Here is a 57,671-nt window from a genome sequence, read left to right as displayed (position 1 = left end):
AGGATGGCGAGCTGCAGGTCGGAGCGGGTGGTCAGGCCATATTCGACATTGGTGACGACGCCGCGCAGCTCGAATTCGAGGCCGAGATCGCCGAAGCGCATGAGGAAGACGCGCGGCGGCGGGTCCTGCACGATGAAGCGGTTGTCGCAGGCCGCCTGGATCATCAGGTCGCGGACGATATCCGGGTCGGAATCATAGGCGACGCGGACGGGGATGGTGATACGGCTCAGCGTGTTGGCGAGCGTCCAGTTCTTGACGACGCCGGTGATCAGCTCGGCATTGGGCACGATGACCGTGGCGCGGTCGAAGGTCTCGATCTCGGTGGAGCGCACCGAGATCTTGCGGACATGACCCTCCTCGCCCTTCACCACGATGGAATCGCCGACGCGGATCGGCCGCTCGGCGAGCAGGATCAGCCCCGAGACGAAGTTCTGCACGATGGATTGCAGGCCGAAACCGATACCGACCGACAGGGCACCGGCGATGATGGTGATGTTGGAGAGGTCGAGGCCGATCTGGCGCAGCACGAGGCCGCCCACCAGGGCGAAGCCGGCATAGCCGACAATGGTGCCGACCGAGTTCTGCAGGCCCGAATCCATGCCGCTGCGCGGCAGCACCTTGTCGCGGAACCAGCCCATCGTCGCGCGCAGCGCCAGAAGGCCGATGGCCAGCACCAGGGCTGCGCCGGCAATGGTCAGGGCGATGGAACGCACCTCGGCAAAGCGCACGCCGAAGAAGGCGTCTTCCAGCGAGGCCGCGGCGCCGCCGAAGCCCCAGGGGCCGAAGACGGCCAGCGCCGAGGCGAAGAGCACGACGACATGCAGCACGCCGCCGAACAGCGTGCCGATGAGGTCGAGCCGGTCCGGCCGGATGCCGATGGCGGCGGAGACCGAGCGCCCGCGCACCGTGGCGGGCCCGAACCATTCGCCGATCACCGTGTCGAGCAGGACGAGGATCATCACCGTCACCGCGGCGATCACGACGGCGGCGGCGATGCGGCTCGCCAGGAACGCGGCGAGCGCCGTGTAGCCGGCGACCAGCGCAATGGCGATGATGCCGAGGGCGAGCCAGAGCGCCGGCCGCGTCCAGGCCCAGGGCTGGCGCTGCGTCGTGGCGCCGGCCTCGGGGACGCCACCGTCCTCGCTCTCCGCCCCGCGCTCCATCGTGCCGCGCAGGAACAGGAAGATGACCACGGCGATGCCGATGGCGGTGGCGCTGGTGATGAGCACCGTCACCGCCACGGGGGCGATGATGACCCGGGCGACGGCCAGCGCCACGAGGCCCAGCGCGATGATCCAGCCGGCGAGCCGGACCGAGCTGAACACCGTGTCGGCGAAGGCGTCGGGCAGCGTCACCAGCCGGTAGGCCGGGGCGCCTGGCGCCATCACGGCCTGCATCACGCCGCGGGTGACGGCGATGATCACCACGGCGGTGAAGACAGCGCCGATGATCGGCTGGGCCCGCGGCAGGGCGAGCTCGAAATTCTGGATGATGAGCATCGGCACGCCGACGAGGATCGGCAGGACGATCGAGCGCTCCAGCGCGGTGCGGATCGCAGCGCCAACCAGCGCCAGTTTCGAGGCGGGCACGTCGGCTGGCGTTGCATAGAGGCCGTAGCGCCGCGCCTGGCGATAGGCCCAGAACAGGAAGAGCGCGGCGAGAAGTCCGACCGCCAGCGCGACGATGAGGCGGCCCGCGCCGGCGATGTCCTTGAGGTGATGCCACCAGTCCTCGGCGAGATACTGCGTGGCGCGGCCGAGCGTCGGCAGGGCCTCGGTGAGCTGCACCCAGAACCGCGGATCGACGATGGGGATGGAGCGCTCGAAGAGCTGGGCGGTGAAGAGCTGGCGGCGGCGGTCGGTGATGCGCTCGGCGATCTGGTCGATCCGCACCTGCTGGACCCTGAGCGCCCGCACCCGCCCGTCGAGATCGGCCACCGCCCGCGTCTGTTCCTCGCGATGCTGGCGCGCCTCCGGCGCTTCCGGCGGGGCATTGTCGGCGGGCTTCGGCCCGAGCTGGCTCAGCCGGTCGCGCGCCTCGGCGAGACGCGGTTCGACCGAACCGAGGGCGGCGGCAAGGCTCTCGCGCAGCGGATCGAGGCGGTTGCGCAGCTCGGTGAGCTCCACCTCGCCCAGCGGCCGCTCCAGCGTCGCCTCGACCTGATCGAGATAGGCGCGGGCCAAATCGATCGCCGCCTGCGCCGATCCCGGAGCCGCGGTGGTGGTACCACCCGGGGCCTGCGCGACGGCAGATGGGGCTGATGCGGCAAGGCCGAGGGCGAGAAGGGCGGCGAAGATCAGGCGAAGGGCTGGCATCGGGCGCGGATCGAGGCTCTCGGGAGGGGGCGGGTCAGCGAATCGGCGACGCTCACCTTGCCATGGCGCGCCGGGGCGCGACGAGGCCGCAGGTCGTCGTGATGGTCACGGACGCGGTGCAGCCGGCGGGAAGGCGCCATAGGCCGCGGCGGGCGGCGGCAGGCTGTCGGGATCGAAACCGGCCTGCCGGTTGATGGCGTCGAGAACCGCCTTCAGCGCATCGCGGTCGCGGGTGGTGTCACGCAGCGGTGCGGCAGCGCCGGAGCGGCGGATGAGGATCTGCGGGTCGGGCAGCACGAAGGGATCGTCCCAGGATCCCTGCACCACGAAGGGCAGCTCGAAATTGCCCTCGCCCGGTCGCGGGCTCGCCGAGGCGGTGCGCTTCAGCGTCGCCACGCCGCGCAGGTCGAGGTCGCGGACGGGAAGCTGCGAGGTGCCCTCCATGCGCACCGTCACCACCTGCCCGTCCAGCACCATATCGGTCGTCACGGCGACGCCGCTGATGACGCGGATGGTGGCGGAGATGCGGTCATAGGGCGTGCGGCCGGACCGGGCGTCCTGGCCGGCGGCGGCGAGCGGCCGGCGCTCCAGCCGCCGCAGGATGGCCTCGGCATTGAAGCCCTGGAGCGAGCCTTCGATGGCGGTCAGCGTCACCTGGCCGGAGGCGGTGCGGGCCAGCGCCGCCATCGTGTCGCCGCGGGCCTCGATGGAGGCCTGGAGGTTCGCGGTGCCCTCGAGGCGGCGGAAGCCGAACCATTCGCCGAGGCCCTGGCCGAGCTGGGCGCGCTGGACGCTCAAGGTCGCGCGCAGGTCCATCTCCTCGCCCGCCGGCGTCACCGCGAGCGTGCCGCTCAGGGTGCCGCCATAGGCGATGGCCTCGCCGAGCGTGATGGCGATGCGGCCGTTGCGGGCGGTGATCAGGGCGGCGGAGCGGCCGAACTCGGCCTGGCCGATGACCAGCTCGCGCGCCGAGACGCGCAGGTCGAGATCGATGGCGGCGACCGCCGCGAGGTCGATGGGCCGGCGGCTCCAGCCGCGTCCCGGCTCCGGCGCCAGGTGCAGGTCGCGGAAATAGGTTGTGGCGACGACACGGCCGGCATCGAGCGTGCCGCGGACCAGCGGCCGGCTGCCGGTGAAGCCCACGGAAAGCGCGCCTTCCGCGACATTGCCGTCGAGCTCGGCATTCACCTTGCTGAAGGCGAGCGCGTTGGGCAGCACATCCACCTGACCCTTGAGGGCGAAGGCGCCGAGCGAGGGCCCGATGCCCGGATTCTGCCCGAGCCAGCGCAGCAGGTTGCGCAGCGAGGGGCCTTCGGCGGTGAGGGCGCCATTGGCGGTCACCGTGTCGCCATTGGTGAGCGTGCCCTCGAAGCCGCCGCGCAGCGGCACCGAAGTGAAGCGCATCTTGAGGCCGGTCGGCTCGGCGATGAACAGCGCCTGCGGCCGGGCTACCACGGCATTGATCTCCAGCGGTTCGCCGTTGATCGTCAGCTTGCCGGATACATTGGCCTGCCGCTCGCCGCCGGGCCAGGACACAGCGAAGTCGAGGTCGCGGATCTCGGTGCGCGACTGGCTCAGCCCGTCGACGATGGTGGCGCGGCCCTCGGTGATGCGGAAATCGGTGAGCCCGGCCTGCCGCTCGCGGGCAGCGCTGCGCAGCCGGTCGAAGGCGCGGTCCCAGTTGGAGCGGCCGTCGGCGGCGACCTGCACCAGGATCTGCGGGCGGTGGATCGTGTAGTCGGAGATCACGACGCGGCCGGCGAAAAGCGGCAGCAGGCGCAGCGCGCCGGTGATGCTCTCCGCCCGCACCGGCGCATCGCTTCCCTGCGTTTCGTCACCGAAGCGCACATCGTCGAGCCGCACGGAGAGCTGCGGGAAGACCGAGAGGGTGATGCCGCCGCGGATCGCGACGGGGAGGCCGAGGCGCTGGGCGAGTTCGGCCGTCGTCGTCGCCCGCACCGTCTCCGTCGGCAGCAGCAGCGGCACGAGCAGCAGCACGGCGGCAAAGGCGGCGAGAATCGCGCCTGCGGCCGCAGCGATGCGCTGGAGAGGTGTGGTGAGGGTCACGCGAGGTGGTCCCGGTCCCGGCTGTGCCCGACTGCGGTCATGCGGGCCGTGAAGTTCCAATCCTGTGGATCGGGACCATCGATCGGCCCCGTGGCATTTCGATGGCCGAGGGCAGGTCGCGGCAAGGCCGCGACAATTCGCCGGAGACATCTCTGGCCATCGCGGCGGGCGGGGCCTGCCGCGACGGCGAGGGATGGGTCGTCAGGCCGCCGCCGCGAGGCCCGGCGCGACGGTGAAGGAGGCCTCGGTATTGGCCTTGATCTCCTCGAGCGTCACGCCCTCGGCGAGCTCGAGCAGGGTCATGCCGGTGCCGCCCTTCTTGTCGATGGCGAAGACGCCGAGATCGGTGATGACGAGGTCGACCACCGCGGCGCCGGTCAGCGGCAGGTTGCAGCGCTTCAGGAGCTTGGGGCCGTCCTTGGCCGTGTGCTCCATCACCACCACGACCTTTTGCACGCCGGCGACGAGGTCCATCGCGCCGCCCATGCCCTTCACCATCTTGCCCGGGATCATCCAGTTGGCGAGGTCGCCGTTCTCGGCCACCTGCATGGCGCCGAGGATGGAGAGGTTGATGTGGCCGCCGCGGATCATCGCGAAGCTGTCGGAGGAGGAGAAGAAGCTCGTCGTCGGCAGTTCGGTGATGGTCTGCTTGCCGGCATTGATCAGGTCCGGGTCCTCCTCGCCCTCGAAGGGGAAGGGGCCCATGCCCAGCATGCCGTTCTCCGACTGGAGCTGCACGGTCATGCCGGCGGGGATGTGGTTGGAGACCAGCGTCGGGATGCCGATGCCGAGGTTCACATAGAAGCCGTCGCGCAGTTCCTTGGCGGCGCGGGCGGCCATCTGGTCACGGGTCCAGGCCATGCTCTCGTCTCCTCTCAGGCTGCTTTCGGGCGGGTGGTGCGCTGCTCGATGCGCTTCACGGCATTCGGCACATGGACGATGCGCTTCACATAGATGCCGGGCGTGTGGATGACGTCGCCGTCGATCTCGCCGACCTCGACGAGGTGCTCGCACTGGACGATGGTCATGCGCGAGGCGGTGGCCATCATCGGGTTGAAGTTGCGGGCGGTCTTGCGGAAGACGAGATTGCCCTCCTTGTCGGCCTTCCAGGCATGGACGAGCGAGATATCGGCGAAGAGGCCGCGCTCCATCACATATGTCTCACCGTCGAACTCGCGGACCTCCTTGCCCTCGGCGATGACGGTGCCGACGCCGGTCTTGGTGAAGAAGGCGGGGATGCCGGCGCCGCCGGCGCGGATGCGCTCGGCCAGCGTGCCCTGCGGGTTGAACTCGAGCTCCAGCTCGCCGGACAGGAACTGCTGGGCGAAGAGCTTGTTCTCGCCGACATAGGACGAGATCATCTTCTTGATCTGCTTGGTCTCGAGCAGGATGCCGAGACCGGCGCCGTCGACGCCGGCATTGTTCGAGATGACGGTGAGGTTCTTGGCGCCCGAGTCGCGCACCGCCTCGATCAGCACGTCAGGAATGCCGCAGAGGCCGAAGCCACCCGACATGATGGTCATGCCGTCCTTGATCTGGCCCGCCAGGGCGTCCCTGGCCGAGGAAAAGACCTTCGAACTCATTTCTCTTCGCCTCCCGGGGGGCGCGTGTCGCCCCCGCTGATCCCTGCCGCGAACGGCCATTTCAGGTCGGCGCGACAATGGGGGATTTTCCGCGGTGCATCAAGGATGAACCGGTCGTCAGGTTTGCCCCGTTCGTCGCATCAGGATCGAAGCGTCAGTACCCAAGCGTCCTCGGCAGCCACAGGGCGATGTCGGGCACCGCCACGACCATGGCCAGCGCCACGAACATGGCGATGATCATCCAGAACACCCAGGGGATCGTCGATTCCATCGGCACCTGGGCGATGCGGCAGGAGACCATGAGGTTCACCGCCAGGGGCGGGGTGAACTGGCCGATGGCGATCTTCATGGTCAGCAGCACGCCGAACCAGACGAGGTCCCAGCCGAAGGAATTGGCGATCGGGATGAGCACCGGCAACAGGATCAGGAAGATCGACACGCCGTCGAGGAACATGCCGATGATGATGAGCGCCACCATCAGAAGCGCGATGGTGCCGTACTGCCCGAGGCCGAGCCCGACGATCCACTTGGCGATGGGCTCGACGATGCCGAGCGTCGAGGTCGACCAGGCGAAGACCGAGGCCAGCGCCACGACGATGAGGATGACGGCCGAGAGCTCGCCCGCCTCCACCAGCATCTCGTAGACGTCGCGCAGGGTCAGGGTGCGATAGATGAAGAAGCCGATGAACAGGCCATAGGCGACCGCCATGACCGCGGCCTCGGTCGGCGTGAAGGCGCCGGTGCGCATGCCGCCGAGGATGACGACGGGCGCCATCAGGCCCCAGATTGCCTCCTTGAACGTGCCCCAGACGGTGAGCGCCTCCTCGGTGCCGCGAGTCTTGCCGCCGAAATCCTTGATCCAGGAGATGATGAGGATCGGCACGATGATGGCGCAGCCGGCGAGGATGCCGGGGAACATGCCGGCGGCGAAGATGGCCGGCACGGAGACGCCGGGCACCATCACCGCATAGATGATGAAGGCGATGGAGGGCGGGATGAGGATGTCGGTCGCCGCCGCCGCGCCCACCGTCGAGGCGATGAAGGAGCGCGGATAGCCGTCCTTGATCATCGAGCGGGTGACGACCTGGCCGACCGCCGCCGAGGTCGCCGGGCCCGATCCTGAAATGCCGCCGATGACCATGGCGACAAGCACCGAGACGGTGGCGAGCGCGCCGCGCCCGGCGCCCACCAGCGCGGTGGCGAAGCGTACGAGGCGCAGCGCCACGCCGGTGCGGTCGAAGACCGAGCCGACGAGAACGAACATCGGGATGGCGATGAGCGGGTATTTGGCGATGCCCGCATAGACATTGGTCGGCACCGCCAGGATGCTCTGGCCGGCAAGGACGATGGCGAGGCTGCCGGCAAGGCCCAGCGCCACGCCGATCGGCACCGCCGCCAGCAGCATGACGATGAAGGCGCCGAAGAGGATGACGCCGATCATGCCTCTTCTCCCCGGGCGAAGCGGATGAGGCGGCCGACCGCCCGCCCGATCACCGCCAGCGAGAGCAGCGGCAGCATGCCGGTATACATCCACTGGGGATGGCCAAGGCCCGGCGAGAGCACCTCGAAGCGGTATTCGTCCCAGGTGAGGCTGGCGCCATAGACGGCGAGGATGCCGAAACAGATGATCACCAGCACCATGGCGATGATCTCTAGCCGCGCGCGGCCCGCCTTGCTGCGGGAATCGACGAAATAGCCGATGCGGATGTGCCGCCCCGCCGCCATGGCGAGCGAGGTGCCGAGCATGGTCACCACCACCATCAGCACCACCGAATACTCCTCGGTGAAGGCGAAGGAGACATTGGTGAGATAGCGCACCACCACATTGCCGAAGGTGATGAGGGCCATGCCGCCCATGGCGGCCGCCACCAGCACCTCCTCGATCTTGAGGGGCACGCGCGTGGTGGGGTTCGGCACGGGGGCCGTCGGATCGGGCTCGGCGGACACGGGCTCAGGCTTTCGGGCAGGCGGAGGACGCGGCCGGTCGGGGCACCGGCCACGTCGCGCATGGGAGGGTAAGGGCGATCAGCTCGCGGCGCTGGCCGCGGCTTCCGCCTTCTTGACGAGGTCGGCGCCGACCTGCGCCGCCCATTTGTCGAAGACCGGGCGGGTGGCCCGGGCGAAGGCGCGCTTCTCCTCCGTCGTCAGCGAGACGGTGGCGACACCGCGCTTGGCGAGCTCCTCGAGCGACGACTTGTCGTTGGGGTCCAGCACGCCGAGGCCCTTGCGGGTCGCGGCGATCTGTACCTTGGCCGCATCGCGGGCGCTCTCGCGGACGATCTCCTTGTCGGCCGCCGAGAACGTGTCCCAAACCGGCTTCGCCACATGGAAGAGGCCGGCATCGACGCAGTAGTTCCAGATCGTCATGTGCTTCTGGGCCAGCGCGTCCATCTTGAGGCCGAGGAACAGGTTGACCGGGTTCTCCTGCCCGTCGACGGCACCCGTCGACAGCGCCGGCTGCAGGTCGGCAAAGGACATCTGCACCGGGTTGGCGCCGAGGCCATTATAGATGTCGGCGAAGATGGCGCCGGCGGCGAAGCGGATCTTCAGGCCGCGCAGGTCCTCCGGCTTCTGGATCGGCCGCTTGGAGTTGGACAGCTCGCGGAAGCCGTTCTCGCCCCAGGCGAGCGGCACCACGTCTCGCGATTCCATCACCTTGAACAGCGTCTGGCCGACCTCGCCATTGACGATGGCGTCGAAGGCGCGGTGGTTCGGCATGAGGAAGGGCAGGGAGAACAGGTTCATCTCGCGCACCTGCGGCGAGATGTTGATGGTCGAGGAGACCGTGAAGTCGATGACGCCCTGGCGCATGGCCACGAGCTCGCGGGTCTGGTCGCCGCCGACGAGCTGCGAGCCCGGATAGACCTTGACGTTGATGCGGCCATTGGTGCGCTGGGTCACCATTTCCGCCCACTGGAACGCGCCTTCCGAAAGGGCGATGGGGCGGTTGCCGACGACGGAGAGCTTGTATTCGCTCTTCAGCGTCTGGGCCTTCGACACCCAGGGCGCCATGACCGCGGCACCGATGCCTGCGACCGCGACGCGGCGCGACAGAATGAGATGCGACTTGCGCTCCGACATGAGCGCCTCCTTCCTTGGATCAATGCGTTTCGTGGCCCTTGCCCGGGCTCTTCCGGCCCGGTCTTGCAGGGATCATGGGCCGATGCGGCCAGAGCTGGCAAGCTCCGCCTTGGGATGGGTGCCCTTCGCGCTGAGGCTGGGCGGCTCGCGCCTCTTTCCGCGCCTGCTCTGTCGATCAGCCGAGGTTTTCAGCGTTTCCCCCGGGGGTGCGACCACGCGCCATCCTCCAAAGGGCGGAATCCGGTCCTTTCCGTACGGATTTGCATTGACCTCGCCATACCCTCGGGTAGTTTTTGCGCCGCACGGACCGGTGACCGGCCGTGCGGGAACGCATCGGCGACCAAAGACGGCATCAAGCCGCGGGGAGCCTTCCAGGGAGGAGATGGCGGTGTCGCCATTGCATCCGGCCGCGCCTGTGCGGCCGCCAGCCGCGCGCCTCGATGTCGAGGACCTGTCGTTGCAGTTCGGCGGCGTGAAGGCGCTCGACGGCATCGAGCTGCATGTCGAGCCGGGCTCCATCACCGCCCTGATCGGACCGAACGGCGCCGGCAAGACCTCCGCGTTCAATTCGATCTCCGGCTTCTACAAGCCGAAGACCGGGCGCGTGCTGCTCGACGGGCAGGACATCACCGGCGTCCCCGCCCGCGACCGGGCCAAGCTCGGCCTTGCCCGCACGTTCCAGAACATCGCGCTGTTCCGCGGCATGACCGTGCTCGACAACATCAAGCTCGGCCGCCACGCGCACCTGACCACCGGCGTGTTCGACGCCTTCCTCTACTGGGGCAAGGCCCGGCGCGAGGAGATGGAGTTGCGCGCCGAGATCGAGCGCGACGTCATCGACTTCCTCGAGCTCGACCACATCCGCAACGTTCCCGTGGCGATCCTGCCCTACGGCCTGCAGAAGAAGGTCGAGCTTGCCCGGGCGCTGGCCATGCGCCCGCGCATCCTCATGCTCGACGAGCCGGTGGCCGGCATGAACCGCGAGGAGACCGAGGACATGGCCCGCGCCATCCTCGATGTGCGCGACGAATGGGGCGTCACCGTCCTCCTCGTCGAGCATGACATGGGCATGGTCATGGACATTTCCGACCACGTCTGCGTGCTGAATTTCGGCCGCCGCATCGCCGCCGGGACGCCAGCCGAGGTGCGCGCGAACCCCGACGTGATCAAGGCCTATCTCGGCGGCTCCGGTGATCCCCGCAATGGCACGGACGCAGCCCCCGTGAGCGAGGTGGCGTGATGGCGATCGAATTCATCGACATCGTCGAGACGAGCCTTGCCGGCCTTGGCACCGGCTCGCTCATGGCGCTCACCGGCGTCGCCTTCGTCATCATCTACAAGGCCACCAAGGTCATCAATCTCGCCATCGGCGAGATGCTGATGATCGGCGCCTTCGTCTTCTACGGTTTCTCGGCGGGCCTGGCGCTGCCCATATGGGCCTCGGTGCCGGCGACCCTCGTCGTCGCCGCACTGATCGGCGGCGTCATCGAGCGGACGATGATCCGCCCGCTGCTGAAGGACAATCCGGTCTCCGTCTTCATGGTGACGATCGGCCTGACCTCCGTGCTGATCGGTGTCGTGGAGCTGGTCTGGTCGGCCGAGCCGCGGCGGCTTCCCGAATTCCTGCCGCAGCAGCCGGTTCTTCTCGGCGATGCCTTCATCCCCTCGAAGACCGCCTATTCCTTCCTCATCGCCTCGGCGGTGATGGCGGTGCTCATCACCGTCTTCGCCTTCTGGCGCGGCGGCATCGCGCTGCGCGCCACGGCGACCGACCGCGCTGCGGCCTCGTCCGTCGGCATCGACGTGCCCGGCGTCTTCTCCTTCTCCTGGATGCTCGCCGCCACCGTCGCGGCGCTCGCCGGCATCCTCGTCGGCTCGGTCGGCGGCATTTCCTCGGCCATGGGCCTCTTCGGCCTGTCGGTCTTCGTGGTGGTGATCGTCGGCGGCCTCGACTCGATCCTCGGCGCGCTCATCGCCGGCCTGTTCATCGGCTGGCTGGAGGCCATGGTCGGCCGCTTCATGGGCGGCGAGTTCAAGCTGCTCGCCACCTTCTCCATCCTGCTCATCGTGCTGGTCGTCAGGCCCTATGGCCTGTTCGGCACGCATGAGATTGAAAGACTCTGATCATGCGCGTCGCGACCGCCAAGGAGAGCTACGCCGCCGACCAGGGTCTGTTCAAGACCGACACCCAGAAGGTCTGGTTCGGCCTGCTGCTGGCCGCCCTCGTGCTCTTCCCCCTGCACGGCTCGAACTACTGGATGTTCCTCGCCGTGCTGGTAATGATCAATGTCATCTCCACCACCGGCCTCAACATCCTCACCGGCTATACCGGCCAGGTGAGCCTCGGCCATGCCGCCTTCATGGCGGTCGGCGCCTACACCGTCGCCTTCTTCGACGGGCGCTTCGACACACCGGTCCTCCTGAACCTCGTCCTCGCCGGCGCGGTTGCCGCCTTCATCGGTTATCTCGTCGGCCTGCCCTCGCTGCGCATCAAGGGCCTCTACCTTGCCATCGCGACGCTGGCGGCCTCCGTCATCCTCGGCTTCATCTTCCTCAACTGGACGCCGGTGACCGGCGGCCTGCGCGGCCTCAACGTGCCGACCGCCACCATTGCCGGCATCGAGCTGGCGACGCCGGACCGGCTCTACTGGCTGGTCATGCCGATCACCGTCATCATGGTGCTGGCGGCGAAGAACCTCTTCCGCACCCGAGTCGGCCGCGCCTTCATCGCCATTCGCGACCGCGACATCTCCGCGGAAATCATCGGCATCTCGCTGCTCAAGTACAAGCTGACGAGCTTTGCCATCTCCTCCTTCTATGCGGGCGTGGCGGGGGGCCTGTGGGCCTATCTCTTCCGCGTCGTGACGCCGGAGAGCTTCCCCGCTCTCGCCTCCATCTTCTTCCTTGCCGCCGTCATCGTCGGCGGCGCCGGCACCATCATCGGCGGCATTTTCGGTGCCGTCTTCATGACGCTGATCCCCGAATTCCTGAAGCTCTCGGCCACTGCCCTGGTGCCGTGGTTCCCGGACGCCTCGATCTATCTCGCGCCGGTCCGGGCCATCATCTTCGGCCTGCTCATCATCGGCTTCCTCATCTTCGAACCCATGGGTCTCGCGGAGATGTGGCGCAGGACGCGCCGCTACTTCGCCCTGTGGCCGTTCAGGACGTGAGCCCAACCCACAAGAACCGCCACCAAGGCGGACGATAACCCCAGAGGAGACACCCATGACCCGTCTGTCCCGCCGTGCATTCCATCAGCTCGGCCTCGGCGCCGCGCTCGTCTCGACCGCCTCGGGCCGCGCCTTCGCCCAGGCCCCCGAGCTCGTCATCGGCGCCGCCAACCCCATGTCCGGCGTCTTCGCCTTCGCCGGCGTCGAGGGCTTCGAGGGTGGCCGCGACCACTTCGAGTTCGTCAACCGCGCCGGCGGCGTCGGCGGCCGTCGCATCCGCTACGTCAACGAGGATTCCGGCTACCGCGTCGACAACGCCGTCGCCATCTTCACCCGCATCACCTCGCAGCATCAGACGCCGGTCTTCTTCGGCGACTCCACCGGCTTCCAGAAGGCCATCAATCCCGAGCTGAACCGTCGCGGCTCGACCGTCATGGCCGGCGCCTCCTTCGCCTCGGAGATCGACAATCCCCAGGCCTTCCCGAACCAGTGGATCCCGGGCCCGAACTATTCCGACCAGTTCCGCGTGCTGCTGCGTTACATCGCCAGCCAGAAGAAGGGCGCGAGCGTTGTCTTCGTGCACTCGGACACCGAGTTCGGCCGTGACCCGATCGCCGCCGGCGAGGCCGAGGCCAGGCGCCTCGAGCTCAACGTGGTCGAGAAGATCGTCACCCAGCCGGGCTCGGTCGACGTCTCCGGCGACGTGCTGAAGATCCGTCGTCGCAATCCCGACTACGTCATCTTCCACGGCTACGTGCTGCAGCCGATCCCAGAGTTCATGGCCCAGGCCCGCCAGGCCGGCATGACCTCGCGCTTCATGGGCACGTTCTACTCCACCGACACCGTGCTGATGAACCGCGCCGGCGCCGCCGCCGACGGCTATATGGGCGTCTCCTGCTACAATTTCGACGCCAATGCCCAGGGCGCCCAGGTCGATGCCATCCGCGCCGCCAATGTCGGCAAGACCCGCACCCACGCCTATTACCAGGGCTGGATGAACGCCATGCTGGCGGTCGAGGTGCTGAGGCGCACCCTCGCCGCCAACGAGGAGCTCAACGCGGTCAACATGATGAAGCATGCCCGCGCGCTGAAGAACTACGACACCGGCGGCGTCGTCGGCGTGCCGATCTCCATGGTCGGCAACTCCTTCCCGCATGGCCGCGTCTACCAGTACTCGGCCGCCGACAAGGTGCTGAAGCCGGCCTCGGACTGGATCACCATCTCCGCCGGCGCCTGATCCGCATCCCGGGCGGCGGCCATGTCGCCGCCCGGCCCCTTCCCGCAATGCCAGAGAGAGCCATGGCTGCCACCGGCGACCTCATCCTCGAGGTGAACAACATCGAGGTGGTCTACAACAAGGCCATCCAGGCCCTGCGCGGCCTGTCGCTCGCCGTGCCGAAGGGCAAGATCGTCGCCCTGCTCGGCTCCAACGGCGCCGGCAAGTCGACCGTGCTCAAGGCGGTCTCGGCGCTGCTGCCCATGGAGAACGGCCTCGTCACCGAGGGCCGCATCACCTTCGACGGCGAGGCGGTCGAGCAGACCGCGCCGCACACGCTGGTGCGCCGCGGCCTGTTCCACGTCATGGAGGGGCGCCGCATCTTCGCCGACCTCACGGTGGAGGAGAACCTCACCGCGGCGACCTATGCGCTGACCGGCCGCGACATCGCGCCGGACTTCGACATCGTCTATCGCTACTTCCCGCGCCTCGCCGAGCGGCGCAAATCCATTGCCGGCTATCTGTCGGGCGGCGAGCAGCAGATGCTGGCCATCGGCCGAGCCCTCGTGGCCAAACCCCGCGTCATCCTCCTCGACGAGCCCTCGCTCGGCCTCGCGCCGCTGCTGGTGGAGGAGATCTTCGCCATCATTGCCCGCATCAATGCCGAGGAGGGCGTCTCCATGCTGCTCGTCGAGCAGAACGCCTCCGTGGCCCTCTCCATCGCCCATTACGGCTACATCATGGAGACCGGCCGCATCGTCATCGACGGGCCGACCGAGAAGCTGACCTCGGACCGCGACGTCCAGGAATTCTATCTCGGCCTGTCCCACAAGAGCTATCGCGACATCAAGCACTACAAGCGGCGCAAGAGGTGGCTGTCATGACCGCAACCGTCCTCAAGCTCGACATGGCGCGCGAGGCCGCTGGCTCGGCGGCCGCCGCCGATCCGGCCGCCGCCCTGCCGCCGCTCTCCGTCGTCGAGATGCTGAAGAAGCACGCGACCGAGCGCGGCTCCGACATCGCCATCCGCCAGAAGCGCTTCGGCATCTGGCAGCCCACCACCTTCGCCGAGTACTGGCAGCGCTCCTGCCACGTGGCGCTCGGCTTCCGCGAACTCGGCCTGGCGCGCGGCGGCCATGTCGGCGTCATCTCCGAGAACCGCATCGAATGGGTGCTCTCGCAGATGGGCGCCGGCGTCCTCGGCGCTGTGACGGTCGGCGTCTACCCGACGAGCCCGTCCAACGAGGTCGCCTATGTCCTCGACCATGCCGACTGCACCATCGTCGTCTGCGAGGACCAGGAGCAGATCGACAAGGTGGTGGAGGCCCGCGCCGATCTGCCGAAGATCGTGAAGATCATCGCGCTGGAGAACCGCGGCCTTGCCGGCTACGAGCCGGGCCTCGTCATGACCTTCGACGAGGTCGAGGCGCTGGGCCGCGCGGCCTATGAGAAGGAGCCCGGCGTCATCGAGACGCTGATGCGCGACCACAGCCTCTCCGATATTGCTCTGCTCATCTATACCTCTGGATCAACCGGCAAGCCGAAGGGGGCCATGCTCTCCTTCCGCAACATCCGCGCCGGCGCCAATGGCCTGATCGAGCGCTACGGCATCGGCGCCGGCTGGTCGACGCTGTCCTACCTGCCGCTCTGCCACGTCGCCGAGCAGGCGACGACCATTTTCGGCCCGCTCTATACCGGCAGCCAGGTGAATTTCGGCGAGTCCCTGCGCACCGTGCAGGAGGACTTGCGCGAGGTCGCCCCGACCAGCTTCCTCGGCGTGCCGCGCATCTGGGAGAAGATGCATTCCGGCATCCGCGTGAAGATGTACGAGGCGCGCCCGGTCCAGAAGTGGCTCTACAAGACCGCCTTCGGCCTCTGCGCCCCCTTCGCCGACAAGCCGCGCAGCCAGTGGTCGCTCGCCGAGCGGGTGAAGTTCGGCTTCGCCTATCTCACCGTCTTCCGCGCGCTCAACAATGCCATCGGCCTGACCCGCTGCCGCATCGCCTTCACCGGCGCCGCGCCGATCTCGCCGGAGGTGATCCGCTTCTTCCGCACCCTCGGCGTGCCGCTGGTGGAGATCTACGGCATGACCGAGACCTCCGGCGGCATTCTCGGCCAGAAGGTCGAGGACGTGGTGGTCGGCACGGTCGGCCAGCCGATGAACGGCACGCAGGTGCGCCTCGCCGAGGACGGCGAGATCATCGCCAAGGGCGCCGCCATCTTCGAGGGCTACTACAAGAACGAGGAGGCGACCCGCGCCACCATCGTCGACGGCTGGCTGCACACCGGCGACGTCGCCGAGATGAACGGTCCCCATTTCAAGATCGTCGACCGCAAGAAGGACATCATGATCACCGCCGGTGGCAAGAACCTGTCGCCGACCGAGATCGAGCACGCGGTGAAGATGAGCCCCTTCATCAAGGAATGCATCGTCTTCGGCGACCGCCAGAAATATGTCGCCGCCCTCATCCAGATCGACATGGACACGGTCGGAAAATGGGCGGAGATGAAGGGCATCGCCTTCACCAACTACAAGAACCTGTCGCAGGCCCCGCAGGTCGTGGCGCTGGTGCAGGAGGCGGTGGACAAGGCCAACGAGACGCTGGCGCAGGTCTCCAACATCCGCCGCTTCGAGATCCTCGACAAGGAACTCGACCACGACGACGGCGAGGTCACTGCCACGATGAAGGTGCGCCGCAAGGCCATCGAGGCGAAATACGCCGACGCCATCAAGCGGCTCTATTCGGGGGCGTGACGGCAAGCGCCTGACGCGGCCGGGCTTCCCCGGCCGCCGGTTGTTGCCGTCAGTTCCCGCCGTCGAGCAGCCGCCTGGCGATCACCTGCGCCTGGATCTCCGCCGCGCCCTCGAAGATGTTGAGGATGCGCGCGTCGCAGAGCACGCGGCTCACCGGATATTCCAGCGCGAAGCCGTTGCCGCCATGGATCTGCAGGGCATTGTCCGCCGCCGCCCAGGCGATGCGGGCGCCGAGGAGCTTCGCCATGCCGGCCTCGAGGTCGCAGCGGCGGTCGAGGTCCTTCTGGCGCGCCGAAAAGTAAGTGAGCTGGCGGGCGATCATCACCTCCACTGCCATCATCGCGATCTTGTCGGAGACGCGCGGGAAGGCGATCAGCGGCTTTCCGAACTGGATGCGCTCCTGGGCATAGCGCAATGCGAGGTCCATCGCGGCCTGCGCGACGCCGACGGCGCGGGCCGCCGTCTGGATGCGGGCGGCCTCGAAGGTCTGCATCAGCTGCTTGAAGCCCTGGCCCTCGACGCCGCCGAGCAGGTTATCGGCCTTCACCTCGAAGCCGTCGAAGGAGATCTCGTATTCCTTCATGCCGCGATAGCCGAGCACCTCGATCTCGCCGCCGGACATGCCCTCGGCCGGGAAGGGGGTCTCGTCCGTGCCGCGCGGCTTTTCCGCGAGGAACATGGACAGGCCCTTGTAGCCGGGCTCCTCCGGGTTGGTGCGCACCAGCAGCGTCATCACGTCGGCGCGCACGGGATGGGTGATCCAGGTCTTGTTGCCGGAGACCTTGTAGACATCGCCGTCGCGCACGGCGCGGGTCTTCAGCGAGGCGAGGTCCGAGCCGGTATTCGGCTCGGTGAAGACGGCGGTGGGCAGGATCTCGCCCGAGGCGATCTTCGGCAGCCAGTGGTCCTTCTGCGCCTGCGTACCGCCGGCGAGGATCAGCTCGCAGGCGATCTCCGAGCGGGTGCCGAGCGAGCCGACGCCGATATAGCCGCGCGACAGCTCCTCGGAGACGACGCACATGCTCTCCTTGCCGAGGCCCATGCCGCCATAGCTCTCAGGCAGCGTCAGGCCGAAGACGCCGAGCTCGGCGAGCTTGCCCACCACGTCGAGCGGGATATAGGCGTTCTCCAGATGCCATTCATGGGCATGGGGCAGCACCTCCGCCACCGAGAACTTGCGCATCTCGTCGCGGATCGCGACCAGGGTCTCGTCGAGCGCCGGGTCGCCGAAATGGCCGGAGGATTCCTGCTCCTGCACCAGCACGGCGAGGCGGGCGCGGTTCGCCGCCGTGTTGCCGGTGGCGATCAGCGTGTCGGCGGCCCCGGCGAAGCGGCGGGCGACATCGGCGACGGTGAGGCCGACATCGACGGGGCGCACCACCTCGCCCTGGTTCATCGGGATGCCGCCGAGGATCTGGCTCAGATACTCGCCAAGGCCGATTCGGACGATGAGGTCCTCGAGCTCCCCGAAAGTGCCGGCCTCGCTGAGGCGCTCCGCATAGGAGGCGAGCTGGCGCACGCTCTCCACATAGGTCGCCAGCCAGGCGAGGCCGTGGGTGGCGCGCTGCTCGCGCTCGATGGCGGCGTTGGAGATGCGGCCGTTCTCGGTCACCAGGGCGCGCACGGCGGCCGTCGCATCGGCCAGGACCGCATCCACCGCGACGACGGCGCCGCGGGCGAGGTCATGGATGTTGGCGGGCATGTCCTTCATGGCAAGCGCGGCGCTCATGGTGGCTCCCTCGATCGGTCTTGTGGTTGCTGCAACGCAAAATAACGCGCAAGCGCCGCGTGACAATCCGGCAAATGACCGGTGATCCGGGAAATAGGTCTATGACGCCTCAGCCCTGCCGCGTGGCCAGCCAGACGCCGGCCGCCGTCACTGCCATGCCGACGAGCTGCACGGTCGTCAGCGTCTCGCCGAAGAACAGATAGGCCATCAGCGCCGAGACCGCCGGCACGAGATAGATATAGGCGGTGGCGCGCGATACCTCGCCCCGCCGGATCAGGTAGAGGAAGAGGAAGATGCCGCCCACCGACAGGGCGAGCACCGACCAGGCCATGGTGAGGATGAGCGTCTGGTTCCACTCGGCCTCGACGCGGCCGAAGACGAGGAACAGCGGCAGCATGGTCAGCGCCGCGCCGACATATTGCCAGGTCGTCGTCGTCCGCATGTCGCCGCCGGAGACGAAGCGCTTCTGGTAGAAGGTGCCGGCCGTCACCGAGATCATGCCGAGGACATTGACCACCAGCGGCGTGACGATGGCCTCGAAGGTCTGCGGGCTGACCCCCACGAGCTTCGGGGTGAGCACCAGCACGATGCCGAGGAAGCCGAGCGCGACGCCCACCCCCTGACGCGCGGTGATCCGCTCGCCGAGGATGGCGGGGGCGAGCAGGGCGGTCATGACAGGCTGGAGGCCCGCCATGATGCCGGACACGCCCGACGGCACGCCATTGGCGACCGCCCACCACACCGCCGCGAGATAGAGCGCGTGCAGCAGCACGCCGGACATCATGGCGTGGCCGATCTCCTGTCGCGATCGTGGCCAGGGAGCGCTCATCACGACCGCGATGGCCGCGATCACCGCCGCCGCCATGGAGAAGCGCAGGAACAGGAACCACAGGGGATCGGCGAGCCGCGCCGAGAATCCGGCGACGATCCAGCCCGTGGACCAGGCGAGCACGAAGAGGAAGGGCACCGCCCGGACGGCGAGGGACATGGGCGTCTCGAATGCAGGGGCGCGGACCCTACGAGCACCGCCAGCGAAAGACAATCACCTGACGCTGGGGAAGAAGCCTATGGGGCAAGCCGCTGAAAACGTGCCGAAAAACAGAACGGCACCCACCCATGATAGGTCTTCCTTAACGGTTCAACCGCACACTGCCGCCGGCCCTAAGGGAGAAGCTTGACCATAGCAAGGATGCCGTCTCTGTCCATCCGTATGCGGATCGCGCTGCTGGCGCTCGTGCCGATTGCCGGCGTTTTCGCCGCCGGTGGCGCCGCCTGGTACGGCCAGAAGGCCGGCGCCCAGGCCTTCGAGGCCTATGAGGGCTTCTCCGGCCTTGCCACCGACGCCGCCAGGGTCCGCGCCGCCGTGCGCGACCTGCGTTTCGCCGCTGTCGACTATGCCGAGCGCTATACCGAGGCTGCCACGACCAACTTCTCCCGCGCCCGCATGGAAGCCATGCTCGCGCTCGGCGAGGCCCGCCGCAAGCCGCAGGCCGCCTCGCTTCAGGGCGAGATCGAGCAGTCGCTGAAGCAGCTCGGCGAGGCCGGCTCCGCCTTCGACCTCGTGCGCGTCACCATCGAGACCCTCGGCACCGACGACACCTCGGGCCTCACCGGCCGGATGAACGAGTCGGTGAAGATGCTGGAGGATCAGTCCCGCCGCGTCGCCCAGAACTTCGACGACGGCGCCGGCATCCTCGAGCAGGTGCTGCAGATGCGCCGCCACGAGAAGGATTTCATGCTGCGTGGCCTCGACAGCGACCTGGAGGCTTTCCGCCAGGCCCGCACCAAGTTCATCAACGAGGTCAACCGCTCGGTCGTCGCCCCGGCGACCAAGGCCGAGCTGCTCAAGGCCGGCGAGATCTACTGGCCGGCACTCGATTCCTATGTCGAGGGGTCGCGCACGGTCGAGCAGACCGTCAAGCAGCTCGACACGCTGCTGACCCGCCTCGACCAGACCACCAACGTGCTCGTCTCGGCCGCCGACGCCGGCAAGACGCGCGCCAATGACGCTCGCCTCGAGGCCCAGTCCGAGATGCAGATGCTGATGATCGGCATCATCGCCGCCGCGGTCGTCCTCTGCGGCATCATCGCCATGGTGCTCGGCCGCTCCATGACCCGCCAGCTCGGCGGCATCACCAGCGCCATGCGCCAGCTCGCCGGCGGTGACACCTCCGTCGTCGTGCCCTCCACCGAGGCGACCGACGAGCTCGGCGAGATGGCCCGCGCCGTCCTCGTCTTCCGTGACAATGCCATCGAGCGCGAGCGTCTCGCCGCCGAGCAGATCGCCGAGGTCGAGGCCCGCAACCGCCGCGCCACCACGGTCGACGGCCTGATCCGCGGTTTCGAGGATGCGGCGGAGAAGTCGCTCGGCGCGCTGCGCAGCGCCTCCGGCCAGCTCGACGGCGCCTCCGACCAGCTCGACACCACCTCCGGCGCCGTCACCAGCGAGGCCGTCACCGCCTCGGGCGCCATGGAACAGGCCGCCGCGTCGGTCTCCTCCGCCGCAGCCGCGGCCGAGGAACTCGCCGCCTCCATCGCCGAGATCGCCGGGCAGGCGGGCAAGTCGACCCAGGTCGCCGACACCGCCGTCGCCGAGGCCGAGCGCACCGCCCAGACCATGGGCTCGCTCGCCCAGGCCGCCAGCCGCATCGGCGAGGTGGTGAACCTCATCCAGGCCATTGCCGGCCAGACCAACCTCTTGGCGCTCAACGCCACCATCGAGGCGGCGCGCGCCGGCGAGGCCGGCAAGGGCTTCGCGGTCGTCGCCTCCGAGGTGAAGAGCCTCGCCAGCCAGACGGCCAAGGCGACCGAGGAAATCGCCAGCCAGATCGGCGCCATCCAGATGGCCTCGGGCGATGCGGTCGACGCCATCGAGAAGGTCAATCAGGTGATCGGTGAGATGCGCGGCATCGCCGCCTCCGTCGCCGCCGCGGTCGAGGAGCAGAACGCCGCCGTTGCCACCATCGCCGAAGCGGTCAACCGCGCCTCCGACGAGACGCGCGGCGGTGCCGAGGCCATGGGCCGCGTCGGCGGCACGGCGCAGTCCGCCCAGGCCACGGCCGAGGACGTGCGCACGCTCTCCGGCCGTCTTGGCGAGGAAGCCCAGGCGCTGGATCTCGAGATCCGCTCCTTCCTCGAAGGCGTCCGCGCCGCCTGATCCAGGTATCTCCCCACAAGCAAAACGGCCGGGGCGAGCCCCGGCCGTTTGTCGTTCAGGCGCCCGGAAGCGCGGTCGTCACTTCGCGGCGACGACCATGATCTCGACGGTGTACTGCGGCGCGGCGAGCTTCGCCTCGACCGTGGCGCGGGCCGGGGTGTGACCGGCGACGACCCAGCCGTCCCAGACGGCGTTCATCTCGGCGAAGGTCGACATGTCGGTCAGCCAGATGTTGGCCGAGAGCAGGTTCTGCTTGGAGGTGCCGCATTCCGCGAGGAGCGCGTCGATGGTCTCGAGGATCTCCTTGGTCTGCTCGGTGACCGACTTGCCGGCCGCCTTGTGCGCCACCTGGCCGGCCAGATAGACGGTGTTGCCGTGGACGACGGCGCCGCTCATGCGCGGACCGACCTGCTTGCGCTCGATGGCCATGGGTCTTCTCTCCTTGGGAAACTGCCGGGATGCAGAGCGCGTCTCCTAGCGCGCGGCGGGCTTGCCGCCAACCCGTCCCGTCGCCGCGGCGCCATGCGCGGCCGGATCTTGCCGCCGCGACGACACGCCGGCCTTGCCACCACGACCGACAACCGGCGATGATCGACCGAGCCACCGGACACTCCATGCTCGACCGCTTCTTCGCCATGCTCGCCGACCTCTCGGAGCCCGCCCACGCGCGCTTCGGCGAGGACGACTATCGCCTCGCCGCGGCGGTGCTCCTCGTCCATGTCATGGCGGTCGACGGCCGTATCGCCCCGGCCGAGCGCGACCGGCTGCGCACGGTCCTCGCCGCCGGCTTCGACCTCACCGGCCCTGACACCGACCGGCTCATCGAGAGCGCCATGGACCATGAGGCCGCCGGCGGCAACTGGACGGCCCAGGCCGAACATCTCGCCAATCGGCTGGACGAGCAGGGCCGCCGTCGCATCGTCGACATGATGTGGAGCGTGGTGCTGGCCGACGGCTCGGCCGCCGAGCTGGAGGAGGCGGTGGTGGAGCGCGCGGCTGCGCTGATGGGTGTCGATCCGAACCGGCCCTGAAACATCAGGGACGGCTTTGCCCGAGAAAACTCCTCCGGCCCTCGGGCTCCTAGGACGCCCATTCCGCGGCGATCTCGGCCTCCAGGTCCACCGTTGACTGCACGCCGATCTTGTCGAACTTGGTCCTGAGGAACTTCCGCGCTGCCTTCTTGCCCGCCTCGTGCAGGCTCAGCAGGAAATCGTAGTCGGTCACCACCTTGGACCCGGCCGTCAGGCCCTCCAGCGCCTCCGACAGCGCGATGCGGTGGAGGTGGATGCGCTTGTAGGCGCCTTGCCTGCGGCCGCGCGGCAGGCGCCCCTCGTCCACCAGCCGGGCGACGAAGGCCGCCGCGCGGAATTCGGCCTGGAGCGAGGAGTTGAAGGTGATCTCGTTGATGCGGTTCATGATGTCCCGCGACGAGGTCGGCGTTTCCTGGCGCAGGATCGGATTGATCTGCACGAGGAGGATGTCCTCGGTCTCGGTGGTCCGGTAGAGCGGAAACAGCGGCGGATTGCCCATATAGCCGCCGTCCCAGAACGGCGTGCCGTCGATCTCCACCGCCTTGAACAGCATGGGCAGGCAGGCAGACGCCATCACCGCCCGGCAGGTGATCGTCTCGCGCCGGAAGATGGTGAGCTTTCCCGTGCGCACATTGGTCGCCGAGATGAACACCTTGATGCCGTCGAAGGCGGCGAGCCGGTCGAAATCGACGAAGGACCGGATGAGGTCCTCCAGCGGATTGATGTCGAAGGGATTGAGGTCATAGGGCGAGAAATAGCGCTGCACCTGGTCGACCCAGCTCTGCATCAGCGAGCCCTCGAAGGGCATGACCGAGAACAGCCGGTCCAGCGCGCGGCGTTGCAGCGCCGGCATGGAGCCATCGAGCGAGGCCGCCTTCCAGAACCGCGACAGCCGCTCCCGCGCCGCCTTGGGGCCGCCCTCGGCGAGGCCATCGGCGAGGAGCACGGCATTCACCGCCCCCGCCGAGGCGCCGGTGACGCCCTCGATCTCCAGCCGCCCGTCGCGCAGGATCTCGTCCAGCACGCCCCAGGTGAAGGCGCCGTGGGCGCCGCCCCCCTGGAGCGCGAGCGAGACGCGCTTCGTCGCCGTCTCGCTCATGCGGCGGTCCAGCCGCCGTCGATGACATTGTTGGCGCCGGTGATGTTCTTGGCGGCATCCGAGCACAGCCACAGTGCCAGCGCCGCGACCTCCTCGACCTGCACGAACTGCTTGGTCGGCTGCGCCGCCAGCAGCACGTCGTTCATGACCTGCTCCTTGGTCATGTTGCGCGCCTTCATCGTGTCGGGGATCTGCTTCTCGACCAGCGGCGTCCAGACATAGCCGGGCGAGATGCAATTGGCGGTGATGCCGAAGGTCGCAAGCTCCAGCGCGATGGTCTTGGTGAAGCCGAGCAGGCCGTGCTTCGCCGCCACATAGGCCGACTTGAACGGTGAGGCGACCAGCGAATGGGCCGAGGCGATGTTGACGATGCGCCCGTGCTTGCGCGCCTTCATGCCCGGCACCACCGCCTTGGTCAGGTGGAACGAGGCGGTGAGGTTGATGGCGAGGATGGCGTCCCACTTCTCCGTGGGGAAATCCTCCACCGGCGAGACATGCTGGATGCCGGCATTGGAGACGACGATGTCGACCTTGCCGAATTTGGCTTCGGCCTCGCGCACCATGCCGGTGATCTCGTCGGGCTTCATCATGTTGGCGGGGGAGAAGAGGATGGTGCGGCCGGTCGCGGCGGCAAGCTTCGCGCGCGTCGCCTCGATCTCGGCGGCGTCGCCGAGGCCGTTCAGCATGACGTCCACGCCCTCCTTGGCCAGCGCGGTCGCGATGGCAAGGCCGATGCCGCTGGTCGATCCGGTGACGATCGCGCTCTTTCCCGAAAGGCTCATGATACCCATCTCCTCGATGCTGCGGGCCCCCATCAGTGGCGCGCCCTCCTTCGCAATGCAACACGAACGCGGCGGTTTGGGGGGAGGTGCCGACGCGTGATAGAGTAACGGTTCAGGTTTTTGTGAAGACGCTGCGGATGCTGAAGACGCGACACCACCACGACCACGACCACGCCTGCGAGCACGGCCACCCGCCGGTCGACGTGCTGACAGTGGCCGAGGCGCGCTGCGCCGAGCGCAAGCTGAAGCTCACCCCGATCCGCCGCGAGGTGCTCTCGCATCTGGCGGCCTCGCCCGCGCCGATGGGCGCCTATGACCTCATCGAGAAGATGCACCGCTCCTCCGGCCGCCGCCCGGCGCCGATCAGCGTCTATCGCGTCCTCGACTTCCTGCTGGAGGCGGGGCTCGCCCACCGCATCGAGAGCCGCAACGCCTATATCGCCTGCGCCCATCGCCATGAGGGGCCGGATCTCGTGGTCTTCATGATCTGCGATGCCTGCGGCTGCGTCGCCGAGGCCTCCGGCGCGCCGGTGGAGAAGGACCTGTCAGCCATCGCCGCCACGGCGGGCTTCACGCCGGCAAGCCGCGTCGTCGAGATGTTCGGCCGCTGCGCCCATTGCGGGCCGGCCTGAGGCCGCCGGATCAGGCGGCCTTCAGCGCCTCGACGAAGGAGGAGACCTCCGCCTGAAGCGTGCCGGCGCTGGCGGACAGGTCGCCGGCAAGGGCGCTGAGCCCCTCGGCCGAGCGCCCCGTCGCCTCGGCCGCCTCCGCGACGCCGCCGATCGTGCCGGTGACGCCGGCCGCAGCCCCCGCCGCGCGCTGGCAATTGTCGGCGATCTCGCTCGTGGCCGACCCCTGCTCCTCCACCGCACCGGCGACCGCCGCGGTGATCTCGCGGATCTGGCCGATGGTGCGGGCGATGGCGTCGATGGAATCCACCGTCTCGGCCGTCGCGCCCTGGATCTCCGCCACCTTGGTGGCGATGTCCTCGGTGGCGCGCGCCGTCTGGGCGGCGAGGCTCTTGACCTCCTGCGCGACGATGGCGAAGCCGCGGCCGGACTCGCCTGCCCGCGCCGCCTCGATCGTGGCGTTGAGCGCGAGGAGGTTGGTCTGGTCGGCGATGGCCTTGATCAGGTTGATGACGTCGCCGATCTTGTCGGCCGCTTCCGCGAGATGACGGATCTGCCCCTCGGTGACGCGGGCGTCCTCCACCGCCTTCTCGGCGCTCTCGGACGATTTCACCACCTGCGCGTTGATTTCCCGCACCGAGGCCGCGAGCTCCTCGGTCGAGGCGGCGACCGTCTGCACATTGGCAGCGGCGCTGTCGGCGGCTTCCGCCACCTCGCCGGCCTGGCGGGTCGTTTCCCCGGCCGTGGTCGAGAGGTCGCGCGCCGCGTCCTCGACCCGCGCCGAGGAGGCGGTGAAGGTTTCGGCCAGTGCGCTCATCCGGGCGACGAAATCCTCGGCGATGGCGTTGCGGCGGGCGAGGCGCTCGGCCTCCAAGGCACGCGCCGCGTCCTGCGTGGCGCGCGCCTCCTCAGCGGCGGCCATCGTGTCGCGGAACACCTCCATGGCGCTCGCCATGGCGCCCACTTCGTCGCCGCGCCCCGTGCCGGGAACCACCACGCCGAGGCGGCCTGCGGCGAGGTCCTGCATGGCGGTGGTCATCCCGGCGATCGGCTTGACGATCATCCGGGCGAGCAGGAGAGCGATGGCAAGGCCTGCGGCCAGCGACAGTCCGGCGGCAACGGCCAGGAGCAGGGCGAGCCTGTTGGCGGAATCAGCGGCCGACCGCGCATCGGTGTTGAGCAGGTCGATCTGGGCATGGATCAGTCCGCCTGAACGGATGCCGTTTGCGCCCGCCGGTCCCTCGAGCGCGACAAGGATCCTGTCCGCGAGCGGCATTACCTCGCTGCGCATGAGCGCGAGGGGCGCGTTCCAGCCCTGGTCGCCACGCAGTTCGATCGCGTCATTGGCACCGTCGCGGATCGCTGACATCGAGGCGCGGACCTTGTCGAGCGCGGACATCTGCGCCGAGGTCAGTGTCCCGCCGAAGATGCCGAGATCGGTGATTCTGGACTGGGCGCGGGCCCAGGATTGCTCGTACTGGGCCTTTTCGGCCTCGCGGCCGGAATGGACATAGCTGCCGAGGTCGCGCACCGCGGACAGTGTCCTGGCCTGCAGTGTGACCACGATCGACATGACCTGCTCGGAAGCCTCGGCCCCCTTGTCGATCTCATGCGAGACCAGGGTCGTCAGTGCCTCCTCCAGCATTTGGAGGCGCGGGACCACGTCACGCTCATAGGCCGCAAGTGCCGGAAAATGCTCGTCGGTGCCGATGATGTTCATCAGGCGGCGTTGCGAGGCCCTCATCTCGTCGAAGGAGGGACGGATGGACTGCCACCGCGCGCGGTCCTCCGCCGAGGCGAAGCCCGTCGCGAACCGGTCCATCTGGTCGCGGGCCTGAGACAGTTCCGTCCAGGTCTGCTCCCAGATCGAAAGGTTCTGCGGCTTGGCGTCGATGACCTGTTCGGCGACGACGATGCGGGCCTGGTTGACCATCGCCACCATGCGGGCGCCAAGCAGCGCGACGGGTGATCTCTGATGCGCCACGGCTTCGAGCCGCGAGGCGATGTCCTGGGCCATCCAGACCGACACCGCCGCCGAGACCGCGGAGATGGCGATAAGTCCGGCGAAGCCCGCGACCAGCTTGCCGCGGAGACTGAGGGCGCGCATGTGGATCCCCAAGGTTAACGCGTGAAAACCACATCAGCTTCGCGTTGATCATTCGTTAAAATGTGCCATCTCCGGTCTGATTTGGCTGTTCAGATCCATGCTTTTTGGGGCTGGCTGGCTGCCCTGTCCGCCACGTGCCATGCGGGCGTCGCAACGCTATGCTGGCGTCGTCCGCCCGGCCGGTTTATGTGCTGGAGACACGAGACGGAGAGATCGCGCGATGATCGCAGCGTTTGGCGTCAAGCAGCGGCATTCCACCATCGGGGTCGATGTCGGAGGTGTTCGGGTTGGCGGCGGCGCACCGATCGTCGTCCAGTCCATGACCAACACCGACACGGCCGATATCGACGGCACGGTGCGGCAGGTGGCGGCGCTCGCCCGCGCCGGCTCGGAACTGGTGCGCATCACCGTCGACCGTGACGAGAGCGCCGCGGCCGTGCCGCATATCCGCGACAAGCTCGCCCGCATGGGCGTCACCGTGCCCCTCGTCGGCGACTTCCACTATATCGGCCACAAGCTGCTCTCCGACCATCCGGCCTGCGCCGAGGCGCTCGACAAGTACCGGATCAATCCCGGCAATGTCGGCTTCAAGGACAAGAAGGACCGGCAATTCTCGATGATCGTCGAGAAGGCGATCGAGCACGGCAAGGCCGTGCGCATCGGCGCCAACTGGGGCTCGCTCGACCAGGAGCTGCTCACCCACCTGATGGACGAGAATGCCAGGAGCGCGAACCCGCTCGACGCCCGCGCCGTCATGCACGAGGCCATGGTGCAGTCCTGCCTGCTCTCGGCCGAACGCGCCGTGGAGATCGGCCTGCCGCAGGACCGCATCATCCTCTCGGCGAAAGTCTCGGCGGTGCAGGACCTCATCGCCGTCTACCGGATGCTCGCCTCGCGCTCGACCTATGCGCTGCATCTCGGCCTCACCGAGGCCGGCATGGGCTCGAAGGGCATCGTCGCCTCCGCCGCCGCCCTCGGCGTCGTGCTGCAGGACGGCATCGGCGACACGATCCGCGTCTCGCTGACGCCCGAGCCGAACGGCGACCGCACGCTGGAGGTCAAGGTCGCGCAGGAGATCCTGCAGACCATGGGCATCCGCACCTTCGTGCCGCTGGTGGCTGCCTGCCCGGGCTGCGGCCGCACCACCTCGACGCTGTTCCAGGAGCTCGCCCAGGACATCCAGGGCTTCATCCACCAGTCCATGCCGGAGTGGAAGACGCGCTATCCCGGCGTCGAGGTGCTGAACGTCGCGGTGATGGGCTGCGTCGTCAACGGCCCCGGCGAGTCGAAACATGCCGATATCGGCATCTCGCTCCCCGGCACCGGCGAGAACCCGGCCGCCCCCGTCTTCGTCGACGGCGTCAAGGTCACCACCCTGCGCGGGCCGACGGTCGCCGCCGACTTCAAGGCCATGGTCATCGATTATATCGAGAAGCGCTTCGGCGTCGGCGGCCAGCGGGCGGCGGAATAGGCCATGCGCACCTGCGTCGTCACCGGCGTCTCGACCGGCATCGGCGAGGCCATCGCCACCGACCTCGTGCGCCGCGGCTGGCGCGTCTTCGGCACGGTGCGCCGCATGGACGATGCCGAGCGGCTCGACGCGGCGCTCGGCCCCGCCTTCACGCCGCTCATCGCCGACGTCACCGATCCCGACAGCCTGTCGCGCGCCGCGACGACGGTCGCCGGCCTGCTCGATGGCAAGCCGCTCGCCGGCCTCGTCTGCAATGCCGGCATCTCGCTCCCCGGGCCCCTCCTGCACCAGCCGCTGGACGAGCTTGACCGGCAGTGGAAGGTCAATGTCCTCGGCCAGATCGCCACCGTCCAGGCCTTCGGCACGCTGCTCGGCGCCGAGGAGGGGTTCAAGGGCACACCCGGCCGCATCGTCATGATGTCCTCGGTCTCGGGCAAGCTCTCCTGGCCCTTCGTCGGCGGCTATTCGGCCTCCAAACACGCGCTGGAAGCGACGAGCCACGCGCTGCGCCGCGAGCTCATGCCCTTCGGCGTCGACGTCGTCATCGTCGGCCCCGGCCCCATCGCCACGCCCATCTGGGAGAAGTCGGCCGGTGCGGTGGAGAAGGCGCGCTACCAGGCGACCTTCTACGGCCCGCTCATCGACCGCTTCGAGGCCGAGGTGCTCGGCCGGGCGAAGCATGCCCTGCCGCCCGAGGCCGTGGCCGAGGTCGTCCACACGGCGCTGACGGCCGACAAGCCCAAGGTGCGCTACACCATCACCCCGGCGCCCCTGATGAACTGGATCCTGCCGCTGATCCTGCCGGCACGCTGGCTGGACAGGATCGCGGCGAAACGGCTCGGGCTGACGCGCCGGCCCTGATCCGCCTCAGGCGACGCCGAGGCTGCGCCCGGCTGCCGTTACCATCAGCACCTTGCCGTCGCGCCCGCCATCGCCGGCGAGCTGCATGGCGCGCGTCGCCTCCTCCATCGGCACCACGGCCGAGACCGGCGTCGTCAGCGTGCCATCGGCCATGCCGCGGGCGATCCGCCCATAGGTCTCGGCGATGCGGGCGCGGCCCGCCTCCTGGAACCAGTGGATGAGCCAGAAGCCCTTGAGGCTGATCTTGCGGAAGATGAGGTGCTGGGCGTCGATGCGGCAGGCTTCCCCCGAGAGCAGGCCGTAGTTCACCACCGTGCCGCCATCGCCGAGCGCCCCGGCCATGACACCGGTCGCCGCGCCGCCGATGGCGTCGATGGCGAGCTTCACCGGCGCGCCGCCGGTCGCCTCCATGACCTTCTTGCGGAAGGCGCGGGGATCGTCGAGCGCATCGGCGAGGACCGCCGTGCCGCCCGCCGCCTTGACGCCGGCCACCGCGCTCTCGCGGCGCACGACATTGAGCGTGTGGATGCCGCGCTGGGCCGCGAGCTTGACGAGGAAGGTGCCGACGGCGGAATTGGCGGCGTTCTGCATCAGCCAGTCACCGGGCTGGAGCGCCACCTGGTCGGAGAGCAGCGCCTCGGCGGTGGCCGGATTGCCCTTCAACATCGCCGCCTGTTTCAGGTCGATATCGGCCGGCAGTTTCATGACGAGCGCTGCCTTCAGCGTCACCCGCTCCAGCCAGCAATTGAGGATCATCGGCGAGACGATGTCGCCGACGGCAAGCCCGCTGACACCCTCGCCCACCGCCGCGATGCGGCCGACCGCCTCGCCGCCGGGGATGAAGGGAAGCGGCGGCCGCGAGGTGCCGTAGAGGCCCTGGATCTGCAGGAGGTCGGAGGGGTTGATGTTGAGCACCAGCATCTCCACCGTCACCTCGCCCGCGCCCGGCGCCGCCGGCTCCGGCTGGTCGACAAGGCGGATGGTGGTGGCGGGATCGCCGAACCCCTCGATCACGATGGCCTTCATGCTGTCCTCCCGCCCGTCAGGGCTTCTTGTCGTTGGATCGGCGTTCCCGTCGCTGGATGGCTCAGTCGGCGAAGCCGATGAAGCGATAATCCGGCGACGAGGTGTTGTGGCGGCTCGGCACGGCGCGGGTCAGCTTCATCTCGATGCCCTCGCCGCCGCGGAAGTCCATCACAGGAGCTTCCTGCCAGCGGTTGGCGCCGGCCGCGCGCCACTCGACGCGGGCGCCGTCGGCATTGGTCTCGGTGACATACATGGAGCGGAGCCCTGCGAAGGGGCCGTTCGCCACCGGCCGGTCCATCGTGACGTCGAGGGCGACGCGGGTGCGGTCGATCTCCGCGACCTTCACCGTGGCGCTGCCGCCGGCGCGGAAGGTGAGGGTGAAGGTCATGGTCGCCGGGTCGAAGCGGATGGCCGAGAGGTTCACCACCGGCCGCTGCATGACCTCGATCGGGCCGATCAGCGCCGAGGTGCCATAGACGATGTCGGGAAGATGGGCCGGCGGGCGCGGCTTGATGCGCCAGTAGCCGTCCACCGGATACATGACGAGGAACTCGTAAGGGGCGGCCGTGCCGTCCTTCACGAAGAGCTGGAACAGGTGGAAGCCGCTCTCGGTGCGGTTACCCACCGTCACCGGCACCTGCTCCGGCCGCCAGAACTTGTCGAAGGTGATGCCGACGACCTTCAGCCTCTCGTCCTCGTGCATCACCACATTGCGCGGCGTGAAGCGGAAATCCGCCTTGTCGGTGATGGTGCAGTCGGTGAAGTCGGGGGCCGTCGTATCCTGCACGATGGTGCCGATGACCGCCGGGTGGTTGGCCTCGATGCGGAAGCGGCGAACATTGGGCGCAGAGAGGCGCAGGTCGACATTGTCCTCCTCGGCGCAGAGCGTCGCCACGCTCTCATTGGCGATCCGGGCGCTGAGCGGCGCGGCATGGCCCGGAGCGGCCAGGGCGACAAGGACGGCGAACGCGGACAGGACGGGGCGGACCATGGGCATCTCCTCGGAGCTACCGCCCTAGCAGGCCGGCGCGCCCGCGGCAAAGCCCGCGCGACGCCGCAGCCGCGTCAGTTGCGCTCGTCGGGCAGGACCGGGAGCGCGTGGAAGGCGATGCCCTCTTCCGCCAGCTCCTTCGCCTCGTCCGGCGTCGCCTGGCCGTAGATCGAGCGGAATTCCGTCTCGCCGTAATGGATCTTGCGGGCTTCCTCGGCGAAGCGGTCGCCGACGGGGTCGGCGGTCTTCATCAGCTCCTCGCGCAACTCGCGGATCCGGGCGCGCAGCTCCTTCTCGGCGGGGGAGACCATGGCGACCTGCTCAGGTCCCGCCGCCTCGTTCGCCACGGGCGCGGCCTCGGCCGCACGGTCCTTGCGGGCGACCTGCGGCGCCATCAGCGCCTTCTCGACCTTCGAGGACCCGCAGATCGGACAGGCGACGAGGCCGCGGGCATGCTGCGTCTCGTAGCTGTCGGAGGAGGGGAACCAGCTCTCGAAGGCATGGGCCTGATAGCAGGCGAGGGCATATTTGATCATGGGACGTCTGCGACGCGGAAGACGCGGCCATTGGCGAGCGAGGGGATGCGGCCGCGGGTGTCGCCGACCTTCGCCGGATCGATCTCGGCGAGGATCACCGCCGGCTCGTCGTGATCGGCCTCGGCGAGGATGCGGCCCCAGGGATCGACGATGAGGCTGTGGCCATAGGTGGAGCGGCCGCAGGCATGCTGTCCACCCTGCGCCGCCGCGATGACGAAGGCGCCGTTCTCGATGGCCCGCGCCCGCATCAGCACGTGCCAGTGCGCCTCGCCGGTCGGCACGGTGAAGGAGGAGGGGATCGCCATGATCCCCGCGCCCTGCTCGGCCAGCGTCCGGTAGAGATTGGGAAAGCGCAGGTCGTAGCAGATGGTGACGCCGAGCCGGGCCCAGGGCAGGTCGGCCATGACGGCGACGTCGCCCGGCGCATAGGCCGCCGATTCCCGGTAGGTCTGGCCGTTCGGCAGATCCACGTCGAACATGTGGATCTTGTCATAGGCCGCCACCACCTCGCCGTCGGGCGAGATGACATAGCCGCGGTTGGCCGCCTGCTTCTCGCCGATCTTGATCGCCAGCGAGCCGATATGCAGCCAGATGCCGAGCTGCATGGCCTCGGACTGGAACAGCGGGATGGACGTATCCTGGTCCTCCGTCCGGATGGCCTCGAAGAACTTGGGCCGCTCCGGCTGGAGGATGTTGGTCATTTCCGGCGTCTGGACGTACTGCGCCCCGGACCGCGCCGCCTCGCGGATCAGGCTGATGGCCTGGTCGACGCTCGGCTTGATCGCGATATCCGCGCGCATCTGCACGCAGGCCGCCGTGAAGCTCCCGCTCATCCCGGTATCCGTCATGAAGCGAGCAGCGGATCGAGCTTGCCGGCCTCATCGAGGGCATGGATGTCGTCGCAGCCGCCGACATGCTGCCCGGCGATGAAGATCTGCGGCACGGTGGTGCGCCCGCCGGCCTTGGCGATCATCTCCGGACGCCGGTCCGGATGCTTCTGGATATCGATCTCGGTGAAGGCCGCGCCCTTTTTGTGCAGCAGCGCCTTCGCCGCGTGGCAATAGGGGCAGAAGTCCTTGGTGTAGACGACGATCTCGGGCATCGCGAAGTCCGTGGGAGTGGTGTCACCTGACCGTCAGATATGGACCGCGAAAGGCCCCTCCACAACCCTTGCCGCGGTGACCACGTCGATCCGCGCCGCCCCCGCCCGCCGCAGCACCCGGCAGCAGGCCTCGAGCGTCGCCCCCGTCGTCAGCACGTCGTCCACCAGCACCAGCCTCTTGCCGCGGATCCAGCCCTTGCGGTCCTCCGCCACGCGGAAGGCGCCGGTGACATTGTCGAGCCGCTGCGCCCGCGTCAGGCCCACCTGATGGCGGGTGCGCTTCACCCGCCGCATCAGCAGCGGCTCGTTGGCGATGCCGGTCAGCTCAGAGAGGTGCCGCGTCAGCTCCGCCGCCTGGTTGAAGCGGCGCGCGAGCAGCCGCGTCCAGTGCAGCGGCACCGGCACTAGTGCGTCGGCGTCTTTAAGGAGGTCCCGCCCCGCCCGTGCCATCCAGGCGGCGAGGGCCCGGGCGACATCCAGCCGGTCGCCATATTTCAGCGCGTGGATGAGCGTCCGGCCCGTCGCGTCGAAGCGGAAGGCGGCGCGCGCCCGGTCGAAGGCCGGCGGGGTCGCAATGGCCTGCGGCGACAGCGCGCCGGGGCCGAGGTCGAAGGCGAGCGGCGTGCCGAGGCGCTCGCAGACCGGCGCGGTGATGAAGGCGACCCCGCGCCAGCAGGTGGGGCAGAGCGCGTGATGGCTGCCAACGGGGTGGCGGCAGGCAAGGCAGAGCGGCGGCAGCAGCCAGTCGAGGCCGCGCGCCGCCCCTGTCCCGAGGCGCTGGCGCAACCTGGTCCTGACCGGAGGCTCGAAGATCTCGCCGTCGCCATCCATGCCGGATCGTGACATGCGCCATCCGGCGCGGCGATGCGGGTGATCCCCGACGAAAAAAGCCGCCGGGACACGGCGGCTTTTTCAGAAAACGCGGCAGCGCCGGTCAGGCGTGGCCGGAGATCCACTGCTTCAGCGCGGCCTGCGGGGCGGCGCCGGTCTTGCGGTCCACCAACTGGCCGTCCTTGAAGATCATCAGCGTCGGGATCGACATGATGCCGTAGTTCGAGGCGATCTTCGGGTTCTCGTCGACATTGACCTTCACGATCTTCACCTTGTCGCCCATCTCGGCGGAGATGGCGTCGAGGGCGGGCGCGATCATGCGGCAGGGGCCGCACCAGGGGGCCCAGAAGTCGACGACGACCGGCTTGTCGGCCTTGATCACGTCGGTGTCGAAGGATGCATCGGTGGTGGCGGCAACGGCGCCCATGGTTGTCTCCTGTCCTGCGCGAGGAATCGGCCTATTGGGGTCAAGGTAGGCGTCGGCCCGCCGCCATTCAAGGCGAGCGGGGCGATGTTCACCGGCTATTGACCCCGCCGGACCCGCGCATAGGCCTGCTCGACGCCCAGCGCCGCGAGGCCGATGGCGAGGCCCCAGAAGGCGGCGCCCACCCCGGCGATGGTGACGCCGGAGGCCGCGGTGGCGAAGGCGAGGAGGCTCGCAAAGCGCGTGCGCTCCTCCGCCATGGCGCCGGCGAGCGAGCCCATCAGCGCGCCGGTGAGCGCCAGGCCCGCCACCGTCGTCACCAGCGCCTTCGGCATGGCAGCGAAGAGCGCGACGAAGAAGCCGGCAAAGGCGGCAAATCCGATGAAGGCGAGGCCATAGACGATGCCCGCCGGCCAGCGCTTCGCCGGATCGGGATGGGAATCCGGCCCGGCGGCGATGGCCGCGGTGATGGCGGCAAGGTTGGAGGAATGGGCGCCGAAGGGCGCGGAGAGCAGCGAGACGAGGCCGGTCGTGGTGATGATCGGGCCGGCGGCGGGCGCATAGCCATTGGCGCGCAGCACGGCGAGGCCGGGCAGGTTCTGCGCCGCCATCGTCACGAGATAGAGCGGCACGCCGAGGCCGAGGATCGCCGAGGGCACGAAATCCGGCGTCGTCCAGACCAGCCGCGACAGGGCCGCGCCCTCGGGCAGCGGACCGGCAAGGCCGAGCGCATAGGTCAGCGCCACACCCGCCGCCACCACCACCAGCATGGCGCTCGCCGCATGGACGAGCCGGGCGACGAGGAAGATGGCCACCAGCGGCAGGACGAGCAGCGGCACCTGCGGCGCGGCCAGCGCCACATCGGCGACGAAGCGGAACAGCACGCCGGCCAGCATGGCGGCGGCAATGCCGGCGGGGATGCGCGCGACGAGGTTGCCCAGCGGCTTGATCAGCCCGGTCAGGATGATGAGCACCGCCGCCACCACGAAGGCGCCCTCGGCGGCGGGAAAGGCGATGCCGGAGGAGGTGGCGATGAGCGCCGCGCCCGGCGTCGACCAGGCCATGACCACGGGGATGCGATAGTGCCAGGTCAGCGCCATGCCGCCGATCGCCTTGGCGAGGCAGATGGCGGCGAGCCAGGAGATGGTCTGCGCTGGCGTTGCCCCCACCGCCTGCGCCGCGGCGATGACCAGCGCCACCATGCCGGCGAAGCCGACCAGCGGCGCGACGATGCCGGCGGAGAGGGTGGAGAGGGTCAGGGGCATGACACGCGGTATCGATGAGTGAGGGAGCGCTGCATCAGGGAATTGCGTCCTTCGAGGCTCGTTCGCTGCGCTCTCTCGCACCTCAGGATGAGGACGGTGGCGGATGGCATGCTGGGCGGACGAAGCGGTACGGTCGCGCTTCGATCAACCGCGATGCCATGCACAACCGTCCTCATCCTGAGGTGCGAGCGCAGCGAGCCTCGAAGGACGCACTTGGGCGATGCAAGGCGCCCAAAAGGAAAAGGCCCGGCACAGGGCCGGGCCTTCCTCTCGCAAAGCCTGAGGCTTTGATCAATAGCGGTAATGGTCGGGCTTGAAGGGGCCCTTCTCCGGCACGCCGATATAGTCCGCCTGCTCCTTGCTCATCTTGGTGAGCTTCACGCCGAGCTTCTCAAGGTGGAGGGCGGCGACCTTCTCGTCGAGGAACTTCGGCAGGGTGTAGACCTTCTTGGCATACTTGCCGTTGTCGCGGTTCTGCCAGAGCTCGATCTGGGCGAGCGTCTGGTTCGAGAACGACGACGACATCACGAAGCTCGGATGGCCCATGGCGTTGCCGAGGTTCACCAGGCGACCCTCCGACAGGAGGATGATGCGGTTGCCGGCCGGGAACTCGATCTCGTCGACCTGCGGCTTGATGTTGGTCCACTTGAAGTTCTTCAGACCCGAGACCTGGATCTCGTTGTCGAAGTGGCCGATGTTGCAGACGATCGCCCGGTCCTTCATCGCCCGCATGTGGTCGACGGTGATGATGTCCTTGTTGCCGGTGGCGGTGACATAGATGTCGGCGCGCGGCAGCACGTCCTCGATCGTGGCGACCTCGTAGCCCTCCATCGCCGCCTGCAGGGCGCAGATCGGATCGACTTCGGAGACGACGACGCGGCAGCCGGCCTGGCGCAGCGAGGCGGCCGAGCCCTTGCCCACGTCACCGAAGCCGGCGACGAAGGCGACCTTGCCGGCCATCATCACGTCGGTGCCGCGGCGCAGCGCGTCGACCAGCGACTCGCGGCAGCCATAGAGGTTGTCGAACTTCGACTTGGTCACCGAGTCGTTGACGTTGATCGCCGGGAAGAGGAGCTTGCCCTCCTCGGCCAGCTTGTAGAGGCGATGCACGCCCGTGGTGGTCTCCTCGGAGACGCCGCGGATCGCCTTGGCGACCTCGGCGAACCAGCCCTTCGGCTTCTCGCCCAGCATGCGCTTGATGAGGGCGAAGAAGATGACCTCTTCATCCGAGCCCGGCTTGTCGAGGAAGGCCACGTCGCCCTGCTCGGCCTTCAGGCCATAGTGGACGAGCATGGTGGCGTCGCCGCCATCGTCGAGGATCATGTTCGGCACGCCGCCGCCATGCCAGTCGAACAGCTTGGCGGTGTAGTCCCAGTACTCCTCGAGGCTCTCGCCCTTATAGGCGAAGACCGGGATGCCGGCGGCGGCGATGGCGGCGGCGGCATGGTCCTGGGTCGAGAAGATGTTGCAGGACACCCAGCGGATGTCGGCGCCGAGCGCCTTCAGCGTCTCGATGAGCACGGCGGTCTGGATGGTCATGTGCAGCGAGCCGGCGATGCGCGCGCCCTTCAGCGGCTGCGACGGGCCATACTCGGCGCGGATCGACATGAGGCCCGGCATTTCGGTCTCGGCGAGCTCGATCTCCTTGCGGCCGAAGGGAGCGAGCGAGATGTCTTTGACGATGTAGTCCTTGCCGTGTTCGACAGCCATGGGGTCCTCGGAAAGTGCACCGGGCCGGCGGAATGACCGGCTTGTCGGGCGGGGCTGTAGCATGGGTGCCCGTGGGAGGCAATAAAGACATAAAGATTTCTTTATGTGTAAGGGCAGGGTGGTGAAGGAAGGGTGAGGGGGCGCTCTACGTCTTGGCGGTGGAGTTGCCTCGCAACCTGACTCTCAGGATCACCTTCCTGATCGCGCCGACGCCTTTACGACCTTCCTGGTCGAAGAGTTTCGTTCGCGAAAACACACGGACGCGCGCTGCCGCCTGTCCAGAGATCCTCCCTAGCGCGCACTAAGGCCGGAGTTCCGGATGGCTTCCAGAACCTCTATCGCGTCCGCAGAAAGGTAGCTGTCACCTATCGTTCGTGGGACGACGAACCGTCTTGCACCTCCGAGTGGCTCCTTCTGTAAGTGGGTCCCGACCTTCTTTCCAAGCGCGATGACTCGGCCGGGTGCCAGTTTGTTTAGGAGGGGGGCAAGGTATGCCTCACGGCAGCGCCGCATCGACGGAGCATGCGGCATCGCGTCATTGCGCGTCCGGAATGGACACCAGTTCAAATAGGCCACCTCGGATTGGTTGCGCCCACAAGCATCGAGAACCGGCTTAGCAATTCGCCACAAGTTCCACGTCTGCATGTTCTTCGCGTACTGATCGAAAGCAGTCTCCATTAGGTCGGGAGACGCGGTCTCGCTGCGCAAAGTTGAGATGATGGGAAGCAGACGCAAATCCTCAGGCGTTCTGACATAGGCGTCGCCGCCGCCGCCGGGATTGATGCCGAGTAGAACGTCACCCCCTGGCAGAAAGTCTCGCCCTACGAAGCCAATCTGGGGAATTTTCGCATGATTGGGCTCGCTAGCGGGCAATTGACTATCATGTGAACCGAAAATTTCGGTTCGATCCATCCGCATCGCCCGCAACAGAATTTCGTATACTTCAACGTTCATGATTGCCGAACCTCGACTGCGCGCATGGCATCATTCGGGCGGCAAGAATTCTCTGAAGGCACATCTCAAGCCCCCTCACGCCACCTCGTCGACCAACTCCGCCAGCGCCTTGCTCGCATCCAGCGGCTCCTGCCGCGTGCTGGAAAAAACCTTTGTACCTTGGACCATCGCCACTGGGCCGGCGAGGGTGATGAAACTCGCGAGTGGGCTGGTGTCGTCGCAACACTCCCTGTCGATTTAGGTCAATCGCTAGAAAGCTCGCCCGCGAATGCAGACGCCAAGAATTTTTATCTCACACGCGGTTGCCGGTCTGGAGTGTTCGTGCATCATGTTGCTCCGACAAAAAGGGGCGTTCTATGTCACGAAAGATGATCCTGGGTTCCGCATTTGCGTTGTTCGCCATATTGCTCGACGGCACGATCAGCGGTGTGTCGGCTCAGCATCAGAATGCCGGACCAGCATTTCGTGGAATCGATGATGCTCGAGGCATACCTGGCTGCAAGATCGTGCGGTTGGTGGACGGTGGATCACTGAGATGGCGCGGGCAGACGGTCTCGGTCGGCGGAACATGCCCTCCGGACTTTTTGAGCGCGCGCTACGTGAACACCAACACGCTAATCATCAATGGTCGGACTTGCCGCTGGGCAAGCAGCGCGCCGAATAGCGGCTTCTGCCAATAACGGCTTCAACAGTTTCACCAGAAGCGCGTCCGCAAAGGACCAGCACTGACTCGTTCGTCGTCAGGGCATGCGGCGTTCGCCCCGACGGCCAAGGCTGCGCGACGATCAACATCACGCTTCAGGTTCAGTAGCGCCGGTCGCCGATGGCGGGCCTCGGTCAGTCATTGGTCTCGGATCGGCCGGAGGCCACGGCTAAAGCGCCGCCCTTTTCCGTCATGGCCGGGCTTGTCACGGCCATCCACGACTTGAACACCGCGACGGCAAGAGAAGTCGTGGATGCCCGGCACAGGGCCGGGCATGGCGGGTGGTGGCTCGGGAGCGCATCCAGAGAGGCTGCCCTTGACCTCTCCTCCGCGAGAAAACTGCCGACGCGCTTCCTTAACAGACCTGGGAAGCGATTGATTGACGTGCGACTCGCTGCGCGTATTCATAGTATTCCCAAGGGAGTACCGCTTATGCGCGCACCTTTACCGTTGCTGGCAGGCCTCGCCCTGGCGGGCTGTGTCCAGATGGCCTCTGACGGCAGTATGGTCCCGCCGGACCAGCCGGTCTCCGTTAGACAGGTCGCTGGCCGATATGACGTCTTCGCCGCTTGCGCCTTCCTCCGGCTTGAGGAGGGCACTGCCGTGAAGATGACCGAGTTGCGCGGGATCCAGACGATCCGCATCTATCACCAGATTACCGCAGGGTTCATCACCACGACTGACCTGCGGACCTGGGACATGACGGTTCGCCAGGCGGGAGAGAACCGCGTGGAGGTGTCAATCAAAGCCCCAACCACGATCCATGGGGCCGACTATTGGCCCCGCCAGATTTGGGACAAAATCGGAGCGTGCGAGAATCGGCCATAGTCTCGTCGGCAAATCAGACGCCCCCGAGAGATGGCTCCACCACCCCCCCGCCTCACGCCACCTCGTCGACCAGCGCCCCCAGCGCCTTGCCCGCATCCAGCGGCTCCTGCCGCGTGTCGGACAGCACCTTGCCATCCCGGAACCGCACCACCCGGCCGGCGAAGCCCGCCACATCCGGCTCGTGGGTGACGATGAGCACCGTCATGCCCTGCCGGTTCAGCTCCTGGAACAGCGCCATGATCTCCAGCGAGGTGCGGCTGTCGAGGGCCCCCGTCGGCTCGTCGGCGAGCAGCACGCGCGGGTGGTTGACCAGCGCCCGGGCGATGGCGACGCGCTGCTGCTGGCCGCCCGAAAGCTGGGTCGGCAGGTGATGCACGCGTTCGGCGAGGCCGACGCGGGCGAGGGCCTCCTCGGCGCGCCTCTTGCGGTCGCGGCGGGCGACGCCGGCATAGACCATGGGCAGCGCCACATTGGCCAGCGCGTCCTGGCGGTCGAGCAGGTTGAACTGCTGGAAGACGAAGCCGATCTTGCGGTTGCGCACGTCGGCGAGCTGGTCGGCCGACATGGCCGAGACCTCCTCGCCGTCGAGCACGTAGCGCCCGGCGGTGGGCCGGTCGAGGCATCCCACCATGTTCATGAAGGTCGACTTGCCCGAGCCCGAGGGCCCCATCACCGCGACGAACTCGCCCTCCTCGACCTTGACGGAGACGCCGGCCAGCGCCGTCACCACCTGGTCGCCGAGCGTGTAGTGGCGGGCAAGGTCGCTCGTGTCGATGAGCGGCATCAGAACATCCGGAAGCCGCGCGGCGTCGGGGCGCTGCCGCCGGGGCCCTGGCCGGTGCCGATGATGAGCTCGCGGCCCGCCTCGAGGTCGCCGGACATGACCTCGGTCATGGCGCCGTCGGAGACGCCGACGCGCACCGACACAGCCTGCGGCTTGCCATCGGCGCCCACCGTGAAGACGCGGCCGGGCAAGCCGCCATCGGCGCCGCGATTGCCCTCGTAGCGGGCGCGGATCTCGGCGAAGGCCTTGCGCTGGTCGGCGTTCAGCACCGCCTCGATCTTGCGCGCCATCTCGGCGCGGATCTCGCGGAAGCGCTCGACGCGCTGGTTGCGGTCCATGGAGGGGTCGCCCAGCGTGCGGAACAGCGGCCGCGTCTCGGCAACCACGGCATCGATCCGCTCGCGCTGGGAGGCGTCCAGCGTCAGCTCGGTCTTCAGCGTCTCGACGAATTCGCCGATCTGCCGGCCACCCTGAGCGCCGCCGCTACCGCCACCGCCGCCGCCCGCACCGCCGCGTCCGCCGCCCATGGGCGGGCCACCCATCGTCGGCGGGCCGAAGGGATTGGCCGCGGCCTGCGGCTGGGGACGCGCCTCGGCCGGGGCGGCGCCGGCGGGCCGCCAGCGCAAGGCGGCGTTCGGCACGCGCAGCACATTCTCGCGCCGGTCGGTGATGACGCGCAGCGTCGCGGTCATGCCCGGCAGGAGCTCCATGCGCGGGTTCGAGAAGGAGATGATCGCCGTGTAGATGACGACATTCTGCACCGTCTGCGAGCCGAGGCGGACAAGCTTCACCTCGCCGGTGAATTCGCGGCCCGGATAGGCATTGACCGAGAAGGTCACGGTCTGGCCCGAGCGCACGCGGCCGACATCGGCCTCGTCGACATTGGCGTAGATCTCCATGGAGCGCAGGTCCTGCGCCACCAGGAACAGGGTCGGCGCCTGCAGCGAGGCGGCCACCGTCTGGCCAAGCTCCACCTGCCGCTGCACCACGGTGCCCTTCACCGGCGAGCGGATCTCGGTGTTGGAGAGGTCGACCTCGATCTGCCGCACCACCGCCTCGCGCTGGCTGATCTGCGCATCCACCGAGCCGATCTGCGCCTCGGCCACCTTCAGCGCCGCCTGAAGCGACAGTTTCGAGGCCTCGGAGGAGTCGATCTGCGCCCTGGCGGAATCGCGCGCCGCGCGCTGCGTCTCCGCCGTGGCGCGGGCCGTGTCGATGACGGCCTGCGCGACCGCGCCGCGGGCGCCGAGCTCGCGCTGGCGGACATAGTTGCGCTCGGCCTCGGCGAGCTGCGCCTCGACCTGGGCGAGCTTGGCCACCGTGTCGATGCGGGTCGCCTCGGCGCGGGTGATGTCGGCGCGGGCCTGCTCGATCTGGGCGAGCTGCACCTGCCGCGCGGCGCGCACGTTCAGGAGGTCGGCGCGGGCGCCGTCGAGCTTGGCCTTGACCTGGGTCGGGTCGAGCCGCGCCAGCACCTGGCCCGGCTCCACCTGCGAATTGTAGTCGGCGAGGATCTCCAGCACCTGGCCGGAGACCTGCGAGCCGACCACGACCGTGGAGATGGGGTTGATCGTGCCGGTGGCATTGACCGCCGCGATCACGTCGCCGCGGTCGGCCTTGGCGGTGCGCCAGGCCGGCTGCTCCGCCACGGCAAGGCTGCCCGGGCCGGTGAACCACCAGCCGGCGCCTCCGAGGGCGACGATGACGAGGACGAGAACGGCCCAGCGGCGCATGCGGATGGTCACTCCTGTAGCGCGCCTTCTACCATGCCGGGCACGGCCGTTCACATGACAGTTTGGAAAGGTGCGGCGGTGCGGCGCGCCATCCGCCGCCCGATGGTTATTGACAATAACCTTTGGGGAAGGCGACCTTTCCGATCCGATAAGTCCGGGCCGCCAGAAGCCCGACCCATCCCCGGAAACGCCGATGCCCGCCCCGCGCCTCGTTCCCGTCTTCTCCATCGCCGCCGCGGTGGCGCCCGCCGTCGAGGTCGGCGTCACGCCGCTCGGCGAGCGCCGGCTCATCCCCATCCTCGGCGGCGAGGTCACCGGCCCGCGCCTCACCGGCACGGTGCTGCCCGGCGGCACCGACTACCAGTCGATCCGCGACGCGGGCCTCGCCGACATCCACGCCCGCTATGTCATCGAGACGCCGGAGGGCGCGCGCATCTATGTCGAGAACACCGGCATCCGCCGTGGCCCGCCCGACCTCATCGCCCGCCTGCGCCGCGGCGAGAGCGTCGATGCCTCGCAGATCTATTTCCGCACCGTGCCGCGCTTCGAGACCGCCTCGCCCGACCATCTCTGGCTGATGCGCTCCATCTTCGTCTGCATCGGCACGCGCCTGCCCGACCGCGTACTCCTCGACGTCTACGAGGTGGACTGACCCCAGCTGATCCCGGCGAGCGGCCGCCGCCCCCGACAGAAAAGCCGCAGGGAGGATCTCACGTGAAAGCACTGTTTGGGGCGGCCCCAACCGCCATCGGCCTCGCCATCGGCCTCGCCGCCGCTGTCGCTCCGGCGCCCGCCGTGGCGCAGGGGTCGCGCACCATCACCCTGGTCTCCGGCTTCGCCGCCGGCACCGCGCCGGACACGCTCGCCCGCATCCTCGCCGAGGCCATGCAGCGCGCCGGCAATGCCGCCGTCGTCGTCGAGAACGCCTCCGGCGCCGGCGGCCAGGTCGCCTCGGCCCGCGTCGCCCGCGCCGCGGCGGATGGCGCCACCGTCCTGCTCGGTGAGGTCGGCTCGGTCGCCATCGCGCCCTTCGCCTTCGCGACGCTGCCCTACGATCCGGCCAAGGACTTCACCTATGTGAGCGAAGTCGCCCGCACGACCTTCGCCTTCGCCGTGCCGGCGCAGGGCGGTCCCGCCACCATGGCCGGTTTCGTCGAGGCGGCGAAGAAGGCCGACCGCACCCTGCTCGGCACCTTCGGCGTCACCAGCCCCGGCCATATCGCCGCCGAGCTCTTCGCCCAGAGCGCCGGCTTCAAGGCCGAGCCCGTGCACTACCGCGCGGTGGCCGACGGCATCGGCGACATCGCCCGCGGCCAGACCGCCGGCGCCTTCCTCTCGGTGCCGCTCGCCTCGGCGCAGATCCGCACCGCCGGCATTCGCGCCATCCTCCAGACCGGCGAGATGCGCTCGCCCATGCTCCCCGATGTGCCCACCGCTCGCGAGGCCGGCATGCCCGAGCTCACCATGGCCTCCTGGTTCGTGCTGATGGTGCCGGCGGCAACGCCTGCCGCCACCGTCGCCGAGCTGCATCGCGCCGCGGCCGCGGCCATGCGGGACCCGGCGGCGCTGGAGCGCCTCCGCGGCGCCGGTTTCGAGGCGGTCGGCTCGAGCCCGGATGAGGTGAAGGCCATGGTCGCCCGCGAGCGCGACCGCTGGAAGCCGGTCATCGAGCGCGCGGGGATCCGGATCACCAATTGAGGGGGCAGGGGGGCTCAACTGGCCCCGGCCCGGCTGTCCAGCACTGGACACACCGCCCGCCGGCACGGGCTCCCCCTCCACCTCTCCCCGGCGGGGAGAGGTCGGCCGCAGGCCGGGAGAGGGGGTGGTCGTTTCCGCGAAGGCTCCCCCTCTCCCGCCTCGCTGACGCTCGGCGACCTCTCCCCGCCGGGGAGAGGTGGGTCGGTGCCCCCTCTGTCATGCCCCGGTCACGGCCTCCTCGCACTTCGCTTGTGCAGGGCGACAGACCCTGGGACGTCCGCCTCACTCGATCTTCGCGCCCGAGGTCTTCACGATCTCCGCCCAGACCTTGAGGTCCGCCTCCAGGCGGGCCGTGAGCTCGGCCGGGGTGGAGGTCACCACCTCCGCCCCCTGCTGGGCGAACTTCGCCTTCACGTCCTCCGACGCCAGAGCGCGATGCGTCGCCGCCACCAGCTTGTCGACGATGGGCTGCGGCGTGCCGGCCACCGCATAGAGCGCGATCCACAGCTCGGCGTCGAAGCCCGGCACCGTCTCGGCAATTGTCGGCACCGCCGGCACGAAGCTGTTGCGCTTCAGCGTCGACACGCCCAGCGCCCGCACCGTGCCCGCCTGGATCTGGCTGATCGCCGCCGGCAGGTTGGCGAAGGTGATCGGCACATGGCCGGCGATCACGTCGGTCAGCGCCGGGGCGATGCCGCGATAGGGGATGTGCTTGAGGTCGATGCCGGCGCGCGACTTCAGCATCTCGCCGACCAGATGGTTCAGCGTGCCGTTGCCGGCCGAGGCATAGTGGTAGAAGCCCGGCTTCTCCTTCGCCATGCGGATGAGGTCGGCGACCGACTTCGCCTCGAAGCCCGGATGGACGAGGAGCACGTTCGGCACCGTGCCGAGCAGCGAGACCGGCGCGAAATCCTTCACCGGATCGAAGCCGGTGCGGGTGTAGAGGGCCGGGTTGATCGCCTGCGTCGCCGAGATGGTGACGAGAAGCGTGTAGCCGTCCGGCGTCGAGCGGGCGGCGGCCTGCGAGCCGAGATTGCCGCCGGCGCCGGCGCGGTTCTCCACCACGAGTCGCTGTCCCAGCACCTCCGACAGCTTCTCCGCCAGGATGCGGCCGATAATGTCATTCGCCCCGCCGGCGGCCTGCGGCACGATCACCGTCACCGGGCGGTTGGGATAATCGGCCTGGGCGCGGGCGGTGCCGGCCAGCGCGGGAGCTGCGGCGGCGATGAGACCGAGGGCGTGGCGGCGGTCGATGAAACGGGTCATGGCAAATCCAGGGGCTGAAACAGCGGGCGGCAAACGAGTGCCACGCGGTCGCGGCCGCCGGTAGCGGCCTTTCGGCAGGGCGGCATTGATCCAGAGGAGAAAAGAGAACATACAAGGAACAAGAAGCCGGGGATGCGGATGGACGAGACCCTGTCGAAGAAGCTGCGGATCCTTGCCGATGCCGCGAAATACGATGCCTCCTGCGCCTCGTCGGGGGCGCCGAAACGCGCCGCCGGCACCAAGGGCCTCGGCTCGACCACCGGTTCGGGCATCTGCCATGCCTATACGCCGGACGGCCGCTGCATCTCGCTCCTGAAGATCCTCCTGACCAATTATTGCCTCTACGATTGCGCCTATTGCATCAACCGCCGCTCCTCGAATGTGCGGCGCGCCCGCTTCACCGTGCAGGAGGTCGTCGACCTCACGGTCAATTTCTACAAGCGCAATTATATCGAGGGGCTGTTCCTCTCCTCCGGCATCGTCAAGACGCCCGACCACACGATGGAGGAGATGATCGAGGTGGCGAAAAAGCTGCGGCGCGAGCACCGCTTCGCCGGCTACATTCATCTGAAGACGATCCCCGAGGCGAGCCCCTGGCTGATCGAACAGGCCGGGCTCTGGGCCGACCGCCTCTCCATCAATCTCGAACTGCCGAACCAGCAGAGCCTCGAGACCCTGGCGCCGGAGAAGAATGGTGGCACGATCCGCGCCGCCATGGGCCAGATGCACGAGCGTATCGTCGAGGCCAAGGCCGAGAAGCGCCGCTTCTCGCCCGCCGGCCAGAGCACGCAGATGATCGTCGGCGCCGATGCCACCACGGATGAAGGCGTGCTGCGCACGAGCGACGGGCTGTATCGCCGCTATGCGCTGCGCCGCGTCTATTATTCCGCCTTCAGCCCCATCCCCGAGCCGAGCAAGGTGCTGCCGCTGAAGGCTCCGCCGTTGCAGCGCGAGCACCGGCTCTACCAGGCGGACTGGCTGCTGCGCTTCTACGGCTTCTCGGTGGACGAGGTGGCGGCGGGGGGCGATGCCGGCATGCTCGACCTCGACATCGACCCGAAACTCGCCTGGGCGCTGAAGCACCGCGAGCGCTTCCCCGTCGACGTCAACACAGCCGATCGCGAGCTGCTGCTGCGCGTGCCGGGCCTCGGCACCCGCGTGGTGGACCGCATCATCGCCGCCCGCCGCCATACGACACTGCGGCTCGACGACCTCGCGCGGTTGACGCCGGGCCTGAAGCGCGCCCGGCCCTTCCTCATCACCCCCGACCACCGGCCGACGCGGCTCATTGACCGGCAGGACCTGCGCGCCCGCATCGCGCCGAAGCCGGCGCAGCTTGAGCTGTTCGGGTGACACCAATGGGCCGTGCAGCACCGTCCCTTGTCCAGATCCAGCTCGGCGCGGGCGCCGATCTCGACGGCTTCCGCGCCGCCGCGCGCAGCCTGATTGCGGCCAACCTCCCGCCGGAGGCCGTGGTCTTCACCTCAGGTGAGGCGGCCGACCTCTTCGGCGCGCCGGTGCTCCCCGAGGGCGAGCCGCTCAGCCTGCCGCGCGCCGCCGCCGATCTCGTCGGGCTGGTCGCCTGCCACCGCGATCCCGAGCGCTGGGCGCTGCTCTACCGGCTTATCTGGCGGCTGACCCTCGGGGAGAAGGCACTGCTGGAGGTGATGAGCGACCCGCTCGTCCACCGCCTCGCGATGATGGGGAAAGCCATACGCCGCGACCTCCACAAGATGCACGCCTTCGTCCGCTTCCGCCGCGTCGAGACGGCGGAGGGCGAGCGCTACATCGCCTGGTTCGAGCCGGACAACCACATCCTCGCCGCCGCCGCGCCCTTCTTCCGCAACCGCTTCGGCGCGCTGGACTGGACCATCCTCACCCCCGAGGGCCGGGTGCGCTGGACCGGCGGCGCGCTCCATTACGGCCCGCCCGCGACGCGCGACGAGGCGCCGGAGGGCGACGGCTTCGAGGCGGGCTGGCGCGACTATTACGAGAGCACCTTCAACCCGGCCCGGCTGAACACCACGGCCATGCGGGCGGAGATGCCGAAGAAATACTGGCGCAACATGCCGGAGACGGCGGCGATCCCCGCCCTGGTGCGCGCCGCCACCGCGCGCGTCGGCGACATGATGGAGCGGGAGCCCGCCTTGCCGGTGAAACGCAATCCGGACAGGGCGGTCGCCGCCATGCAGGCCGCCGGCCCCCGCTCGCTGGAGCAGCTGAACCGCATCATATCAGCCTCCGAGCCGCTGGTGCCGGGCGCCACCCGCGCCGTGCTGGGGGAGGGACCGGTGGGCGCCGCCATCGCCTTCGTCGGCGAGCAGCCCGGCGACCAGGAGGATTTGGAGGGCCGCCCCTTTATCGGCCCTGCCGGCCAGCTGCTCGACCGCGCGCTCGCCGAGGCCGGCATCGACCGCGCCTCCGTCTATCTCACCAATGCGGTGAAGCACTTCAAGTTCGTGCGCCGCGGCACCCGCCGCATCCATGACTCGCCCACCGCCGGCGAGGTGAAGCATTATCGCTGGTGGCTGGAGCGCGAGCTCGACCTCGTCCGGCCGGGCCTCGTCGTGGCGCCCGGCGCCACCGCGGCGCTCGCCCTCACCGGCACGGCCATCCCCATCGGCCGCAACCGCGGGCCCTTCCGCTTCGGTGAGAGGCCGGGCTTCCTCACCGTCCACCCGTCCTCGCTCTTGCGCCACCCCGATCCTGAAGCGCGGGAGGAGGGCTTTGCGGCCTATTGCGAGGATATGAGGCGCATCAGGGACCTGGCTGCGGCCTGACGGTTTCGCAGGCTACATCTACCTCAAGATAATTTCCCATGTGCGTCCCTCGCTGGACGAGCTGGTCAGCGTCCGGGCCCACTGACTCTCCACGAATCTAGGACTGCCGACCTTGCAGTGCCTAAAGACCCCCGAAACGTAAAGGAAAGGCTGCGCGACCGGGACCGCGATAGAACAAATGCACAAGCCCAATCTGCAGACCATGAGGTTCTTGACCCATCAAGAGGATTGCCGCCGCCCGATCTGCCTCATGCAGCGATTATCTCCATAATAACAATGAGTTAGTTCGATTTATTTTCGAGCCGCCGACGGTAATGGAGGCAAATCACATCGATGTCGTCTGAAGCTATTGATTTTCTAAGTTGCAGCTGATCTAAATTTGCTCGGAGTGAGAGCATTAAGGTTCCTTTATGTCTGGATCTGGCTGGCGGGCAGTTTTATTGCGATGGGTGTTGTATGTTTTGCTAGCATGCACGCCATTTGCAGTGTTGGCCAAGGTTTACAGCGTAGATCTAATTAAAAGATCAACGGGATATGGGTTTTCTTTGATTGTTCCAGACGTGTTAATCGCAGATTTTGCGTTCATTGGAGTTGCATTATTTTTCTCGGTTCTACCGGAGTGGCTTGTAGACAAAAGAAAACTAGGCGAGCAAAGGAAATTTTATCTGATTGCTTTAAGAATGATAGTTATAATTTGCGCCGTTGGCTGTTTTATTGATTATGTATTGATTCAGTATGAAATCAATGAACTCAGGGCATCCCCATCGGACGGCGCCGCACGCTCGTTTCAGAAGGTGCTCGAGCATAAATCGGCCATGTTTTGGGTTGTTTTAGGAGTAGTATTTTCAACTCTGGCGTCTTCGCTTTGCATGGCGAATTCCACTAGGAGGTCTTGATGAGCGGTGAGACAAGCCTCTTTATTGTGCTGGTGGGTATGGTCGGAATCGCATCACTGCCTATCTATCTGTTTTTTGAATGGAACAACCTCAGGCGACGTCGGATTCGCGATGAACGTATTGCAGAAGCGCGGAAACAGTTTTCGTCAATGGTCTTGAAATCTAATTTGGGTGATCTCTCAAGCATTGCGCAGAAAGTTGCTGAAGAGGTGGTTGCGCAAATCCAAACGGATAACCCATTGAAAAGAGAAGCGTACATTCGTCAGAATCTAGAGGTTATTTACGCGCTCCATTTCGTTGACATGAATTTTTTGGATTTGTTCCAGAGTGCATTGCGGGAGAATTTTGACAAAGTCCGCGACCCAAAGAAATTGAAGATAATTGATCGGGCATTAGTACAATGGAAAAATTCTAAATCTGATAGTGTTCAGATCTTGGAGCACAAATTATTCGAGCTTCTTGCCGAAGAAAACTCCGAAAGACGTGAGGAATTTGCTGGTGCATTAGCCTACATTGACGACAATGCAAATGCGCTACGGGTAAAAAAATTTATCGCAACAGGCATTCGGCGTGCTGTTCATCCGGAAGTCCAGCGTCAATCGGCCTAGAGTCTGTTGCTAATTCGTTGTCGTCGGCGGCCCTTCCGCTTCGGCGAGAGGCCAGGCTTCCTCACCGTCCACCCCTCCTCGCTCTTGCGCCACCCCGATCCTGAAGCGCGGGAGGAGGGCTTTGCGGCCTATTGCGAGGATATGAGGCGCATCAGGGACCTGGCTGCGGCCTGAAGGGACCGGCCGTCGCGGAGACCGACGGCGGCGGCAGCGAACCCGCGGTCGGCGATTGTTGCGACAAAAAACAGAATGTTAATGCTAAATTAGCCATGTCATCAGCATGATGGTTGCAGGATTCGAGGGATTGCAACCATGAACCTCCTGCGCAATGCGTCCATCGGGCGCCGCATCGCCTTTGCCGTGGTCGTCCCGCTCCTCGCCGCCATCGGCTTCGGCAGTGACATTGTCAGGGAAAGCTGGGAAGAGGCGGGCGCGGCCCGCCAGATGGCCTCCGTCGCCGCTGCGGGTCCCCAGTTCGGCGCGGTGGTCCACGAACTCCAGACAGAGCGCGGGCTGACCAACACCGTGCTGCGCAATCCGCAGAACCGCACGGCCGTCGAGGCGCGCGCCGCACAGCTCTCCAAGGTCGATCTGGCCCTCGGCGCGCTGCGCGGTGCTGTCACCACCGCCATCGCCGAGATGGGCGAGGGGGCGGCGACCGCTCGCGAGGCGCTGGCCCGGATCGACGAGCTCTCGGCGCTCCGCCAGGCCGTCGATGCCCGGTCCATCGCGCCCGATGCGGCTCTCGCCCGCTACACCGCCATCATCGATGGCTTCCTGGCCCCGGTGGAATCCCTCGCCCGCCATGGGCGCGTCGGCCCGACCGCGCGGGCCGTCGTCGTCTATGCCAGCGTGCTGCGCGCCAAAGAGGCGGCCGGCCTTGAACGCGCCACCGGCGCCGGCGCCTTCTCCCCCACCGGTTTCGCGCGCGACCGCTTCCAGCGCTTCGCCGAACTCGCGGCCATCCAGGACAGCTATCTCGCCGTCGCCCGCCGCTATGGCAGTGCCGACCAGGCGCGCCGGATCGCCGAGCTTGGCCAGTCGCCGCAGAGCGAGGCGGTCACCCGGCTGCGGGCGCTGGCGGCGCGCGCCGCCCTCAATGGCGGCGAGGGCATGGACCCGCTCGAATGGTTCCGCGTCTCCACCGGCCGGATCGACGCGATGAAGGGCATCGAGGATGCGTTCAGCCAGGACCTCACCGCGGTGATCGCGACGGCCGCCGAAGAGGCGCACCGCCGGCTGACGCTGGTGGTCGGCATTGTCCTCGCCGTCACCATTCTCGCCGCTCTCGCCGCATGGCTGGCGGCGCGCTCCATCACCCGCCCGCTGCGCTCCCTGACCGACCACATGCAACGCCTCGCCGAGGGGGACACCAGCGGCGAGATCGAAGGCGGGGATCGCACCAACGAGATCGGCGCCATGGTGCGGGCGGTGCAGGTCTTCCGCGACAATGCCATGGCGCGCGCGCGGCTGGAGCAGGAGGCGGAGCTGGAGCGCCAGCGCGAATTGCAGCGACAGGCGGCGCTCGACGAGATGATCGTGGCCTTCCGCGCCTCGGTCGCCGAGGTCATCGGGACGGTCGACAGCGAGATCACCGGTATGCGGCACACCGCTGCCGCGCTGGAGCGCGTCGCCGGCCAGGCGAGCGGCCGCGCCGGCGAGGGGCGCGACGCCTCCGCCGCGTCCTCCACCGACGTCCAGGCGGTCTCGGCCGCCGCCGAGGAACTGATCAGCTCGATCAGCGAAATCTCCAGCCGGATCCACGCCACCAGCGCCTGTATCGGCCGCGCCACGGAGGCCTCCCGCTCGACCGATGCGGAGGTCTCGGGCCTCGCCGAGCTTGCCGCCAAGATCGGCACCATCGTCGACATCATCCGCTCCATCGCCGAGCAGACCAATCTCCTCGCCCTCAACGCCACCATCGAGGCGGCGCGGGCCGGGGAGGCGGGCCGCGGCTTCGCCATCGTCGCCTCCGAGGTGAAGGCGCTGGCGAGCCAGACCTCCAGCGCCACCGACGAGATCGCCGCCCAGATCGGCGCCATCCAGGGCGCCACCCGCACCACCGTCGCGGCCATTCGCGGCATCGGCGGCACGGTCGGCGAGATCGGCGACCTGACGACCTCCATCGCCGCCGCCGTCGAGGAACAGACCGCCGCCACCCAGGAGATCGCCGCCGCCATCGCCCGCGCCTCCGACGGCTCCGACGCCGTGCTGCGCGCCATCACCGACGTCACCGTGGTGATCGGCGAGACCAATGACGAGGCGCGCCGCGTGGCCGAGGTCGGCGAGCTCCTGTCCGGCGCCACCCGCCGCCTCATCGGCAGCGTCGACACCTTCCTGTCCGACATCGCCAAGGACGTGAAGGACCGCCGCAGCGCGGTGCGCCGCCGCAGCACCCAGGCGGTGTTGGTATTCAGCGATGGCCGCAGCATCACTGCCCGCCTCGCCGACATTTCCGAGACCGGCGCGCGGGTGCAGGGCGTGCCCGCGCTGCCCGATGGACAGCGCGTCACGCTGCGCTTCCTCGACGGCGCCGAGATGGGGTCGCAGGTGGTCTGGACCAAGGACGGCGCCGTCGGCCTGCAGTTCGACATGCCGATCGGCGAGGCCGTGGTGCGCCGCGCCGCCTGACCCGCAGCCTCCCACTGCCACATGCTGGCAGCAGCATGGCGGGAGGGCGGCCTTCGCCCTTTCCGCTGCCGGCCGGCGGGCCCATATTGCCGCCATGCCGAAAAGCCCCAAACCCTCCGCTGGTCCCGCCGCCGCGTCGAAGCCCGCCCGCGCGGGTAAAACCAGGGCGCCGAACTCCAAGGCCTCGAAGCCCGAGCTGCAGCCGCTGGGGCCCGCTCTGGCCGAGCTGCTCAACCCCGCCATCAACCGCGGCACGGCCGGCCTCGGCTCCGGCACCGGCCCCACTGCTGGCTTCGCCGAAGCCCCGCAGGCGGCGTTCAAGGCGGAGGCCACCCTCGCCGACAAGGCCCTCGCCCACCGCCTCGGCATCGGCGTCGAACAGGCCCAGGCCCTCGACATCGAGGCGGAGATCGGCTCCTCCGGCGTCACCGCCACGGTCAAGGCGCTGGAGCGGCTGATCCAGGAGGGCCGCCCGGAGGTCAATGGCCAGGTCTGGGTGCCGCACAAGCCGCCGCGGCCCGAGAAGTGGGAGGGCGGCAAGCGCTTCGAGATCGTCTCCGACTTCAAGCCCGCCGGCGACCAGCCGCAGGCCATTTCCGAGCTCGTCACCGGCCTGAAGGCCGGCGAGCGCGACCAGGTCCTGCTTGGCGTCACCGGCTCGGGCAAGACCTTCACCGCCGCGCAGATCATCAACGAGACCCAGCGCCCCGCCATCGTCCTGGCGCCGAACAAGACGCTGGCCGCCCAGCTCTATGGCGAGTTCAAGAGCTTCTTCCCCAACAATGCGGTGGAGTACTTCGTCTCCTACTACGACTATTACCAGCCGGAGGCCTACGTTCCCCGCTCGGACACCTATATCGAGAAGGAATCCTCCATCAACGAGCAGATCGACCGGATGCGCCACTCGGCGACGCGCGCCCTGCTTGAGCGCGACGACGTCATCATCGTCGCCTCGGTCTCCTGCATCTACGGCATCGGCTCGGTCGAGACCTATACGGCCATGACCTTCGGCGTGAAGGTCGGCGAGCGGCTCGACCAGCGCCAGCTCATCGCCGACCTCATCGCGCTCCAGTACAAGCGCACGCAGATGGATTTCTCCCGCGGCACGTTCCGGGTCCGCGGCGACACGATCGAGCTCTTCCCCGCCCACCTCGAGGACCGCGCCTGGCGCATCAACCTCTTCGGCGACGAGGTCGAGTCCATCCACGAATTCGACCCGCTCACGGGGCAGAAGAATGCCGAGCTCGGCTTCGTGAAGGTCTATGCGAACTCGCACTACGTCACGCCGCGCCCGACCCTCGTCCAGGCCATTTCCGGCATCAAGGAGGAGCTGAACTGGCGCCTCGAGGAGCTGAACCGCGCCGGCCGCCTCTTGGAGGCGCAGCGGCTGGAGCAGCGCACCCGCTTCGACCTCGAAATGATGGAGGCCACCGGCTCCTGCGCCGGCATCGAGAACTATTCCCGCTGGCTCACCGGCCGCCGCCCCGGCGAGCCGCCGCCCACCCTCTTCGAATATGTCCCCGACAACGCCCTCGTCTTCGTCGACGAGAGCCACGTCACCATCCCGCAGATCGGCGCCATGTATCGCGGCGACTTCCGCCGTAAGGCCACCCTTGCCGAATATGGCTTCCGCCTGCCCTCCTGCATGGACAACCGCCCCTTACGCTTCGAGGAATGGGAGGCCATGCGGCCGCAGACCGTCCATGTCTCGGCCACCCCCGGCGGCTGGGAGCTGGAACAGACCGGCGGCACCTTCTCCGAACAGGTCATCCGCCCCACCGGCCTCATCGACCCGCCCTGCATCATCCGCCCCGCCCGCACCCAGGTCGACGACCTCATCGGCGAGGTGAAGGCCACCTCCGCCGCCGGCTATCGCTCCCTCGTCACCGTGCTCACCAAGCGCATGGCCGAGGACCTCACGGAATACCTGCACGAGCAGGGCGTGCGCGTCCGCTACATGCATTCCGACATCGACACGATCGAGCGCATCGAGATCCTTCGCGACCTGCGCCTCGGCGCCTTCGACTGCCTCGTCGGCATCAACCTCTTGCGCGAGGGCCTCGACATCCCGGAATGCGCGCTGGTCGCCATCCTCGATGCCGACAAGGAGGGCTTCCTGCGCTCGGAAACCTCGCTGATCCAGACCATCGGCCGCGCCGCCCGCAATGTCGACGGCCGCGTGCTGCTCTATGCCGACCAGATGACCGGCTCCATGGAGCGCGCCATCGCCGAGACCAACCGCCGCCGCGAGAAGCAGACGGCCTGGAACGAGGCCCACGGCATCACCCCGCAGACCATCAAGCGGCAGATCGCCCAGATCCTCGACTCGGTCTACGAGAAGGACCACGTCACCGTGGATGCCGGCCTCGCCAAGCAGGGCGCGGCGGTCGGCCACAACATGCAGGCGGTCATCGGCGACCTCGAAAAGCGGATGCGCGAGGCCGCCGCCGACCTGCGCTTCGAGGAGGCCGCGCGCCTGCGCGACGAGCTCAAGCGCCTGCGCGAGACCGAACTCGCCATTTCCGACGACCCGCTGGCCCGGCAGGAGGCGGTGGAGGACCGCACCGGCGGGTTCAGGGGCGCGAAGAAATATGGCGCGCGGGGAAATTTGCCGCCGTCACGGGCGGCGAAGCCGGGATTGGATGCGATGGGGCCAGGGACGGATCGGGAAGTGCCGGCCGGGGCGGAGGTGAGGAAGAAGGGCGGGGGCAAGCCGAAGCGCTAAGGAACCGGACCGTGTGGACAACGTGGTGTTGAATGTTGCACAACAACGTAAATTAGGGTGGCAGTAGCGCATGCAGCCCAGTCTCTTACATGTGGCCGAGAAAATTCTGACGCGTCTTGATCGACCGGCGACGGCCCAGGAGATCATTGAAGAAGCGCGCCGTGACCCCGCTTTGTCTAGAGAAATTCGGGGTAAAACACCGCATAAAACGTTGCAGGCCAGAATATCGGTCGACATCCTAAAAAAGCGGGATGGGTCGTTGTTTTACAGAAATGCGCCGGCCCGCTTCGGTCTACGAAGGTTTCTTAAGGATAGAAATCTTTCTCGCATCGAAAAAAATATTCACATTGGCCGGCGCCGACGTAGGGAAATCCCCCGTGGTGAGGTAGCAGTAGTATCAAAAGCTCGACTGGCCGCGTTCGATACTGCGGGCTTTTTCCCCGCAAAAGCGTACCCTTTAAGATCTCTGCAATATATCGACGTGTCATATCTTGACGCTAAGCTGGCAAAGTTTGATGATACCCAAGCAGAGCTGATGTGTTTTGTTGTGCTGCGAAGCGCAAATGATTTTCTGACCTATGAGGTCGGCGCTCTAGCGCCAATACGTAACACATTCGATGGGCACAACAGTATAGGTTTTATTGATAACATACGTTCAAGCGATCTCGATCTATTCAATAAGTACAATGTTGGCTTCGAGACCGCCGCTCGACGAATTGTGCATGACGAAATACTTTTTTTATCGAGCGATGTCAGAGAATATATAAATGACGTTCAGTTCCTTGGTTTCATCGCGTCTCCACTTAGGGGAAATGCGCCGCAACATTCCAGAGGGTTCATCGGATTAATCGCGATAATCGACTCGAAGTGCCGGTTCGAGACTGAAGGGACAAGCTTGGGCTACCGCAATCTGAAGTGGCGACCTGTTGACTCCTGCTACTCAGCTATTGCAGAATTTGACCCATGGTCTCAGTATCTACTCCGCGCATTCAGGACAGAACAGTACTAAAATGGTTCTGTCAAAGAGAGATATTCGCGCATTACGTCAATTCTGAATCATATCGCTTTCGCGGTCAGAGGTTCGATCCGGCGCGTCATCTGAAGCTCTTGAAGATATCGCTTCTTTTGAATGCGGGACGAGTCCATATTCCTTACGCGCAGATGCAGGAACTATACGTTCGCTCAAAAGAAATACAAGAATGCATTTCAATTTTCTATGACGCGGGGCTGGTTAAGTTCCTTAGTCCATACGAAGATGCGGCCTCGTTCTTGACTAGCAGAGAAAAACTATATGCCGGCGTGGAAAATAAGTACCCAGTTTATTTCGGAAGAAAAATTAAGCTTATAGGGAGGCCGAACCAGGTAATTATTGGAGATACGACGGAATACATCAGAGAGCGATTTTCGAATGCGATCCATGACAGCGAACTTAAAACCAATATGATCGACATTGAAGATGTCATCAGGCTCCGAAAAAACAAGGAATTTATCTTAGGGGCAACAAGCGGCGAAAAATTTGGAATGACGTATTCGGTCTTTGAGGGGAAAGAAATACTCCCCAAGCCCGCAGAGTCAATTTTCTTCGGCGACGTATCATGGAGGTTGTTCTGCGAGAAGTATGGGCAACTTGAGCAGGTTTTTCCGACGGGTTATATCTTCGATGAAAAAATCGAGAACTACGCGATATTTCCGTTGTTTGACATACACGTGAACGATGCGGTGCTTAAGAAGATAAGAATAGATCACTGCTATGACGGCAGATTGTCCTCTGATGATCTTGTGGCGCTACGATTTGATCCGCATTTCGAAGATTTCGTATACGGGAAGATGTCTTTCATATTAGCGCTGATGATGGCGCTAATGGAGAGTCAGGATAAGCGTGAGATTCCTTATGATCGGGCCGTTGCACTTTTGTCGGCGGCGATCGGTAAAATCCCTGTGTCCACTATCCCATTGGGTGGAGCAGTCTCCGGTTTGGACGCCTACGCTCGGATACTCGAGCTAACTTCAAGCGCGAAGAAAATGATACCTCACTTCCAAGATAGCTTTAGCAAGGTTGAGGTCATGACGCCGAAGCCCCTTAAGATTGTTGTGTTCACAGCAACCGACAAAGAAAGCGAAACTTTTGCCGCAATCGCATTGGCGTCGGGCTTCAAGCCACTGGGGACCGTTCATATAGGTGACCAGATATTTGGAAACAATTATCGTCGCGGGTTAGATGTCGAGATTATTCACATTCAGACTGGCATGGGATCAGCTGGTCTGCACGGTTCGCAGCGGATTGCAGAAAAAGCTCTCATCTTCAGCGAACCACACTATGCAGTTTCTCTAGGGATATGTTTTTGCATCAATGAAAAGAAGCAGTCCCTCGGCGACGTTATTTTTGCGGATCGGATAAGTTGTTACGAGCCGGCTGGTGTGCGCAATGATTTCATTGAGCAGCGAGGCCCTAAAGTTCCAGTTGCAGACAACATCATCACGTTGGCTCATGCAATGAAGTTGACGAGGAAGGGGTATAAGCTAATTACCGGCCACGTCCTGTCGGGGGAGAAGCTCGTAGATAATCGGGTGTTTCGTGACAGCTTGCTTAAATTCGAAAGCAAAGCCGTCGGCGGGGAAATGGAAGGTGCGGGTATCGTGACCGCCTGCCAAGCGGCCGCGGCGAAAATGATACTGATCAAGGGGATATGCGATTTTGCGGCAAACAAGACAGATGCAGCCCATGAGCTGGCGGCCGAGAACGCAATTTCATTCTTTTTCGAGTTCTTGAGCGATCTGGTCAAATCCTACTAGGCCAACGAGGGAGTGATGCCTGCGTAAGTTCCTGGTGGCTTTTGTACGGGGGGACAACTTCACCACCCTCCCATCCTCCCCTTCCGCCCAACCCCTGATCCTCCCCGCCTTTCCGCGCCTCCCCCGTTCCGCGCCGGCCAAACTTCTCCCCATCCGCCCAACATCCCGCATCCTCCCCGCACCTTCTGCCCTGTCGAGGCATCGTCCGGTGGTGCGGGCGATGGGGCGGAGGGGCGGTTCCCCGGTGCATGTGGCCTTACCAGCCGCCGCGCCGGGGCGTCGCCGGGAGCACCGCCCCTTCGGGCCCTCAAGGCGCTGCCGCGCCGGGGGTGAC

At 67.1% G+C, this 57,671-nt stretch carries 47 protein-coding genes (1 of these 47 running past the window's edge); 21 read left to right on the top strand and 26 right to left on the bottom strand.

Annotation, left to right across the window (positions count from 1 at the left end):
* The 7 genes from O9344_RS12045 to O9344_RS12015 all read right to left on the bottom strand — a co-directional run.
* A protein-coding gene (locus O9344_RS12045) for a DUF3772 domain-containing protein (protein ID WP_298477241.1) crosses the window boundary here: on the bottom strand, nt 1–2,315 show its 5' portion. The gene continues 115 nt to the left of window position 1, outside the view; the window shows 2,315 of its 2,430 coding nt (coding positions 1–2,315); its start codon is at nt 2,313–2,315; the stop codon falls past the left edge of the window.
* Nucleotides 2,316–2,420: 105 nt separating this feature from the next.
* Complete coding sequence (locus O9344_RS12040) at nt 2,421–4,382, bottom strand: AsmA family protein (RefSeq protein WP_298477239.1); 1,962 nt, start codon at nt 4,380–4,382, stop codon at nt 2,421–2,423.
* Between the two features lie 201 nt (nt 4,383–4,583).
* Nucleotides 4,584–5,243 carry a 3-oxoacid CoA-transferase subunit B gene (locus O9344_RS12035; protein WP_298477237.1) on the bottom strand — a complete coding sequence of 220 codons (660 nt, stop codon included), beginning with the start codon at nt 5,241–5,243 and terminating at the stop codon, nt 4,584–4,586.
* Between the two features lie 14 nt (nt 5,244–5,257).
* Nucleotides 5,258–5,965, bottom strand: a complete 708-nt coding sequence (locus O9344_RS12030) for a CoA transferase subunit A (protein ID WP_298477235.1) — start codon at nt 5,963–5,965, stop codon at nt 5,258–5,260.
* 154 nt (nt 5,966–6,119) lie between these two features.
* Nucleotides 6,120–7,406 (bottom strand): TRAP transporter large permease, encoded by a 1,287-nt coding sequence (locus tag O9344_RS12025; RefSeq protein WP_298477233.1) that lies wholly within the window; start codon nt 7,404–7,406, stop codon nt 6,120–6,122.
* Complete coding sequence (locus O9344_RS12020) at nt 7,403–7,912, bottom strand: TRAP transporter small permease (RefSeq protein WP_298477231.1); 510 nt, start codon at nt 7,910–7,912, stop codon at nt 7,403–7,405. Before O9344_RS12020 ends, O9344_RS12025 begins: the two co-directional genes overlap by 4 nt.
* Nucleotides 7,913–7,990: 78 nt before the next feature.
* On the bottom strand, nt 7,991–9,046 hold the full coding sequence (locus tag O9344_RS12015) for a DctP family TRAP transporter solute-binding subunit (RefSeq protein ID WP_298477227.1): 1,056 nt from the start codon (nt 9,044–9,046) through the stop codon (nt 7,991–7,993).
* A 388-nt stretch (nt 9,047–9,434) separates the two neighbouring features.
* Here O9344_RS12015 and O9344_RS12010 point away from each other — a divergent pair, with 388 nt between their 5' ends.
* From O9344_RS12010 to O9344_RS11985, 6 genes are all read left to right on the top strand, one after another.
* On the top strand, nt 9,435–10,286 hold the full coding sequence (locus O9344_RS12010; RefSeq protein ID WP_298477224.1) for an ABC transporter ATP-binding protein: 852 nt from the start codon (nt 9,435–9,437) through the stop codon (nt 10,284–10,286).
* On the top strand, nt 10,286–11,170 hold the full coding sequence (locus O9344_RS12005; protein WP_298477221.1) for a branched-chain amino acid ABC transporter permease: 885 nt from the start codon (nt 10,286–10,288) through the stop codon (nt 11,168–11,170). Before O9344_RS12010 ends, O9344_RS12005 begins: the two co-directional genes overlap by 1 nt.
* 2 nt (nt 11,171–11,172) lie before the next feature.
* On the top strand, nt 11,173–12,216 hold the full coding sequence (locus O9344_RS12000) for a branched-chain amino acid ABC transporter permease (RefSeq protein WP_298477219.1): 1,044 nt from the start codon (nt 11,173–11,175) through the stop codon (nt 12,214–12,216).
* 55 nt (nt 12,217–12,271) lie between these two features.
* Nucleotides 12,272–13,453, top strand: a complete 1,182-nt coding sequence (locus O9344_RS11995) for an ABC transporter substrate-binding protein (RefSeq protein WP_298477188.1) — start codon at nt 12,272–12,274, stop codon at nt 13,451–13,453.
* A 62-nt stretch (nt 13,454–13,515) separates the two neighbouring features.
* Complete coding sequence (locus tag O9344_RS11990; protein WP_298477185.1) at nt 13,516–14,316, top strand: ABC transporter ATP-binding protein; 801 nt, start codon at nt 13,516–13,518, stop codon at nt 14,314–14,316.
* Complete coding sequence (locus tag O9344_RS11985; protein WP_298477182.1) at nt 14,313–16,187, top strand: AMP-binding protein; 1,875 nt, start codon at nt 14,313–14,315, stop codon at nt 16,185–16,187. Before O9344_RS11990 ends, O9344_RS11985 begins: the two co-directional genes overlap by 4 nt.
* Nucleotides 16,188–16,236: 49 nt before the next feature.
* Here O9344_RS11985 and O9344_RS11980 read toward each other — a convergent pair whose 3' ends face one another.
* Nucleotides 16,237–17,916 carry an acyl-CoA dehydrogenase family protein gene (locus O9344_RS11980; RefSeq protein WP_298477178.1) on the bottom strand — a complete coding sequence of 560 codons (1,680 nt, stop codon included), beginning with the start codon at nt 17,914–17,916 and terminating at the stop codon, nt 16,237–16,239.
* A 109-nt stretch (nt 17,917–18,025) separates the two neighbouring features.
* On the bottom strand, nt 18,026–18,904 hold the full coding sequence (locus O9344_RS11975) for a DMT family transporter (RefSeq protein ID WP_298477175.1): 879 nt from the start codon (nt 18,902–18,904) through the stop codon (nt 18,026–18,028).
* Nucleotides 18,905–19,105: 201 nt separating this feature from the next.
* On the opposite strand from O9344_RS11975, the gene O9344_RS11970 reads away from it, so the two are divergent.
* Nucleotides 19,106–21,073, top strand: a complete 1,968-nt coding sequence (locus O9344_RS11970) for a methyl-accepting chemotaxis protein (RefSeq protein WP_298477172.1) — start codon at nt 19,106–19,108, stop codon at nt 21,071–21,073.
* 78 nt (nt 21,074–21,151) lie between these two features.
* Here O9344_RS11970 and O9344_RS11965 read toward each other — a convergent pair whose 3' ends face one another.
* Nucleotides 21,152–21,502, bottom strand: coding sequence for a RidA family protein (locus tag O9344_RS11965; RefSeq protein WP_298477169.1), 351 nt, complete (start codon nt 21,500–21,502; stop codon nt 21,152–21,154).
* 185 nt (nt 21,503–21,687) lie between these two features.
* Here O9344_RS11965 and O9344_RS11960 point away from each other — a divergent pair, with 185 nt between their 5' ends.
* Nucleotides 21,688–22,104, top strand: coding sequence for a TerB family tellurite resistance protein (locus O9344_RS11960; RefSeq protein WP_298477166.1), 417 nt, complete (start codon nt 21,688–21,690; stop codon nt 22,102–22,104).
* 49 nt (nt 22,105–22,153) lie between these two features.
* Here the strand turns inward: O9344_RS11960 and O9344_RS11955 are convergent, their stop codons facing one another.
* Nucleotides 22,154–23,203, bottom strand: a complete 1,050-nt coding sequence (locus O9344_RS11955; RefSeq protein WP_298477163.1) for a patatin-like phospholipase family protein — start codon at nt 23,201–23,203, stop codon at nt 22,154–22,156.
* Complete coding sequence (locus O9344_RS11950) at nt 23,200–23,994, bottom strand: 3-hydroxybutyrate dehydrogenase (protein WP_298477473.1); 795 nt, start codon at nt 23,992–23,994, stop codon at nt 23,200–23,202. The genes O9344_RS11955 and O9344_RS11950 overlap by 4 nt, the downstream gene beginning before the upstream one ends.
* Before the next feature lie 128 nt (nt 23,995–24,122).
* Here O9344_RS11950 and O9344_RS11945 point away from each other — a divergent pair, with 128 nt between their 5' ends.
* Nucleotides 24,123–24,617, top strand: a complete 495-nt coding sequence (locus O9344_RS11945) for a transcriptional repressor (protein WP_298477161.1) — start codon at nt 24,123–24,125, stop codon at nt 24,615–24,617.
* A gap of 10 nt (nt 24,618–24,627) precedes the next feature.
* Here O9344_RS11945 and O9344_RS11940 read toward each other — a convergent pair whose 3' ends face one another.
* Nucleotides 24,628–26,721, bottom strand: coding sequence for a HAMP domain-containing methyl-accepting chemotaxis protein (locus tag O9344_RS11940; protein ID WP_298477158.1), 2,094 nt, complete (start codon nt 26,719–26,721; stop codon nt 24,628–24,630).
* Between the two features lie 220 nt (nt 26,722–26,941).
* On the opposite strand from O9344_RS11940, the gene ispG reads away from it, so the two are divergent.
* Both ispG and O9344_RS11930 read left to right on the top strand, forming a co-directional pair.
* A complete protein-coding gene (ispG, locus tag O9344_RS11935) occupies nt 26,942–28,192 on the top strand; it encodes a flavodoxin-dependent (E)-4-hydroxy-3-methylbut-2-enyl-diphosphate synthase (protein WP_298477155.1) in 1,251 nt (416 codons plus the stop codon).
* A 3-nt stretch (nt 28,193–28,195) separates the two neighbouring features.
* Nucleotides 28,196–29,053, top strand: a complete 858-nt coding sequence (locus tag O9344_RS11930) for an SDR family NAD(P)-dependent oxidoreductase (RefSeq protein WP_298477152.1) — start codon at nt 28,196–28,198, stop codon at nt 29,051–29,053.
* A 6-nt stretch (nt 29,054–29,059) separates the two neighbouring features.
* On the opposite strand, the gene O9344_RS11925 is transcribed toward O9344_RS11930, so the two are convergent.
* The 10 genes from O9344_RS11925 to O9344_RS11880 all read right to left on the bottom strand — a co-directional run bounded on the left by O9344_RS11925 (nt 29,060) and on the right by O9344_RS11880 (nt 37,892).
* Nucleotides 29,060–30,079 carry a zinc-dependent alcohol dehydrogenase family protein gene (locus tag O9344_RS11925; protein WP_298477149.1) on the bottom strand — a complete coding sequence of 340 codons (1,020 nt, stop codon included), beginning with the start codon at nt 30,077–30,079 and terminating at the stop codon, nt 29,060–29,062.
* A gap of 61 nt (nt 30,080–30,140) precedes the next feature.
* The gene (locus O9344_RS11920) at nt 30,141–31,070 is read right to left on the bottom strand and encodes a hypothetical protein (RefSeq protein WP_298477146.1); all 930 of its coding nucleotides are present in this window, start codon (nt 31,068–31,070) and stop codon (nt 30,141–30,143) included.
* 74 nt (nt 31,071–31,144) lie between these two features.
* Nucleotides 31,145–31,606, bottom strand: a complete 462-nt coding sequence (locus O9344_RS11915; RefSeq protein ID WP_298477143.1) for a DUF1178 family protein — start codon at nt 31,604–31,606, stop codon at nt 31,145–31,147.
* Entirely contained in the window at nt 31,603–32,439 is an 837-nt protein-coding gene (locus O9344_RS11910) for a carbon-nitrogen hydrolase family protein (RefSeq protein WP_298477139.1), read from the bottom strand. The genes O9344_RS11915 and O9344_RS11910 overlap by 4 nt, the downstream gene beginning before the upstream one ends.
* Nucleotides 32,440–32,450: 11 nt before the next feature.
* Nucleotides 32,451–32,708, bottom strand: coding sequence for a glutaredoxin 3 (grxC, locus tag O9344_RS11905; RefSeq protein ID WP_298477135.1), 258 nt, complete (start codon nt 32,706–32,708; stop codon nt 32,451–32,453).
* A 33-nt stretch (nt 32,709–32,741) separates the two neighbouring features.
* Nucleotides 32,742–33,554, bottom strand: a complete 813-nt coding sequence (locus tag O9344_RS11900; protein WP_298477132.1) for a ComF family protein — start codon at nt 33,552–33,554, stop codon at nt 32,742–32,744.
* An 88-nt stretch (nt 33,555–33,642) separates the two neighbouring features.
* Nucleotides 33,643–33,966 carry a thioredoxin gene (gene trxA, locus O9344_RS11895; protein ID WP_298477130.1) on the bottom strand — a complete coding sequence of 108 codons (324 nt, stop codon included), beginning with the start codon at nt 33,964–33,966 and terminating at the stop codon, nt 33,643–33,645.
* A 95-nt stretch (nt 33,967–34,061) separates the two neighbouring features.
* Nucleotides 34,062–35,228, bottom strand: a complete 1,167-nt coding sequence (locus O9344_RS11890) for a benzoate/H(+) symporter BenE family transporter (RefSeq protein WP_298477127.1) — start codon at nt 35,226–35,228, stop codon at nt 34,062–34,064.
* 291 nt (nt 35,229–35,519) lie between these two features.
* Nucleotides 35,520–36,938 (bottom strand): adenosylhomocysteinase, encoded by a 1,419-nt coding sequence (gene ahcY, locus O9344_RS11885; protein WP_298477124.1) that lies wholly within the window; start codon nt 36,936–36,938, stop codon nt 35,520–35,522.
* Between the two features lie 291 nt (nt 36,939–37,229).
* Nucleotides 37,230–37,892 carry a hypothetical protein gene (locus tag O9344_RS11880; protein WP_298477121.1) on the bottom strand — a complete coding sequence of 221 codons (663 nt, stop codon included), beginning with the start codon at nt 37,890–37,892 and terminating at the stop codon, nt 37,230–37,232.
* Between the two features lie 1,306 nt (nt 37,893–39,198).
* Between O9344_RS11880 and O9344_RS11875 the strand changes: the two genes are divergently transcribed.
* Nucleotides 39,199–39,423, top strand: a complete 225-nt coding sequence (locus tag O9344_RS11875) for a hypothetical protein (RefSeq protein ID WP_298477118.1) — start codon at nt 39,199–39,201, stop codon at nt 39,421–39,423.
* 52 nt (nt 39,424–39,475) lie between these two features.
* Here the strand turns inward: O9344_RS11875 and O9344_RS11870 are convergent, their stop codons facing one another.
* On the bottom strand, nt 39,476–40,207 hold the full coding sequence (locus tag O9344_RS11870; RefSeq protein WP_298477115.1) for an ABC transporter ATP-binding protein: 732 nt from the start codon (nt 40,205–40,207) through the stop codon (nt 39,476–39,478).
* A complete protein-coding gene (locus O9344_RS11865) occupies nt 40,207–41,940 on the bottom strand; it encodes an efflux RND transporter periplasmic adaptor subunit (protein WP_298477112.1) in 1,734 nt (577 codons plus the stop codon). The genes O9344_RS11870 and O9344_RS11865 overlap by 1 nt, the downstream gene beginning before the upstream one ends.
* A gap of 193 nt (nt 41,941–42,133) precedes the next feature.
* Here O9344_RS11865 and O9344_RS11860 point away from each other — a divergent pair, with 193 nt between their 5' ends.
* Nucleotides 42,134–42,592, top strand: a complete 459-nt coding sequence (locus O9344_RS11860; protein WP_298477109.1) for a DUF3237 domain-containing protein — start codon at nt 42,134–42,136, stop codon at nt 42,590–42,592.
* Between the two features lie 62 nt (nt 42,593–42,654).
* A complete protein-coding gene (locus O9344_RS11855) occupies nt 42,655–43,638 on the top strand; it encodes a tripartite tricarboxylate transporter substrate binding protein (protein ID WP_298477106.1) in 984 nt (327 codons plus the stop codon).
* Between the two features lie 282 nt (nt 43,639–43,920).
* Here the strand turns inward: O9344_RS11855 and O9344_RS11850 are convergent, their stop codons facing one another.
* Nucleotides 43,921–44,904, bottom strand: coding sequence for a tripartite tricarboxylate transporter substrate binding protein (locus O9344_RS11850; RefSeq protein ID WP_298477103.1), 984 nt, complete (start codon nt 44,902–44,904; stop codon nt 43,921–43,923).
* 138 nt (nt 44,905–45,042) lie between these two features.
* Between O9344_RS11850 and O9344_RS11845 the strand changes: the two genes are divergently transcribed.
* The 7 genes from O9344_RS11845 to O9344_RS11815 all read left to right on the top strand — a co-directional run bounded on the left by O9344_RS11845 (nt 45,043) and on the right by O9344_RS11815 (nt 57,337).
* Nucleotides 45,043–46,257, top strand: a complete 1,215-nt coding sequence (locus O9344_RS11845) for a putative DNA modification/repair radical SAM protein (RefSeq protein WP_298477100.1) — start codon at nt 45,043–45,045, stop codon at nt 46,255–46,257.
* A gap of 5 nt (nt 46,258–46,262) precedes the next feature.
* Nucleotides 46,263–47,684, top strand: a complete 1,422-nt coding sequence (locus O9344_RS11840) for a UdgX family uracil-DNA binding protein (protein ID WP_298477097.1) — start codon at nt 46,263–46,265, stop codon at nt 47,682–47,684.
* 895 nt (nt 47,685–48,579) lie between these two features.
* Nucleotides 48,580–49,188, top strand: a complete 609-nt coding sequence (locus tag O9344_RS11835) for a hypothetical protein (RefSeq protein ID WP_298477094.1) — start codon at nt 48,580–48,582, stop codon at nt 49,186–49,188.
* Between the two features lie 312 nt (nt 49,189–49,500).
* Entirely contained in the window at nt 49,501–51,819 is a 2,319-nt protein-coding gene (locus tag O9344_RS11830) for a nitrate- and nitrite sensing domain-containing protein (protein WP_298477091.1), read from the top strand.
* A gap of 94 nt (nt 51,820–51,913) precedes the next feature.
* The gene (gene uvrB / locus O9344_RS11825; protein WP_298477086.1) at nt 51,914–54,544 is read left to right on the top strand and encodes an excinuclease ABC subunit UvrB; all 2,631 of its coding nucleotides are present in this window, start codon (nt 51,914–51,916) and stop codon (nt 54,542–54,544) included.
* Between the two features lie 70 nt (nt 54,545–54,614).
* A complete protein-coding gene (locus O9344_RS11820) occupies nt 54,615–55,553 on the top strand; it encodes a winged helix-turn-helix domain-containing protein (RefSeq protein ID WP_298477083.1) in 939 nt (312 codons plus the stop codon).
* Nucleotides 55,508–57,337: a hypothetical protein gene (locus O9344_RS11815; protein WP_298477080.1), complete on the top strand. Its 1,830-nt coding sequence runs from the start codon at nt 55,508–55,510 to the stop codon at nt 57,335–57,337. Before O9344_RS11820 ends, O9344_RS11815 begins: the two co-directional genes overlap by 46 nt.
* Nucleotides 57,338–57,671 lie beyond the last annotated feature (334 nt).

The sequence above is a fragment of the Phreatobacter sp. genome (assembly GCF_027532945.1).
Lineage (GTDB): Bacteria > Pseudomonadota > Alphaproteobacteria > Rhizobiales > Phreatobacteraceae > Phreatobacter.
The sequence above is the reverse complement of the archived record's forward strand: the minus strand, read 5'-3'. Positions and strand labels throughout refer to the sequence as shown.

Bases quoted from the DNA above. Each gene is read 5' to 3' on its own strand.
- O9344_RS11965 (WP_298477169.1), bottom strand. From the start codon at position 21,502: ATGGCCATCGAGCGCAAGCAGGTCGGTCCGCGCATGAGCGGCGCCGTC.
- O9344_RS11915 (WP_298477143.1), bottom strand. From the start codon at position 31,606: ATGATCAAATATGCCCTCGCCTGCTATCAGGCCCATGCCTTCGAGAGC.
- O9344_RS11990 (WP_298477185.1), top strand. From the start codon at position 13,516: ATGGCTGCCACCGGCGACCTCATCCTCGAGGTGAACAACATCGAGGTG.
- O9344_RS11910 (WP_298477139.1), bottom strand. From the start codon at position 32,439: ATGAGCGGGAGCTTCACGGCGGCCTGCGTGCAGATGCGCGCGGATATC.
- O9344_RS11845 (WP_298477100.1), top strand. From the start codon at position 45,043: ATGGACGAGACCCTGTCGAAGAAGCTGCGGATCCTTGCCGATGCCGCG.
- O9344_RS12030 (WP_298477235.1), bottom strand. From the start codon at position 5,965: ATGAGTTCGAAGGTCTTTTCCTCGGCCAGGGACGCCCTGGCGGGCCAG.
- O9344_RS11860 (WP_298477109.1), top strand. From the start codon at position 42,134: ATGCCCGCCCCGCGCCTCGTTCCCGTCTTCTCCATCGCCGCCGCGGTG.
- O9344_RS11945 (WP_298477161.1), top strand. From the start codon at position 24,123: ATGCTGAAGACGCGACACCACCACGACCACGACCACGCCTGCGAGCAC.
- O9344_RS12005 (WP_298477221.1), top strand. From the start codon at position 10,286: ATGGCGATCGAATTCATCGACATCGTCGAGACGAGCCTTGCCGGCCTT.
- O9344_RS11820 (WP_298477083.1), top strand. From the start codon at position 54,615: ATGCAGCCCAGTCTCTTACATGTGGCCGAGAAAATTCTGACGCGTCTT.
- O9344_RS11920 (WP_298477146.1), bottom strand. From the start codon at position 31,070: ATGGTCCGCCCCGTCCTGTCCGCGTTCGCCGTCCTTGTCGCCCTGGCC.
- O9344_RS11870 (WP_298477115.1), bottom strand. From the start codon at position 40,207: ATGCCGCTCATCGACACGAGCGACCTTGCCCGCCACTACACGCTCGGC.
- O9344_RS11890 (WP_298477127.1), bottom strand. From the start codon at position 35,228: ATGCCCCTGACCCTCTCCACCCTCTCCGCCGGCATCGTCGCGCCGCTG.
- O9344_RS11840 (WP_298477097.1), top strand. From the start codon at position 46,263: ATGGGCCGTGCAGCACCGTCCCTTGTCCAGATCCAGCTCGGCGCGGGC.
- O9344_RS11865 (WP_298477112.1), bottom strand. From the start codon at position 41,940: ATGCGCCGCTGGGCCGTTCTCGTCCTCGTCATCGTCGCCCTCGGAGGC.
- O9344_RS11960 (WP_298477166.1), top strand. From the start codon at position 21,688: ATGCTCGACCGCTTCTTCGCCATGCTCGCCGACCTCTCGGAGCCCGCC.
- O9344_RS11985 (WP_298477182.1), top strand. From the start codon at position 14,313: ATGACCGCAACCGTCCTCAAGCTCGACATGGCGCGCGAGGCCGCTGGC.
- O9344_RS11880 (WP_298477121.1), bottom strand. From the start codon at position 37,892: ATGAACGTTGAAGTATACGAAATTCTGTTGCGGGCGATGCGGATGGAT.
- O9344_RS11955 (WP_298477163.1), bottom strand. From the start codon at position 23,203: ATGAGCGAGACGGCGACGAAGCGCGTCTCGCTCGCGCTCCAGGGGGGC.
- O9344_RS11815 (WP_298477080.1), top strand. From the start codon at position 55,508: ATGGTCTCAGTATCTACTCCGCGCATTCAGGACAGAACAGTACTAAAA.
- O9344_RS11930 (WP_298477152.1), top strand. From the start codon at position 28,196: ATGCGCACCTGCGTCGTCACCGGCGTCTCGACCGGCATCGGCGAGGCC.
- O9344_RS11835 (WP_298477094.1), top strand. From the start codon at position 48,580: ATGAGCGGTGAGACAAGCCTCTTTATTGTGCTGGTGGGTATGGTCGGA.
- ahcY (WP_298477124.1), bottom strand. From the start codon at position 36,938: ATGGCTGTCGAACACGGCAAGGACTACATCGTCAAAGACATCTCGCTC.
- O9344_RS12000 (WP_298477219.1), top strand. From the start codon at position 11,173: ATGCGCGTCGCGACCGCCAAGGAGAGCTACGCCGCCGACCAGGGTCTG.
- O9344_RS11900 (WP_298477132.1), bottom strand. From the start codon at position 33,554: ATGTCACGATCCGGCATGGATGGCGACGGCGAGATCTTCGAGCCTCCG.
- O9344_RS11950 (WP_298477473.1), bottom strand. From the start codon at position 23,994: ATGGGTATCATGAGCCTTTCGGGAAAGAGCGCGATCGTCACCGGATCG.
- O9344_RS12015 (WP_298477227.1), bottom strand. From the start codon at position 9,046: ATGTCGGAGCGCAAGTCGCATCTCATTCTGTCGCGCCGCGTCGCGGTC.
- O9344_RS11995 (WP_298477188.1), top strand. From the start codon at position 12,272: ATGACCCGTCTGTCCCGCCGTGCATTCCATCAGCTCGGCCTCGGCGCC.
- O9344_RS11830 (WP_298477091.1), top strand. From the start codon at position 49,501: ATGAACCTCCTGCGCAATGCGTCCATCGGGCGCCGCATCGCCTTTGCC.
- O9344_RS12035 (WP_298477237.1), bottom strand. From the start codon at position 5,243: ATGGCCTGGACCCGTGACCAGATGGCCGCCCGCGCCGCCAAGGAACTG.
- O9344_RS11970 (WP_298477172.1), top strand. From the start codon at position 19,106: ATGCCGTCTCTGTCCATCCGTATGCGGATCGCGCTGCTGGCGCTCGTG.
- O9344_RS12025 (WP_298477233.1), bottom strand. From the start codon at position 7,406: ATGATCGGCGTCATCCTCTTCGGCGCCTTCATCGTCATGCTGCTGGCG.
- O9344_RS11925 (WP_298477149.1), bottom strand. From the start codon at position 30,079: ATGAAGGCCATCGTGATCGAGGGGTTCGGCGATCCCGCCACCACCATC.
- O9344_RS11980 (WP_298477178.1), bottom strand. From the start codon at position 17,916: ATGAGCGCCGCGCTTGCCATGAAGGACATGCCCGCCAACATCCATGAC.
- O9344_RS11940 (WP_298477158.1), bottom strand. From the start codon at position 26,721: ATGCGCGCCCTCAGTCTCCGCGGCAAGCTGGTCGCGGGCTTCGCCGGA.
- O9344_RS11975 (WP_298477175.1), bottom strand. From the start codon at position 18,904: ATGTCCCTCGCCGTCCGGGCGGTGCCCTTCCTCTTCGTGCTCGCCTGG.
- uvrB (WP_298477086.1), top strand. From the start codon at position 51,914: ATGCCGAAAAGCCCCAAACCCTCCGCTGGTCCCGCCGCCGCGTCGAAG.
- trxA (WP_298477130.1), bottom strand. From the start codon at position 33,966: ATGGGCGCCGTTGCCGCCACCACCGATGCATCCTTCGACACCGACGTG.
- O9344_RS11850 (WP_298477103.1), bottom strand. From the start codon at position 44,904: ATGACCCGTTTCATCGACCGCCGCCACGCCCTCGGTCTCATCGCCGCC.
- grxC (WP_298477135.1), bottom strand. From the start codon at position 32,708: ATGCCCGAGATCGTCGTCTACACCAAGGACTTCTGCCCCTATTGCCAC.
- ispG (WP_298477155.1), top strand. From the start codon at position 26,942: ATGATCGCAGCGTTTGGCGTCAAGCAGCGGCATTCCACCATCGGGGTC.